Annotated in this window: 55 protein-coding genes (1 of these 55 only partly in view); 26 read left to right on the forward strand and 29 right to left on the reverse strand. The window is 31.0% G+C overall.

What is annotated here, in order from left to right:
* The 9 genes from recN to ACKTSW_RS00320 form a co-directional block, all read right to left on the reverse strand.
* A protein-coding gene (recN, locus tag ACKTSW_RS00280; protein ID WP_408023271.1) for a DNA repair protein RecN crosses the window boundary here: on the reverse strand, window positions 1-1,059 show its 5' portion. The gene continues 594 nt to the left of window position 1, outside the view; only the first 1,059 of its 1,653 coding nucleotides appear in the window; it begins with the start codon at window positions 1,057-1,059; its stop codon lies off the left edge, out of view.
* A 127-nt stretch (window positions 1,060-1,186) separates the two neighbouring features.
* Window positions 1,187-2,077, reverse strand: a complete 891-nt coding sequence (gene porD / locus ACKTSW_RS00285; protein WP_408023272.1) for a type IX secretion system protein PorD — start codon at window positions 2,075-2,077, stop codon at window positions 1,187-1,189.
* Entirely contained in the window at window positions 2,070-3,281 is a 1,212-nt protein-coding gene (coaBC, locus tag ACKTSW_RS00290) for a bifunctional phosphopantothenoylcysteine decarboxylase/phosphopantothenate--cysteine ligase CoaBC (RefSeq protein WP_408023273.1), read from the reverse strand. Before coaBC ends, porD begins: the two co-directional genes overlap by 8 nt.
* A 1-nt stretch (window position 3,282) precedes the next feature.
* Entirely contained in the window at window positions 3,283-3,603 is a 321-nt protein-coding gene (locus ACKTSW_RS00295) for a DNA-directed RNA polymerase subunit omega (RefSeq protein ID WP_408023274.1), read from the reverse strand.
* A gap of 4 nt (window positions 3,604-3,607) precedes the next feature.
* Complete coding sequence (locus tag ACKTSW_RS00300; RefSeq protein ID WP_408023275.1) at window positions 3,608-4,420, reverse strand: outer membrane protein assembly factor BamD; 813 nt, start codon at window positions 4,418-4,420, stop codon at window positions 3,608-3,610.
* A gap of 131 nt (window positions 4,421-4,551) precedes the next feature.
* Window positions 4,552-5,067 carry a ferritin gene (locus ACKTSW_RS00305; protein WP_408023276.1) on the reverse strand — a complete coding sequence of 172 codons (516 nt, stop codon included), beginning with the start codon at window positions 5,065-5,067 and terminating at the stop codon, window positions 4,552-4,554.
* A 98-nt stretch (window positions 5,068-5,165) separates the two neighbouring features.
* The gene (dapA, locus tag ACKTSW_RS00310) at window positions 5,166-6,041 is read right to left on the reverse strand and encodes a 4-hydroxy-tetrahydrodipicolinate synthase (protein WP_408023277.1); all 876 of its coding nucleotides are present in this window, start codon (window positions 6,039-6,041) and stop codon (window positions 5,166-5,168) included.
* Window positions 6,041-6,553 carry a DUF6913 domain-containing protein gene (locus tag ACKTSW_RS00315; protein WP_408023278.1) on the reverse strand — a complete coding sequence of 171 codons (513 nt, stop codon included), beginning with the start codon at window positions 6,551-6,553 and terminating at the stop codon, window positions 6,041-6,043. Before ACKTSW_RS00315 ends, dapA begins: the two co-directional genes overlap by 1 nt.
* Before the next feature lie 29 nt (window positions 6,554-6,582).
* Window positions 6,583-7,656 (reverse strand): esterase-like activity of phytase family protein, encoded by a 1,074-nt coding sequence (locus tag ACKTSW_RS00320; protein WP_408023279.1) that lies wholly within the window; start codon window positions 7,654-7,656, stop codon window positions 6,583-6,585.
* A 75-nt stretch (window positions 7,657-7,731) separates the two neighbouring features.
* Here ACKTSW_RS00320 and ACKTSW_RS00325 point away from each other — a divergent pair, with 75 nt between their 5' ends.
* Complete coding sequence (locus ACKTSW_RS00325; protein ID WP_408023280.1) at window positions 7,732-8,121, forward strand: DoxX family membrane protein; 390 nt, start codon at window positions 7,732-7,734, stop codon at window positions 8,119-8,121.
* Between the two features lie 38 nt (window positions 8,122-8,159).
* Here the strand turns inward: ACKTSW_RS00325 and ACKTSW_RS00330 are convergent, their stop codons facing one another.
* The 7 genes from ACKTSW_RS00330 to ACKTSW_RS00360 all read right to left on the reverse strand — a co-directional run bounded on the left by ACKTSW_RS00330 (window position 8,160) and on the right by ACKTSW_RS00360 (window position 15,512).
* Complete coding sequence (locus tag ACKTSW_RS00330) at window positions 8,160-8,618, reverse strand: GyrI-like domain-containing protein (RefSeq protein ID WP_408023281.1); 459 nt, start codon at window positions 8,616-8,618, stop codon at window positions 8,160-8,162.
* Between the two features lie 64 nt (window positions 8,619-8,682).
* The gene (locus ACKTSW_RS00335; protein WP_408023282.1) at window positions 8,683-9,339 is read right to left on the reverse strand and encodes a lysoplasmalogenase; all 657 of its coding nucleotides are present in this window, start codon (window positions 9,337-9,339) and stop codon (window positions 8,683-8,685) included.
* A gap of 21 nt (window positions 9,340-9,360) precedes the next feature.
* Entirely contained in the window at window positions 9,361-11,358 is a 1,998-nt protein-coding gene (gene ligA, locus ACKTSW_RS00340) for an NAD-dependent DNA ligase LigA (protein WP_408023283.1), read from the reverse strand.
* 2 nt (window positions 11,359-11,360) lie between these two features.
* The gene (locus ACKTSW_RS00345; RefSeq protein ID WP_408023284.1) at window positions 11,361-11,942 is read right to left on the reverse strand and encodes a DinB family protein; all 582 of its coding nucleotides are present in this window, start codon (window positions 11,940-11,942) and stop codon (window positions 11,361-11,363) included.
* Window positions 11,943-12,070: 128 nt separating this feature from the next.
* Window positions 12,071-12,433, reverse strand: coding sequence for a hypothetical protein (locus ACKTSW_RS00350; RefSeq protein ID WP_408023285.1), 363 nt, complete (start codon window positions 12,431-12,433; stop codon window positions 12,071-12,073).
* Window positions 12,434-12,531: 98 nt separating this feature from the next.
* Window positions 12,532-13,974, reverse strand: a complete 1,443-nt coding sequence (locus tag ACKTSW_RS00355) for a glyceraldehyde-3-phosphate dehydrogenase (RefSeq protein WP_408023286.1) — start codon at window positions 13,972-13,974, stop codon at window positions 12,532-12,534.
* 170 nt (window positions 13,975-14,144) lie between these two features.
* Window positions 14,145-15,512, reverse strand: a complete 1,368-nt coding sequence (locus tag ACKTSW_RS00360) for a trypsin-like peptidase domain-containing protein (protein ID WP_408023287.1) — start codon at window positions 15,510-15,512, stop codon at window positions 14,145-14,147.
* Between the two features lie 137 nt (window positions 15,513-15,649).
* Here ACKTSW_RS00360 and dapF point away from each other — a divergent pair, with 137 nt between their 5' ends.
* The 4 genes from dapF to ACKTSW_RS00380 all read left to right on the forward strand — a co-directional run bounded on the left by dapF (window position 15,650) and on the right by ACKTSW_RS00380 (window position 18,758).
* The gene (gene dapF / locus ACKTSW_RS00365; protein WP_408023288.1) at window positions 15,650-16,426 is read left to right on the forward strand and encodes a diaminopimelate epimerase; all 777 of its coding nucleotides are present in this window, start codon (window positions 15,650-15,652) and stop codon (window positions 16,424-16,426) included.
* Window positions 16,426-16,950, forward strand: a complete 525-nt coding sequence (locus ACKTSW_RS00370) for a GNAT family N-acetyltransferase (protein WP_408023289.1) — start codon at window positions 16,426-16,428, stop codon at window positions 16,948-16,950. Before dapF ends, ACKTSW_RS00370 begins: the two co-directional genes overlap by 1 nt.
* Window positions 16,943-17,971, forward strand: a complete 1,029-nt coding sequence (gene mltG, locus ACKTSW_RS00375) for an endolytic transglycosylase MltG (RefSeq protein WP_408023290.1) — start codon at window positions 16,943-16,945, stop codon at window positions 17,969-17,971. The genes ACKTSW_RS00370 and mltG overlap by 8 nt, the downstream gene beginning before the upstream one ends.
* A 199-nt stretch (window positions 17,972-18,170) precedes the next feature.
* Window positions 18,171-18,758 carry a peptidoglycan-binding protein LysM gene (locus ACKTSW_RS00380; RefSeq protein WP_408023325.1) on the forward strand — a complete coding sequence of 196 codons (588 nt, stop codon included), beginning with the start codon at window positions 18,171-18,173 and terminating at the stop codon, window positions 18,756-18,758.
* A 119-nt stretch (window positions 18,759-18,877) separates the two neighbouring features.
* On the opposite strand, the gene ACKTSW_RS00385 is transcribed toward ACKTSW_RS00380, so the two are convergent.
* Genes ACKTSW_RS00385 through dnaA form a run of 3 tightly spaced genes read right to left on the reverse strand, consistent with a single transcriptional unit; the run spans window position 18,878 to window position 21,503 of the window.
* Entirely contained in the window at window positions 18,878-19,582 is a 705-nt protein-coding gene (locus tag ACKTSW_RS00385) for an SAM-dependent methyltransferase (protein ID WP_408023291.1), read from the reverse strand.
* Window positions 19,582-20,040, reverse strand: coding sequence for a low molecular weight protein-tyrosine-phosphatase (locus ACKTSW_RS00390; RefSeq protein ID WP_408023292.1), 459 nt, complete (start codon window positions 20,038-20,040; stop codon window positions 19,582-19,584). The genes ACKTSW_RS00385 and ACKTSW_RS00390 overlap by 1 nt, the downstream gene beginning before the upstream one ends.
* Window positions 20,041-20,078: 38 nt before the next feature.
* Window positions 20,079-21,503, reverse strand: a complete 1,425-nt coding sequence (dnaA, locus tag ACKTSW_RS00395) for a chromosomal replication initiator protein DnaA (protein ID WP_408023293.1) — start codon at window positions 21,501-21,503, stop codon at window positions 20,079-20,081.
* Window positions 21,504-21,678: 175 nt separating this feature from the next.
* Here dnaA and ACKTSW_RS00400 point away from each other — a divergent pair, with 175 nt between their 5' ends.
* From ACKTSW_RS00400 to secA, 4 genes are all read left to right on the forward strand, one after another.
* Window positions 21,679-22,086, forward strand: a complete 408-nt coding sequence (locus tag ACKTSW_RS00400) for an acyl-CoA thioesterase (protein WP_408023294.1) — start codon at window positions 21,679-21,681, stop codon at window positions 22,084-22,086.
* Between the two features lie 19 nt (window positions 22,087-22,105).
* Window positions 22,106-22,678: a cob(I)yrinic acid a,c-diamide adenosyltransferase gene (locus ACKTSW_RS00405; protein ID WP_408023295.1), complete on the forward strand. Its 573-nt coding sequence runs from the start codon at window positions 22,106-22,108 to the stop codon at window positions 22,676-22,678.
* A gap of 100 nt (window positions 22,679-22,778) precedes the next feature.
* A complete protein-coding gene (locus ACKTSW_RS00410) occupies window positions 22,779-23,000 on the forward strand; it encodes a DUF2795 domain-containing protein (protein WP_047789198.1) in 222 nt (73 codons plus the stop codon).
* A 126-nt stretch (window positions 23,001-23,126) separates the two neighbouring features.
* A complete protein-coding gene (secA, locus tag ACKTSW_RS00415; RefSeq protein WP_408023296.1) occupies window positions 23,127-26,477 on the forward strand; it encodes a preprotein translocase subunit SecA in 3,351 nt (1,116 codons plus the stop codon).
* 68 nt (window positions 26,478-26,545) lie between these two features.
* Here secA and ACKTSW_RS00420 read toward each other — a convergent pair whose 3' ends face one another.
* On the reverse strand, window positions 26,546-27,592 hold the full coding sequence (locus ACKTSW_RS00420) for a DUF2911 domain-containing protein (protein WP_408023297.1): 1,047 nt from the start codon (window positions 27,590-27,592) through the stop codon (window positions 26,546-26,548).
* Between the two features lie 304 nt (window positions 27,593-27,896).
* On the opposite strand from ACKTSW_RS00420, the gene ACKTSW_RS00425 reads away from it, so the two are divergent.
* Together ACKTSW_RS00425 and ACKTSW_RS00430 are read left to right on the forward strand one after the other, a co-directional pair.
* Entirely contained in the window at window positions 27,897-28,766 is an 870-nt protein-coding gene (locus ACKTSW_RS00425) for a UDP-2,3-diacylglucosamine diphosphatase (protein ID WP_408023298.1), read from the forward strand.
* A 99-nt stretch (window positions 28,767-28,865) separates the two neighbouring features.
* A complete protein-coding gene (locus tag ACKTSW_RS00430) occupies window positions 28,866-29,882 on the forward strand; it encodes a glycosyltransferase family protein (protein WP_408023299.1) in 1,017 nt (338 codons plus the stop codon).
* Here the strand turns inward: ACKTSW_RS00430 and ACKTSW_RS00435 are convergent.
* Complete coding sequence (locus tag ACKTSW_RS00435; protein WP_408023300.1) at window positions 29,869-30,534, reverse strand: uracil-DNA glycosylase; 666 nt, start codon at window positions 30,532-30,534, stop codon at window positions 29,869-29,871. The two genes, ACKTSW_RS00430 and ACKTSW_RS00435, sit on opposite strands and share 14 nt — an antisense overlap.
* Before the next feature lie 37 nt (window positions 30,535-30,571).
* On the opposite strand from ACKTSW_RS00435, the gene ACKTSW_RS00440 reads away from it, so the two are divergent.
* Entirely contained in the window at window positions 30,572-32,779 is a 2,208-nt protein-coding gene (locus ACKTSW_RS00440; RefSeq protein ID WP_408023301.1) for an endonuclease MutS2, read from the forward strand.
* Here ACKTSW_RS00440 and ACKTSW_RS00445 read toward each other — a convergent pair whose 3' ends face one another.
* Window positions 32,780-32,980: a tyrosine-type recombinase/integrase gene (locus ACKTSW_RS00445; RefSeq protein WP_408023302.1), complete on the reverse strand. Its 201-nt coding sequence runs from the start codon at window positions 32,978-32,980 to the stop codon at window positions 32,780-32,782.
* 593 nt (window positions 32,981-33,573) lie between these two features.
* Here ACKTSW_RS00445 and ACKTSW_RS00450 point away from each other — a divergent pair.
* The 12 genes from ACKTSW_RS00450 to ACKTSW_RS00505 all read left to right on the forward strand — a co-directional run bounded on the left by ACKTSW_RS00450 (window position 33,574) and on the right by ACKTSW_RS00505 (window position 42,624).
* Window positions 33,574-34,014: a hypothetical protein gene (locus tag ACKTSW_RS00450; RefSeq protein ID WP_408023303.1), complete on the forward strand. Its 441-nt coding sequence runs from the start codon at window positions 33,574-33,576 to the stop codon at window positions 34,012-34,014.
* An 81-nt stretch (window positions 34,015-34,095) separates the two neighbouring features.
* Window positions 34,096-34,419 carry a hypothetical protein gene (locus ACKTSW_RS00455; RefSeq protein ID WP_408023304.1) on the forward strand — a complete coding sequence of 108 codons (324 nt, stop codon included), beginning with the start codon at window positions 34,096-34,098 and terminating at the stop codon, window positions 34,417-34,419.
* 638 nt (window positions 34,420-35,057) lie between these two features.
* Window positions 35,058-35,384 (forward strand): winged helix-turn-helix transcriptional regulator, encoded by a 327-nt coding sequence (locus ACKTSW_RS00460; protein ID WP_408023305.1) that lies wholly within the window; start codon window positions 35,058-35,060, stop codon window positions 35,382-35,384.
* Between the two features lie 12 nt (window positions 35,385-35,396).
* Complete coding sequence (locus tag ACKTSW_RS00465) at window positions 35,397-35,693, forward strand: YciI family protein (protein ID WP_408023306.1); 297 nt, start codon at window positions 35,397-35,399, stop codon at window positions 35,691-35,693.
* Window positions 35,680-36,042, forward strand: coding sequence for a n-acetylglutamate synthase (locus tag ACKTSW_RS00470; protein WP_408023307.1), 363 nt, complete (start codon window positions 35,680-35,682; stop codon window positions 36,040-36,042). Before ACKTSW_RS00465 ends, ACKTSW_RS00470 begins: the two co-directional genes overlap by 14 nt.
* A gap of 192 nt (window positions 36,043-36,234) precedes the next feature.
* Window positions 36,235-36,828 carry a hypothetical protein gene (locus ACKTSW_RS00475; RefSeq protein ID WP_408023308.1) on the forward strand — a complete coding sequence of 198 codons (594 nt, stop codon included), beginning with the start codon at window positions 36,235-36,237 and terminating at the stop codon, window positions 36,826-36,828.
* Between the two features lie 171 nt (window positions 36,829-36,999).
* On the forward strand, window positions 37,000-37,725 hold the full coding sequence (locus tag ACKTSW_RS00480) for a hypothetical protein (protein WP_408023309.1): 726 nt from the start codon (window positions 37,000-37,002) through the stop codon (window positions 37,723-37,725).
* A 596-nt stretch (window positions 37,726-38,321) separates the two neighbouring features.
* Window positions 38,322-39,140: an oxidoreductase gene (locus tag ACKTSW_RS00485; RefSeq protein WP_408023310.1), complete on the forward strand. Its 819-nt coding sequence runs from the start codon at window positions 38,322-38,324 to the stop codon at window positions 39,138-39,140.
* Between the two features lie 16 nt (window positions 39,141-39,156).
* Window positions 39,157-39,543: a hypothetical protein gene (locus tag ACKTSW_RS00490; protein WP_408023311.1), complete on the forward strand. Its 387-nt coding sequence runs from the start codon at window positions 39,157-39,159 to the stop codon at window positions 39,541-39,543.
* 179 nt (window positions 39,544-39,722) lie between these two features.
* A complete protein-coding gene (locus tag ACKTSW_RS00495; protein WP_408023312.1) occupies window positions 39,723-40,640 on the forward strand; it encodes a helix-turn-helix domain-containing protein in 918 nt (305 codons plus the stop codon).
* Window positions 40,641-41,238: 598 nt separating this feature from the next.
* On the forward strand, window positions 41,239-41,553 hold the full coding sequence (locus ACKTSW_RS00500) for a hypothetical protein (protein WP_408023313.1): 315 nt from the start codon (window positions 41,239-41,241) through the stop codon (window positions 41,551-41,553).
* 114 nt (window positions 41,554-41,667) lie between these two features.
* Window positions 41,668-42,624 carry a hypothetical protein gene (locus tag ACKTSW_RS00505; RefSeq protein WP_408023314.1) on the forward strand — a complete coding sequence of 319 codons (957 nt, stop codon included), beginning with the start codon at window positions 41,668-41,670 and terminating at the stop codon, window positions 42,622-42,624.
* A 294-nt stretch (window positions 42,625-42,918) separates the two neighbouring features.
* Here ACKTSW_RS00505 and ACKTSW_RS00510 read toward each other — a convergent pair whose 3' ends face one another.
* From ACKTSW_RS00510 to ACKTSW_RS00520, 3 genes are read right to left on the reverse strand one after another with little or no spacing between them, the layout of a single operon-like run.
* Entirely contained in the window at window positions 42,919-44,256 is a 1,338-nt protein-coding gene (locus ACKTSW_RS00510) for a TolC family protein (protein ID WP_408023315.1), read from the reverse strand.
* Window positions 44,249-44,959: an ABC transporter ATP-binding protein gene (locus ACKTSW_RS00515; protein ID WP_408023316.1), complete on the reverse strand. Its 711-nt coding sequence runs from the start codon at window positions 44,957-44,959 to the stop codon at window positions 44,249-44,251. The genes ACKTSW_RS00510 and ACKTSW_RS00515 overlap by 8 nt, the downstream gene beginning before the upstream one ends.
* 28 nt (window positions 44,960-44,987) lie before the next feature.
* A complete protein-coding gene (locus tag ACKTSW_RS00520; RefSeq protein WP_408023317.1) occupies window positions 44,988-46,232 on the reverse strand; it encodes an efflux RND transporter periplasmic adaptor subunit in 1,245 nt (414 codons plus the stop codon).
* A 289-nt stretch (window positions 46,233-46,521) separates the two neighbouring features.
* Between ACKTSW_RS00520 and ACKTSW_RS00525 the strand changes: the two genes are divergently transcribed.
* Together ACKTSW_RS00525 and ACKTSW_RS00530 are read left to right on the forward strand one after the other, a co-directional pair.
* Entirely contained in the window at window positions 46,522-47,886 is a 1,365-nt protein-coding gene (locus ACKTSW_RS00525) for a sigma-54-dependent transcriptional regulator (RefSeq protein WP_408023318.1), read from the forward strand.
* Window positions 47,876-49,249: a sensor histidine kinase gene (locus tag ACKTSW_RS00530; protein WP_408023319.1), complete on the forward strand. Its 1,374-nt coding sequence runs from the start codon at window positions 47,876-47,878 to the stop codon at window positions 49,247-49,249. The genes ACKTSW_RS00525 and ACKTSW_RS00530 overlap by 11 nt, the downstream gene beginning before the upstream one ends.
* Before the next feature lie 73 nt (window positions 49,250-49,322).
* On the opposite strand, the gene ACKTSW_RS00535 is transcribed toward ACKTSW_RS00530, so the two are convergent.
* The 4 genes from ACKTSW_RS00535 to ACKTSW_RS00550 form a co-directional block, all read right to left on the reverse strand.
* A complete protein-coding gene (locus ACKTSW_RS00535; protein ID WP_408023320.1) occupies window positions 49,323-50,579 on the reverse strand; it encodes a KamA family radical SAM protein in 1,257 nt (418 codons plus the stop codon).
* 79 nt (window positions 50,580-50,658) lie between these two features.
* Window positions 50,659-51,630, reverse strand: coding sequence for a TauD/TfdA family dioxygenase (locus ACKTSW_RS00540; protein WP_408023321.1), 972 nt, complete (start codon window positions 51,628-51,630; stop codon window positions 50,659-50,661).
* Window positions 51,631-51,655: 25 nt separating this feature from the next.
* Window positions 51,656-53,257, reverse strand: a complete 1,602-nt coding sequence (locus tag ACKTSW_RS00545) for an MBL fold metallo-hydrolase (RefSeq protein ID WP_408023322.1) — start codon at window positions 53,255-53,257, stop codon at window positions 51,656-51,658.
* 86 nt (window positions 53,258-53,343) lie between these two features.
* Window positions 53,344-57,461: non-ribosomal peptide synthetase (locus tag ACKTSW_RS00550; protein ID WP_408023323.1), on the reverse strand; the 4,118-nt coding region annotated here is incomplete at its 5' end.

A 57,461-nucleotide genomic window follows, 5' to 3' on the forward strand; every position in this document is an offset into this window, starting at 1 on the left:
AGCTACATCTTTAATTTCTGCTTCTTTTTGGGCCACTACTCCTCCTGCATCTTCAACTTGTGCTACTTTTTCTGCTAACGATTCATGAATTTCTTGTAATTCCGTTATACTTGACACAGAGTGCTTCTTTTGAAGATTATAAACTAGCTGTAATCTATCATTCAACTCTTCTATTTCATTAGGGTTAAACTCAACTTCATCATTTGCACTTTCTAATTCAGATACAATATCGTCTAACTCTATTTTTATACTTGTTACTCGATTTGATAATTCTTCATATTGTTTTGAGTACAAACCTATTTTTTGCAGTTTGCTTTCTAATGAGTTTAGTAAAGCTTGAAGTCCTATTTCTTCATTTATTGAAAGCCCTAAAGCTTCTGATAAGTTTAGCTTTATTTCTTCAATATTATTTAGCTTATCTAATTTTTCTTCTAAAACCTCTTGTTCTCCCTCTTGTAAATTAGCTTCCTCAAGTTCATTAAACAAATGTAAGTTATATTCGTACTGTTCTTTTGACTTTTCAGTTTCTTCTTGAAGTGCTTTTAGGTCTTTTTTTAGTTTGTTATATGTACGTAAACCTCTTTTATAAGAGGCTATTTTTGCTTTGTTTTTTGCCAAGGCATCGATAACAGAGAATTGAAAAGATACATCTGATAATTGCAATGTTTGGTGTTGGGAATGAATATCAATCAACTTTGTTTTCAAAGCGTTTAAAACCGATAATGTAACTGGAGTGTCATTTACAAAAGCTCTTGATTTTCCTGAAGGCAAAATTTCTCTTCTAATAATAGATTCTTGTTCATAATCGAGATCTAACTCTTCAAACAATTCTTGCAAAGCATACCCTTCTAAAGAAAATTGTGCTTCAATAATACACTTTTTTTCAGTGTCTTTTAAAGAAGATAAATCGGCACGATTCCCCATTACTAGCCCTAAAGCTCCTAATAAAATGGATTTTCCTGCTCCAGTTTCACCAGTGATAATAGATAACCCGTTCGTGAAATCAATCGTTAACTGATTGATTAATGCGTAATTATGTATAGATAAGTGTGTAAGCAAATTCTATTCTTTTGTAAAAAATAAAAGTAAGTATTTTGAATGAATTAAGTCAAACTAAAACAAAGGAAGTACATTAATTTTTCAACAGTTTATAAACGTTGTGTTTAAGACGTTAACAGCTCTACTTTTATTGAAGATCTTTCCACTTGTCTTTATAGGTAGGAGCAATTTTATTTAAAACCGTTATCATTTGCGATTGATTTTTGGAAGGAGTTCCATCAGAAAAAACATTGACTATTTCATCTCCTTTTGCATCTAAAAATACACGAATCATATAGTTACCAATAGTAATGTTGTGTAGCTTATCTAAAGCTAAAACACTTTTTTCAATTGCTTCTTTAGCTGAGTTTTTGTTATCTGAAAAATTATCGAAACCACTGCGATGGTAATTGTAATAAATATTACGTAAAGCACTAAATTTAGAAGAAAGTAAATTATCTATCAAGGCAAAACGATTTTGTTTCCCTACTTGGTTTTGCCAACCAGATTCTCCATTAGATTGTGCTAATAACATAATGTTTTCTGCTTGCTTTAAATAAGTCTCTCCTCCTTTTAAAGCAAAAGTATCTGCATCAACTCCTAATATTGTATATACATAGAAAGCAATTATGGAGATTAAATTTGACTCATAAACAGTTGGGTTATAAATTAATGGATTAAACTCATTGTAACGAAAGTTGAAATTTGTATCATTAATATTTAGTACTGGTGTAGCATAGGTTGAGTTATATACAGGTCTTGTTGATTGTACTTGCAAAGTCCCTGAAAAATTACTTCCATTTTGCTCGTTTATAATAATGTTAAATGCACAATTTATTCGTTCTTGTTGCTTAAAGTTTTTATTTGTCCATTGTTTATCATTAATAAACTCAGTTAATGCCTTTTGTAAGGTTTGATAAACTTGCTTGTTACTGCTCTGTACTTTATCTGAATTGATAATTACAGTAGCATTCAACTCTTGTGAATACGAAGAAAAAGTAACTGAAAGAAGAAAAACTATAAAGAAAAACTTATGCATTTAATTTTTGTATTATTTCATTAATGATATCTTTTGATACTGCTTTTTTAGTTTTTAAATCGAATGATTTCTCATTAAAACCAGCATCAATAATTGTAATTTTATTGGTATCAGTTGCAAAACCAGCACCTTTATCACGTAACGAATTTAATACAATAAAATCTAAATTTTTGCGTGTAAGTTTACTTTTTGCGTTTTGTACCTCATCATTCGTTTCTAATGCAAAACCAACTAATAACTGATTTTTCTTAATTTCTCCCAGAGATTTTAAAATATCTTTAGTAGGTTCTAATTCAATACTTAACGCTGCTGTTGTCTTTTTTATTTTTTGAGAAGCTATATTTTTTGGTCGATAGTCTGAAACTGCTGCCGATAATACAGCTATATCAACCTCAGCAAAATATTGATGACATGCTTCATACATGTCTTGTGCAGACTTCACATCTATTCTATGAATAAAAGAATGATTTACCTGCTGATTAGACGGACCTGTAACTAAAAAAACTTCAGCACCCAAGTTCGCTGCTGTTTTTGCGATTTCAAATCCCATTTTACCTGAAGAGTGGTTTCCAATAAAACGTACAGGATCTATAGCTTCATAGGTTGGGCCTGCTGTAATTAGCATTTTTTTACCTCGAAGTGGCAATTTAGATACGATATCTTTTTCTATAAAATTAACAATATCTTCTGGTTCTGCCATACGACCTTCACCAACCAATCCGCTTGCTAATTCACCTGAAGTAGCAGGGATTAAAATATTTCCAAAATTTTGTAAGCTTTCTAAACTAGTTTTTGTTGACGGATGTTGATACATGTCTAAATCCATCGCAGGAGCAAAATATACTGGGCATTTTGCTGATAAATAGGTTGCTAGTAATAAATTATCACAAGTACCATTAGTCATTTTAGACAAGGTATTTGCTGTAGCTGGAGCAATTAATAGTATATCTGCCCACAAACCTAAATCTACATGATTATTCCACAATTCATTTTCATCTTCTTTATCATAAAAAGTAGAATGAACTGGATTTTTTGATAAGGTGGAAAGTGTAAGAGGTGTTATAAAATCTTTAGACGCAGGAGTCATAATTACTTTGACTTCTGCGCCCGATTTTATAAATAAGCGAACTAAGTTAGCTGTTTTGTATGCCGCTATACCGGCGGTAACACCAAGTAAAACTTTTTTACCGCTTAGTACAGACATATTATTTTGTCTCTGGAGTTCTATAATACACCTTGTCATTTAACCACTCTTCTACTGCAATAGCATGTGGTTTAGGTAAGCGCTCATAAAATTTAGAAACTTCAATTTGTTCTTTGTTTTCAAAAACCTCTTCTAAACTATCATTATAAGTAGCAAACTCATCTAACTTATCAACTAATTCCTTTTTTAAATCAGAATTAATTTGTGTAGCTCTCTTTGCTATGATAGAAATAGCTTCATAAATATTATGCGTTGGAGTCTCGATCGCTTCTTTGTTATAAGTTATAGTACTTAACGGTGCTTTCGTTTCTTTATAATCCATTTTTTTAACTTTTAGCTAATTGTTCTTGTTCTTTGTTTAATGCTGCTAGCATTTCGTTTGACTCTTTCATGAACTTTGATTCAGGAAAGTTTCTTTTTAATTTATCGTAAGCTTTAACAGCTTCTTTAATTCTTTCTCCTTTTCTTCTTTGTCTACTTTTTATAGCCAAATCATGAGCTGCTTTTAAACGGTAGTATAATGCTTCTTCTTTATACTTAGTTCCTAAATAATCTTCTAATAAGTTATCAAAAGCCACAATTGCCGCTTTGTAATTTCTAGAATCATATTCTGCAGTTCTATAATATGTTTTTGCTATTTCAAAAGACTTCTTTTCTAACTTTGCTCTTAATTCTGCATGATATTTGTTAGCTTCTTCTAACTTATCTGAGTCAGGGTAACTATCTATAAAATTTTGAAAAGCTTCCAACGCTTTGTTTGTATCCGTTGGATCCAAACTAAAACTTGGTGCAGCTTTGTAATAACTTAAAGCCGATAAAAAAGTAGCTTCTTCTCTCTTTGAACTTTTTGGATAATTTCTTGTAAATCTATTATAGTAATATCCTGCTAACCCGTAATTTTTTACATTAAAGTTAGCTTGAGAAACCATAAACTGAATTCGCTCCATTTGAGGTTTTCCTCTATATGATGGTGTTATTTTTTCAAACAAACGTAAGGCTTTACTGTACTTTTGTGCCTCGTACATTTTAACAGCCATTTTGTATTGTTCTTCTACAGTTCCTTTATTCAATACTTTTTGGTACTCTCCACATGAAGTCAATACTAAAAGCATTACAGCAATATACGCTAGATTTTTCATTTTTTGCATCTGGCAAAATTAGTGATTAATTATGGATTATTAAAACGATTTTTTCTCTCTTAAATGAGCACTACAATAAACTATAAAATCTGTAATAATTTTTCCAAAGAACTCCTAAATGTTTGTTAATCTTATTCTTGAGTTGTCGTTGCAGACTGTGCTACAATTTGCTTAACATCGTTATCAAATAAATACAAACCTCCTTTATCGTCTCCAATTAGGTTAATTTTATCTAGTATATTTCGTGCTAACGCTTCTTCTTCTATTTGTTCAGACACGTACCATTGTAAAAAGTTATGTGTTGCATAATCCTTTTCTTGTAGGGTAATATGTACTAAATCGTTGATTGTTTTAGATACCACTACTTCGTGATCGAATAATGTTTGAAACATATCTTTAAAAGACCCAAATTTTGCTGGTGGTTCTTTTAAGTCAGAAATATGTGCATGTCCTCCACGCTCATTTACAAACTTTACTAATTTTAACATGTGCATTCGTTCTTCATCTGAATGTGCATACATAAACTGTGCTACACCTTCAAACCCTTGAACTTCTGCCCAACATGCCATTGCTAAATATATTTGAGATGATTCTGCTTCTACTCTTATTTGATCGTTTAGTGCCTGTTCTATTACTTTTGATAACATATTTTTCAATTTAAAAAATTACTCTTTATACAAAGATGCTAAAAAAAGACTACAATAACGAAATTGTAGCCTTTTGTGTTTCTATTATTTAAGACAGTTTATAGATTATCTATAAAATCTGATATTTTTGTTTGTAATTCTTCTGAGGCTCTTACTAATGGTAAACGTACTTCATCTAAACAGATTCCTAGCTTTTGTAGTACCGCTTTGATTCCTGCTGGATTGTTTTCTTCAAAAATAAGATTTACTACATCCATTAATTTGTAGTGTATATCATAAGCTTCTTTTGCTTTTCCTGCTAACCCTAACTGAATCATTTTCGAAAACTCTTTGGGTAATGCTTGTCCTATTACAGAGATAACTCCTGCTCCGCCTGCTAAAGTTACTCCAACAGCTAAATCATCATCACCAGAAATTACTAAAAAGTCTTCAGGTTTATCTTTTAACAACTCGTAGTATTGTTGTTGATTGTTTCCTGCTTCTTTAACTGCAACAATATTTTTAAAATCTCTTGCCAATCGTAACGTTGTTGCTGGTTCCATGTTTTTTGCTGTTCTACCAGGAACATTATACATAATAATTGGCTTAGGACTCGCTAGAGAAATTGCTTTATAGTGCTGATAGAATCCTTCTTGGGTTGGTTTGCTATAGTATGGAGCTACTGATAAAATACCATCGATTCCAGACAAATCTAATGTTTCTAACTCTTCAATCACCATTTGTGTGTTGTTGCCTCCTACTCCTAAAACTAACGGTAAACGTCCTTTATTTTCTTCAGTAATTACTTTAATTATTTCAATTTTTTCTTCTTTAGTAATCGTAGCACTTTCTCCAGTAGTTCCATTTATTACTAAATAGTTTGTACCGTTTTCAATATTGTAATTTACTAACTTTTTAAGTGCTTCGAAGTCTACACTTAAATCTTCATTGAAAGGAGTTACTAAAGCTACTCCAGTTCCTACAAACTTTTGCATTATATTTTATTTAAAATCGTTAGGTATTTTTTTAATTCTTGATTTAAAACGGCTTCGTTAAAACTAGCATCAGATACTACTATGTCGTACAATCTATCGTCAATTTCTGCAAAACCTGCTTTAAAATCTGCTTGTGACAACAAAGTTACCATATTCGTTAATAAGTTTGACGTTTTTGTATAGTTTATGAGTAGGTCATATTTGTTTTTAACGAAATCTTTCAAATTGTCGGATTTTAAACTCGCTTTGAAGCCAAAATCTTTTTCGGTAAAAAACTCTGGAGAGGGTTCCTCTTTTTTTGAGTACTCTTTACAAACTAGTACTCTTATGTCTGTTTTTTGAAAAGGAAAAATGTTTGTTAAGTTGGCTATTACTACATTTACTAAAGCTTCATTATCTAGCAATATTGCTACACTTTTAACTTTGATTTTTTTATGAGGAATATTCTCTTTTTTTACAACTAGTTTGTCGTATGCTTTTTGAATGGATTTCTTCTTTAGGGTGCTTATCATCTGTAAAAATTAATGGTAGTTAATTTATATTATTTCTCTTCAATTTCTAGTAATAAAAATTGATTTAACTGCCTTCCATACAATTGAAAGTTATCATCAGTGACTAAGATTAATGATTTGTTTCCGTTTTGTAATATTGGACCAAAAGTAATTGCTTCAATATTATCTATAATTCCATCAGTTAATTGATTTTCAACAGTACTAAAATCAAATAACAGTTCTTTTTTTAAAGGTATATATTTTTCGTTTTTTAAAGATTGTTTTTCTAGTGTATTTGTTGAAGTATTATCTATAGTAGCTTTAAAAATTCTAACTACATTTCCATGACTACCATAACCACTTTGATATGCTCTTTCAATTATAAAAAACTGATTTTTTTGATATTCTAAAATAGCAGTAGTTCCATTTAGATTTATTTTTCCTTTAGCTGGTTTATCAATTTTCTCTAATTGATATGCGAATTGTTTGGTAGCTTTTTTTGATTCGTTATCAAAATACGTTATTCTAACAGGAGATTGTGTTTCATGAAATGTTGGTTCTTCTCCGTCTGCCTCTAAAGGAGCTTCCATTGCTACCCAAAAACCTTTTCCGTCAAAACTTTTTGAAGAACTTTCAAAAACACTATTATGTTTTGGTTTTGCTTTGGATGCTGCTTTGAAATAATTAGGTATCTCTACCTCTTGTTTAAAATTTCCTTTTGTATCTATTTCAAATATACTTGGGTCTTTTTTATATTGAATAGATCCTTCACTTACTAAGTTGATGGTTTCTTTATCTACAAAAATAGACTCTAAATCTAACACGTGGTTTTTAGTAAACTGACTTATAGTATCGACTATAATAACATCTTCAAAATTTACCGATTGTATCGAATCATTTTTAACAGTAATATCTCCTACTAAAATTCTTGGGTTTGTAGCATCATCAACTACCATATAGTAATTGTTATTGTAATAATCAATTCCAGAAATTCCACCGATGACAGTGTTATTAATAACTAAAGAATCTTTTACCACATATTCATCTAAAAAGTTAAGTGCTATTTCTTGTTGTTTACAAGCTAACAAACCAAAAACCGACAGGGCTAGTACTATTTTTTTCATACTTACAAAAGTATTGTTTTTAGTTTATGTAAGCATTAAAAATTATAACGTCTAACTCGATAGATTTAGTTAGACATGAAAAAATATATTCTTTTAATCTTAAAACTAATAGCGGCTATTATAATGCTTCAAACATTGTTTTTTAAATTTACTGGAGCTCAAGAAAGTGTTGATTTATTTACTAAAATAGCTGGAAACAATGAGGCTTATATGCGAATAAGTACGGGTATTTTTGAATTAATTGCTTCCATACTTATATTTATTCCTAAAAAAACTTGGCTAGGTGCCTTGCTAACTATTGGTTTAATGGGTGGAGCAATTATGAGCCACTTAACTATTTTAGGTATTGAACATAACGAAGACGGTGGTACTTTGTTTATAAGTGCTATCGTAACCTTTATCTCTGGAGTGATTCTATTGATTTTTCATAGAAATAATATACCTTTTGTTGGAGATAAAAATTAATTTAAATTAGAAAGAGCGGTTTTAAACCACCCTTTTTATTAGTTTACTCCTATAAATATTTCTACTTCTGTATTTGTTGGGTCTGATGCTTTTACTCCATATACCTCATAATCAGATGTATAAGCTCTATTTATATCTTCATTCCAAATCTCTAACCATTTGTTATAGACAATATTCTCTGTTAAGCTTCCTTTTGCTACATATGTTTTATAGTTTGGTGCTTCTATTCTCTTATACGTCATACCTTCTGGAACAGCAGCTATATCTTTTACTTTACAACCTATAATTGTTGTGTATGGCTTGGTGTAATCTGATTCATAATCCGTATACACAGCGTATACTTCATTTGAAAGTCTATTAGGTATTTGTTCAGCTATATTTTCTGACATAAATCGCTGCCATAAAGCAGGTATATCTTTTGCAGCTTGTTGATTCTCGTTAGTGGTTCTTACTGAAATTCCTATCACGTAAAACGGTTTATTTTGTCCTGTACTCATCTTTTGTTTTTTTTATTTTCAACAAAAATAAAACCTCATTATGTCAACCCTATGTCGGTAGCTTTTATTTTTCTTTAGCTATGATTGCTTTAACAATTAAGTATTGAGAAACGATATACAGGATGATTATAGCAATATCAAACAACCTTTTAGGTGTATAAAAGTTATTTAATGCTATAAGACTGTCAGAAGCAATAAACAATATAGCTCCTAATAATAACCAAGAATTTCCTGTTGTTTTTTGTTGACGATAATTTAATAATGCAGCCGTACCAAAAGTTGAAATTGCTACTCCGTATACAATTACAGGCAGCAACAAATCTCCTAAATTATTATAAATTAAACCTAACAACCCAACAAATAACAATACAAAAGGAATGGCCGATGTTAGTATTTTTACTGCTAAATCTTTATATAGAAAATTGGTAATTATTTTAATATAAACAACATGTGCCACCAAGAATGAGGCTAAACCAAACACAAAAAAGTTTGTTTTATCTAGCAGGAAAACATCACCCCAAAACGAAAAAAACAATGCTGACAACAACCAAAAACTAGGCTTTTTTACCGATACCAAATACACTACCGCTAGTGTTGTCATTAATAAAGGTTTAAAAATCATTTCTATTGTTTTATTTTGAGTTATTACTGCATACACATCGGCAATAGCAACTAATAAAAACACCATGGAAGCTAGGGTTATTTTAGTTTGGTTGGTCATTTTTTCCTTTTTAATTAAAAATTAAGATATCATATCAATAAAATCTTGTTCAGAAATAATTGGAATACCTAAACTTTCAGCTTTGGTAAGTTTACTTGGTCCCATATTATCACCTGCTACAATATAGGTAGTTTTTTTAGAAATGGAACTCGATACCTTCCCTCCGTTGTCTTCAATTGCTTTTTTAAGCTCACTTCTACTCATTTGATGAAAAACTCCTGAAACCACAAATACCTTACCTGATAACTTATCAGTTTGCCCTTCTAAACTTTCTGCTGAAACTTCTAGTTGAACTCCATGTGATTTTAATCGGTTTACCAATTCAATATTTCCTAAATCATTTGAAAAATCAATAATACTTTGTGCAATTCTATCACCAATTTCGTCAACCGCAATTAGTGTTTCGAAATCGGCATTTAGTAGGTTATCTATCGACTTAAAATGTTTTGCTAACTTTTTTGCTACGGTTTCACCTACAAAACGGATTCCTAATGCAAACAACACTTTTTCAAACGGAATTTCTTTTGATTTTTCAATTCCTTCAATCATATTTTGCGCTGATTTTTCAGCCATTCGCTCTAACGGAATAACTTGCTCTTCCGTTAAGTCATACAAATCCGCATAGTTCTTTATCAAACCTTCTTTACGTAATAAATCAACAGTTTCTCCTCCTAAACCATCAATATCCATCGCTTTTCTACTGATAAAATGCTTGATTCTTCCAGTAATTTGTGGTGCACATCCAAATTCATTCGGACAATAATGCTTCGCATCTCCTTCAGTTCTGACTAATTCAGTATTACATTCGGGGCAATATGTAGCATATTGTGTAGGAACAGAATCTACTGGTCGTTTTGTTAAATCAACAGCAATAATTTTCGGGATAATTTCTCCTCCTTTTTCAACAAAAACTGTATCGCCTATTCGTACATCTAATTTTGCTATTTGGTCTGCGTTATGTAATGATGCTCTTTTTACAATCGTTCCTGCTAATTGCACAGGTTCTAAGTTTGCTACTGGAGTAATTGCTCCAGTTCTACCTACCTGATAGGTAATTTCATTTAATACTGTTGAAACTTGTTCAGCTTTAAACTTATAAGCAATTGCCCAACGTGGTGCTTTTGCTGTATATCCTAATTCATCTTGTTGTTGGTATGAATTTACTTTTACTACAACTCCATCAGTTTCATAAGGTAACGTGTGACGCTTTACATCCCATTCATTTACAAAGTTCAACACTTCTTCAATAGATTTTACCAAAACAATTGTATCAGGAATTTTGAACCCTACTCTTCTGGCTGCTTCTAAACTTTCAAAATGTGACGCATATTTGCGTTCATTGGTAACCACTTGATATAGTAAACAATCTAACGGACGCTTCGCAACCTCAGCACTATCTTGTAATTTTAAACTTCCACTAGCAGTGTTACGCGGATTTCTATAAGGTTCTTCATCGTTTTCTACGCGTTCTTCATTCATTTTATGAAACCCTTCCAATGGTAATATGATTTCTCCACGCATTTCAAAGTTGGTAACAAACTCACTATTAGGCACTAACGGAATTGATTTTATGGTTCGAATATTAGTGGTTACATTGTCTCCTTGAAAACCATCTCCACGAGTTACTGCTTTTACAAATCGACCATTTTCATAAGTTAAATTAATAGAAGCTCCGTCGTATTTCAACTCGCATGTATATTGTATTTGATCTGTTCCCAAAATTTTCTGAATACGCTTTTCCCAATCCAACAAATCTTCTTTTGAATACGAATTATCCAAAGAGTACATTCTATTTTTATGAGTAACGGTTTCAAAATTTTTAGTAACTTCTCCTCCAACTCGTTGCGTTGGTGAATTTGGGTCAAAATATTCAGGGTTTTCGTCTTCTAATTGTTGCAGTTCTTTTAATTTAATATCGAACTCATAGTCAGATATCGTTGGTTCATCTAACACATAATAACTATGATTGTGTGTGTGTAACTCTTTTCTAAGTAAATGTATTCTCTCTTCAATCGTCATTTTTACTTCCTTACTTTTCCCGTTAAAAAACTTGGTCCTTTTGGTAATGAATTACCAGCCGTACGACGAAATGAAACTACTTGACCAACATGCCAAATAGCATCTGCAATTGGCCCATTTAATTGATTCCAAAATGGATATTCTTCAACTTCACCATTTCCTCTTTTAAGCTTCATTGTAAATTTTGATAAATCGTTGGTGGATTTTAAAATATCACTCGTCTTTTTAAAATTTTCTAGCGTCAACCTTCTCATTTCGACAAATGTAAAAGCTCCTTTTTTTGGAAATTTTATATCGGTACCTTCAACTGCACTTAATGTCATGATGGATAATACAAGAATATGATCTAAGGTCTCAAGCATGCTTCTTGCTTCTTTACTAGGTTTAAATGATAAGTCTTGCTCAACTAGACCTTCTGTTGCCCAATAATAACGAAACCCTAAACCATCTATCATTCTAGAAGCTACTGTACCAGCCGTAAACTCTTCAGCTTGTTTGGGTATTTCATAATATGGTAGTTTATTTTGTCCGTTAGTTGTTATTACTGCAAACAACAATAGTATAGGTTTAAGTATTGTCTTCATTTAATCTAGTTTTTGACGCTAATTTAAGGAAAAGATTTATGTGTTATGAAGGCAATTTTTATTTCCAATAACAAAAAAAACCGAGATAATCCCTTACCTCGGTTTGTAAAAAGTTAAACTTTAGCAGCTTATCTTTTTAACCACATAGTATAGATGTTTTTTTCACCTCTTGCTGAAACCAAAAGTTCTTTTTTATTAATTTTTTCTATCTTTAAGTTGCTTTCGAAACTTTTATTATCAAATTCAAGTTCTTTCTTTTCTTTAATAAGTTTCCAAGTTCCTTCTTCTTTCTTATTATTTATTACCATTTCGTATTTTCCATCAGAACTAAACTCTAACCAACTAGATTCTTTTAAAAACTCAATTTTTTCATTTCCAACTTTCATTGAAGTCACAAACCATTTACCTGAAATTAGTGAGTTTAATTCTTGAGAATAAATCAGTGTTGTACTAGCAAGTAATAAAAGCAGCAATATGATTACTTTCTTCATTGAGGAAGTTATTTAGGGGGTTATTGAACCAAATATAACAAAAAAAAAGCCGAAAAACAAATCAATATTTCGACTTTTATATTTTAATTCATTGACTGTTAATAGTATGTATAACGGCGTACTTTAGCTATATGTTTTGCTAAACGCATTACTTGGTGTGAATACCCATATTCATTATCATACCATACATAAATTACAATAGTATCTCCATCTGCAATCGTTGCTTTACTGTCAAAAATAGATGGTGCTGTTGTTCCTACAATATCAGAAGACACTAATTCGTTACTTAAAGAGTATTGAATTTGCTCTACTAAATTTCCTTCTAATGCATATTGTTTCATAATAGCATTCACAGACTCAACTGTTGCTGGAGTATTTAATTGTAAGTTTAGTATTGCTAATGATCCATTTGGCACTGGTACACGAATAGCACTTGAAGTTAATTTACCTGCCAGTGATGGTAATGCTTTAGCTACTGCTTTTCCTGCTCCTGTTTCAGTAATCACCATGTTCAACGCAGCAGCTCTACCTCTACGGTATTTCTTATGCATGTTATCAACCAAATTTTGGTCATTCGTGTATGCATGAATTGTTTCTAAGTGTCCTTTTTTAATTCCGAAGTTATCTTCTAACACTTTTAATACTGGAGTAATAGCATTGGTAGTACATGAAGCTGCTGAGAAAATATCGATATTATCAGGGTTGTTTTCTTCATGATTTACTCCATGAACAATATTTGGCACACCTGCACCTGGAGCAGTTAATAATACTTTACTAGCTCCTTTTGCTTTTAAATGACGACTTAATGCTTCTTCATCTCTAAAAGCACCTGTATTATCAATAATTAACGCATCGTTAATTCCGTATTGCGTATAATCAATATCTTCTGGTTGTGCAGCAGAAATCATGTGAACAGTTGTACCGTTAATGATTAAAGCGTTGTTATCAGCATCTACCTGAACTGTTCCTAAGAAATCTCCGTGTACAGAATCTACACTTAATAAAGAAGCTCTTTTTTCTAATACTGTTTGATCTATTTTACCACGAGTTACTACAGCTCTTAATCGTAATTGAGAACCTTTACCCATTTTGCTACTCAATTCACGAGCTAATAAACGACCAATACGTCCAAAACCGTATAATACTACGTCTTTTGGTTGAATGTTTTCTGTTTCAGTTGCATCTTTTAATTGCTCTTTTACAAAAGCCACCTTATCTGCTAATGCATCATCTTGTAAATGAAATTCGTACGCTAATTTACCAATATCTAATTTTGATGGTGGTAAATCAATTGATTGAATTGCTTTAGCTATTTCTAAAGCATCTTCTATGGTTATTGGCTTCGCCACAAACTCTTTAGCATAATCAATTAAGTTTAAAACCTCACTAGCTCTTTTATCTACTAATGGGTTTCTAAATAATACTAACTCGATAGATTTATCGTACCATAAATCGTTAACGATATTAATAAACTCAACCGTAGCTCTTCGAACTTGCGCTTGATTTACTACTTCTTTTTCGTAATTTGTTATTGTTGACATAGTTGTGTGTTAACTAAAAATTAAAAAATTTGTGCAAAAATAGGTATTTCTTCTTTATTTTTTATTGGTTTTACAAAAGAAAAAAGCCTTGTTAAAACGATTTTAACAAGGCTTTTCATTTTAAGATATGTAGTTTGTTCTTCTAGGAAACTTTTTATACATCTATTTTTTTATTTTAGACCATACCTAACTTTCTCTCCTTTTAAATTTATTCCTTCTAAAATTAAAGAACTGCTTTCCAAAAGTTTTCTTTTAGCGTCTTTTGCATCTTTAACTTCAGATTCATTTATTCTAGTTATTATAAAACCTTTATCTACACCTAATCGTTTTAAAAAAGGATTTACATTTTCAGTAATTTTGGCACCTGAATTTAATTTATTCTTTTTCAAATCAGACTTTGACAAATCTTTAATTATTATCCCTAAACTTCCTACTGAAACAAAATCTTTTTTACTTAAAACTACTAATTTTTCTAGCTCATTTCCATCTCTAACAACAGTCACTATAACTTTATCCCCAGGTCTTCTCGCAGTTAGTTGTCCTTTTAAATCTGAAAACTTAGAAATTTTCACATTATTAATTTTTGTAATAATATCTCCTTTTTTTATTCCTGCTTTTTCTGCTCCTCCATTTTCTGTTACTGTTGTAACTTCCACACCATCCTCAGTATCATCATAACTTATACCTATTAAAGCCTCTTGAACAGTTCCAAACTCTAATAAATCATCTACTACTTTTTTAGCTATGTTTGAAGGTACTGCAAATGAATAGCCTATAAACGAACCTGTTCTTGAGGAAATTGCCGTATTAATTCCTATTAATTCTCCTCTTGTATTTACTAAAGCTCCTCCACTATTCCCTGGGTTTACAGCTGCATCTGTTTGAATAAATGAGTCAATATTAGTATTTCCATCTAAATCACGTCCTTTAGCACTTACAATACCCGCCGTTACTGTTGATGTTAAATTATACGGATTCCCTACTGCTAAGACCCATTCTCCTACTTTTATATTATCGGAATTTCCAAAAGGTATATTAGGCAATTCAAAGTCAGCCTCTACTTTTAACAAAGCTATATCGTTACTTTTATCTGCTCCAATTAAAGTTGCCTTTAACTTTTTTTGATTATTCAGCGTAATTTCAATATCACTTGCTCCTTCAATTACATGATTGTTGGTTACAATATACCCGTCAGGTGAAATAATTACGCCACTTCCTGTACCTATTTGCTCAAATTTTCTTGTTCCACTTCCTCTACCATAAAACAATTCGGCTAATGGGTTTTGTTGTGTTCGTATAGATGTGTTTTTAACATGTACTACCGCATGTACTGTTTTACCAGCTGCTTCTGTAAAGTCGGTTGGTGTTGACGTTGAGTTTATTACCGTTGGCGTATAACTTGCCTTTACAGTTTGCATTGTTGGTTCTACCGCTTTTTCTACAATCACTTGCGGTTTCTCTATAAGTGTCTTATATCCTGCAAGTGCTATTGCGCCTCCTAAAATCGCAATTCCTAAAGTTCTAATTATTTTCTTCATATGCTTACAAAATTTTATACTTCAAATATACAGTTTTTAACATTTCAAGTAAATGTGTTTAACTTCAATTTAACTGATTTTAACCGCTATTTAACAATCTTCTTTCCTTGATAAAATATGTATCTTTGTTTATTATTATGGATTTAGAATTTTACAAATACCAAGGAACGGGTAACGATTTTATCATTATTGATAATCGTTCAAAAACCTTTCCAAAAAATAAAACTGACATAATTGCAAAATTATGTGATAGACACTTCGGCATTGGTGCCGATGGTCTTATCTTACTTGAGGAAGACGATGCTACCGATTTTAAGATGGTGTATTACAACTCTGACGGAAATGAAAGCACTATGTGTGGTAACGGAGGGCGTTGTATTGTAGCTTTTGCTCACAAACTTGGACTTTTCGAAACTGAAACTACTTTTATTGCCATTGATGGACTGCATCATGCTTCTATTTTTAACAACCTTGTTTCTTTACAAATGATTGATGTTAACAAGGTGAATGTTTTTGACAAGTACGTTTTTACCAATACAGGATCGCCACATCATGTTCAATTGGTAAACAACCTTGCTAATTATGATGTTTTTTTAAATGGAAAAAAAATCAGGAATGAAATTTATGGTACCGAAGGTAGTAATGTTAATTTTGTAGAACAAATAACAAATAACACTTTTAAAGTACGCACCTACGAGCGTGGTGTTGAAAATGAAACTTTAGCCTGCGGAACAGGTGTTACTGCCGTTGCTATAGCCATGCATGCAACTAAAAAAACAAACAGTTCATCTATTACCTTGCCTGTTGAAGGCGGAGAGTTAGAAGTTTCTTTTGAAGAACAAGATGGAATCTATTGCAATGTGTTTTTAAAAGGACCTGCTACATTTGTATTTGAAGGTAAAATAAATATTTAGTGCACACGTTAACTGGAACACATATTAAATTAAGAGCTTTAGAACCTGAAGATTTAGCATTTTTATTTCAGATTGAAAATAATGAATCCTTTTGGGAAGTGAGTCATACGCAAGCTCCGTTTTCTAAATTCTTATTAAAGAAATATTTAGAAAATGCTCATTTAGATATTTATGAAGCTAAACAGTTACGATTAGTTATTGATGAAAAAACAACAAGTAAATCCATTGGTATGATAGATTTGTTTGATTTTAACCCACAACATAAGAGGGCTGGTATCGGCATCTTAATTCACCCTGATTCTCAACAGAAAGGGTTTGCCTCTGAAGCTTTACAATTACTAATTAACTATTGTTTTACACATTTGCATTTACATCAATTATATGCTAATATTACTCACGACAATACAAACAGTTTATATCTTTTTAAAAAACAAAACTTTGAGCTAATTGGAGTTAAAAAAGATTGGACATTTCATAACGGAACATATAAAAACGAACTATTATTTCAATTAATCAATGAATAAGAAAATCATCTTAGGAGGTATTGCTGCTATTTTTTTAATTGGCGGAATTATTGGTTTTAACTACTATCAAAAAATTTTTGGTAAAGCTGTTACTAAAAATGGTGCTATCTATATAGGCTCTAACGCTTCTTTTGTAGATATTAAAAAACAACTCTCTGAATTTGTTAAACATCCTGAAAATTTTGTTTGGGTTGCCAAAAAGAAAAAATTCACACAACCTAAGGGTGGAAAATACCTATTAAAAAAGGGCATGAACATGAATGATGTTGTAAACCTTTTAAGAAGCGGAAATCAAACACCAATTACTTTATCTTTTAACAACCAAGATACCTTAGAGAAATTAGCAGGAAGAATAGCAGAACAAATCGAGGCAGACTCAATTACTCTTTTACAAGCTATGAAAGATCCTTCTTTTTTAGCTACCAATAAATTTACTAAAAAATCTGTATTAGGAATGTATATCCCTAATAGTTATGAGTTTTATTGGAATACTTCTGCTGAAAAGTTCCGCGATAAAATGTTACGTGAATACAATCGTTTCTGGACTTCTGCTAGATTAGAAAAAGCTAAAAAACTAAACCTCTCTAAAGAAGAAGTAACTACTTTAGCCTCTATCGTTCAGAAAGAAACAGCTAAGAAAATAGAACGCCCCATTGTTGCTGGCCTATACTTAAATAGACTAAAAGATAATTGGCCTTTACAAGCAGACCCTACAGTTATATACGCTATTAAAGAAATTAAAGGGCAAGATTTTGTTGTAAAAAGAGTATTGAACAAAGATTTAGTAATAAACTCACCTTACAATACCTATAAAAATACAGGACTTCCTCCTACGTTAATTGCAATGCCAGATATTTCGTCTATTGATGCTGTTTTAAATCATCATCAACATAATTATTATTATATGTGTGCTAGTGTTGATAAAATTGGTTTTCATGAATTTGCTAACTCTTTAGCACAGCATAATAGAAATGCTATTAAATACCAACAATGGGTAAATCAACAGGGAATTAAGAGGTAAATTAACAAAATTTTATTCTTATTTTTTTATTAAAAAAAATACTAAAAACACAATTAAAATACTTTTTTTATATGTTTTACCTAAAAAAAGCACCAAAGAACAACTTAATTCTCAATAGATAAAACTATAGTTTACTGATTTATAGTCTGTTATAAAAATTTACTGTATATTTGCGCCGCTAAACAGAAAGTATCTAATTATCAAACATTTAGTATTTATTTTTTTAGGATTTGTATTATTAACCAGTTTTACAGAGACTACAGCTAAAAAAGAAAAAACTACTACAACAACGCCAATACCAATTCATAAGGTAGAAAAGGTAAACATTCCTTTTTTATTAAATGATTTTGTAGGATTTAAAGAAGCATTAGCATTTAAAGAATCACAAGGTAGGTACAGAGTAGTGAATACACTTGGATATTTAGGGAAATACCAATTTGGTAAAGAAACCCTAAAAAGATTTAGGATTTACAATACTATTAATTTTCTTAAAAAACCAGAATTACAAGAACGAACATTTGTAGCTTATTGTAAATTAAACAAATGGATTTTAAGAAAAGACATTAGGAGAAGTGTTGGTAAAACCATTAATGGAGTTAAAATAACCGAATCTGGTATTTTAGCAGCAGCACATTTAAGTGGCGCTGGTAATGTAAAAAAGTTCTTACGTTCAAATGGAGTTGTCCGTTTTAATGATGCTTATGGAACTTCAATACAATTATACCTTAAAAAGTTTGCAGGTTATGATGTTTCTAATATCAAAGCCAACAAAAAACCTACGGTTTAATCACAAAGAATCTAGTTATTTGCAAACACAACCAATTAAAAACACCATTTTGATAAAATCAAAATGGTGTTTTTAATATCTTTTTACCGTCCTAACAATGTAGAGTTCACTCAATGTAATTATTTATGAATAATAAAAATTGCTGGTCGCTTATGTAAATCTGTTTTTACTTGCTTCCACTCTTTTACTGTTAACGTTTTTATATACTCTGTTGGAAGTGTTATATCACACGCTACACAAACTCTTGTTTCAGGAGACAACGTAGCTCGCAAATCATCCAACATTTTTTCATTTCTATATGGTGTCTCAATGAAAAGCTGCGATTGATTCTTCTCTTTTGAAAGTTTTTCTAAATCTTTAATTGCTCTTTTTCTATCTGATTTATCAATAGGTAAATAACCATTGAAAGCAAAACTTTGTCCGTTCATTCCAGAAGCCATGATTGCCAATAAGATAGAAGAAGGTCCTACTAATGGAACTACTTGAACTCCTTTTTGATGTGCCAGCTTAACAATACTTGCACCTGGATCTGCTACAGCTGGAACTCCTGCTTCTGAAAGTAAACCTACAGATATTCCTTTCTCGCAAGCATCTAAGTAATTTTTGGTTTCCAAATCATCAGAATACTTATCTAACAACATCAACTCTAGCGAAGGTTGCGATTTTGTTGGTGTTATTCTTTTAATGAATCTTCTGGCAGACTTTTCGTTTTCTACAATAAAATAATCTAATTGTTCTACTACTTTTCTTACCGACAATGGCATTACCTCTAATGGTTCTGTATCACCTAATGTTGTAGGAATCAAGTATAATTTACCTTTCATTATTTTTGTTCTAATTTTGAAGCAATAATCTTACATGCTCCATCTAACATTTTATATACATTTTCAAAACCTTGACCTCCTCCATAATACGGATCTGGAACGTTCCTATTCTCATCAGGATATAACTCTTTCAAAATCATTTTCACTTTTTTTTGCTGTATTTCAGTCTCTGACATGGCTACAATATCGTCATAATTACTCTTATCCATTACAAAAATTATGTCAAAATTATCAAAATCAGCTTTTGTAAACTTTCTTGACCGTTGATTAGTAATATCTATTCCGTACTTTTTAGCCACTTCAATAGAACGTCTATCAGGGAGTTCTCCTACATGATAATCGGCAGTTCCTGCAGAATCAACCACAAAACTTTTTAATGAAAGCTTCGATTGCAAAATACCTTCAGCAAGCGGCGATCGACAAATATTACCTAAACAAATCATTAATATTTTTTTCATACTCAAAAAAAAACCTCAACTAAGTGAGGTTTGTTATTTTATAGAGTTAACTTTTTAGTTAAATCTTCTACATATTTTTTAAACTGCTTATCAGTTTCTGTCAAATTATCTACAGTTTTACATGCATGTAACACCGTAGCGTGATCTCTTTTACCTATTTGACTTCCTATACTTGCTAACGACGACTTTGTCATTCGCTTTGCAAAATACATAGCCAACTGACGCGCTTGTACAATATGACGTTTACGTGTTTTAGATTGTAAAGTCGCCACATCCATATCAAAATATTTTGATACTACTTTTTGTATGTAATCTATAGACAACTCTTTTTTAGTGTTCTTAACAAATTTATCTACAATTTGTTTTGCTAAATCAATTGTAAATTCTTTTCTATTAAAAGAAGCTTGAGCTATCATCGATATAATCACTCCTTCCAATTCACGAACATTTGATTTGATGTTTTTAGCAATATACTCTACAATTTCCTCTGGCATTTCAACACCATCCCTATACAACTTGTTTTGTAATATTGAGATTCTTGTTTCATAATCTGGTGCTTGTAATTCAGCTGACAATCCCCATTTAAAACGAGACAATAAACGTTGTTCAATATCCTGCATATCTACAGGTGCTTTATCTGAAGTTAAAATAACCTGTTTTCCATTTTGATGTAAATGATTAAAAATATGAAAGAAAACATCTTGTGTACCTGATTTACCTGATAAAAACTGTACATCATCTATAATTAGTACATCAATCATTTGATAGAAATGAATAAAGTCATTTCTTGTATTTGATTTTACCGAATCTATAAATTGTTGTGTGAATTTTTCGGAAGAAATATACAACACTGTCTTATCTGGATACTTATCTTTTATCTCAACACCAATAGCATGCGCTAAATGTGTTTTCCCTAGTCCAACTCCTCCGTATATTAACAATGGATTAAATGACGTTCCTCCTGGCTTATTTGCTACAGCCATACCAGCAGAACGTGCCAATCGGTTAGAATCTCCTTCAATAAAATTTACAAAGTTATAATTTGGATTCAATTGAGACTCAATCTTAACCTTTTGCAATCCAGGAATAACAAATGGGTTTTTCAATTCGCGTTTTGATTCTAACGGAACTGTTACCTTCTGTGGTTTTAATGGATTACGGTTTGAACTAGGTATTTTTACTGTTTGCGGACTATTACTACTATACGTATTTTCCATACGTACATCGTAAATTAATTTAGCGTCATTTCCTAACTGACGAACTAAAGCTACTCTTAACAATTTTATGTAATGCTCTTCCAACCACTCGTAAAAAAATTTACTTGGTACTTGAACTGTCAAAGCTTCCCCCGCCAATTTAATTGGCTTTATCGGTTCGAACCAAGTCTTATATGCCTGTGGTTTAATGTTGTCCTTAATAAAGGTCAAACATTCCATCCAAACTGAATCGGCTGTTTTAGTCATATTGGTAAAAAACAATTTTATTTGTTAATTTTTATATCAGATTTACGGGGATTCCAAACACCTAAGTCTGGGCAAACAAAAGTGTGAATAAATTTTAGTATAAAAAAATGAAATCGCTATTGACTTTTATTTTTTTTTTCCGTAACGTTAGTCGAACTAAAATAAATTTATTTTTTTGCGAAAACATTACACAACTATACGTGTTCGGTATGCTGAAACTGATCAAATGGGAGTAGTTTACCACGGAAACTACGCACATTTTTTTGAGATTGGCCGTACCGAATGGCTACGTTCTCTGGGCGTTACCTACAAATATATGGAAAAATCAGGAATCATGTTACCTGTTATTTCGTTATCTTGTAACTTTAAAAAATCAGCATTATACGATGATAAACTAACCATTACAACCATTTTAAAAAAAACACCTTCGGTTAAAATTGAATTCGACTATGAAATTACCAATCAAAATAACGAACTAATTTCAACTGGAAATACAGTATTAGCATTTATTAACAATAATACAAAAAAACCTATGCGTTGTCCTGATTATATTCTAGATAAATTAGCTATCTTAAAGAACTAATCAAACACGTAAAAAACATATGAAAATATACACTAAAACCGGTGATAAAGGTACCACTGCTCTATTTGGTGGTACTCGAGTACCAAAATACCATTTAAGAATAGAAAGCTATGGAACTGTTGATGAACTTAACTCTTATATTGGATTAATTAGAGATCAAAACATTGATGACACTCTAAAAAAGAAATTAACAAAAATTCAAAGCGATTTATTCACATTAGGTGCAATGTTAGCCACACCACCAGAAAAAGAAACTTTAAAAAGTGGTAAAGAACGTTTAAACATTCCTAAAATTAATGAAGAGTCTATTCAGTTTTTAGAATCTGAAATTGATCTTATGAATGAAAACCTACCCCAAATGACACACTTTGTACTACCTGGAGGGCATCAAACCGTGTCATTTTGTCACATAGCACGCTGCGTATGCCGTAGATCGGAACGGTTAGCAGTAGCTTTAAATGAAGAAGAAACAATTAGTGATACTGTTTTAAAGTATTTAAACCGACTTTCTGACTACCTTTTTGTGTTGGCACGAAAGTTGACTCAAGACTTACAAGCTGACGAAATTAAATGGATTCCCGAAAAGCTTTAACGAAGTTCTTTAATTATTGATTTCACATTTTTTAAAAAAAACTTGACTTTCTACAAAAAAAAATTATTTTTGCGGAAAATCTTATTAAACAGATAAAGAAATGTATTGGACACTTGAATTAGCATCTTATTTAGCAGATGCACCTTGGCCTGCAACTAAAGACGAATTAATTGATTATGCTATTCGTACTGGAGCACCGTTAGAAGTGGTAGAAAACTTACAAGATATCGAAGATGAAGGTGAGGCATACGATTCTATTATTGAAATCTGGCCAGATTACCCAACAGAAGAAGATTATCTTTGGAATGAAGATGAATACTAAAAAAATACAATGATAAAAGTCTCTGTTACAGAGGCTTTTTTTTTGCTTACTTTTAAGCACTTAATAAAGCAAACATAAAAAACTATTTAAAAACAAGTTAAGTAGTTGTAAAACAATATTTTAAAAATGAGCGTTTTAAATTCGATTATAAAACTATTTGTTGGAGACAAACAACAAAAAGATCTAAAATCATTACAACCGATTGTAGAAAAGGTACAATCTTTTGAAAATTCATTAAGTAATTTATCAAACGATGAATTACGGGCAAAAACAATCGAATTTAAATCTAAAATTAAAGATGCTACGAAGTCTTTTCTTGATAAAATAACTGAGCTTGAGGAAGAGGTTAAAAAAGCAGATATTGATCGCCAAGAAGAAATTTATACAGAAATAGATAAATTGAAAGACGAAGCTTATGAAGCCTCTGAAGCTGTTTTACTAAACATTATGCCAGAAGCTTTTGCTGTCGTAAAAGAAACTGCAAAGCGTTTTACTAACAATACTGAACTAGAAGTAACTGCTACTTCTTTCGATAGAGAATTATCAGCTACCAGTGAACATATTACCTTGAAAGATGACAAAGCTTTTTGGGCTAACTCATGGGACGCAGCAGGTAAAGAGGTTATTTGGGACATGATTCATTACGATGTTCAGTTAATTGGTGGGTCTGTATTACATCAAGGTAAGATTGCCGAAATGATGACTGGGGAAGGAAAAACATTAGTTTCTACGCTACCAGTATACTTAAACGCTTTAACAGGTAACGGCGTACATGTTGTTACTGTAAACGATTACTTAGCTAAACGTGACCGTGCGTGGATGGCTCCAATTTTTGAGTTCCACGGATTAAGTACTGATTGTATTGATTTCCATCAGCCAAACTCTGAGGCACGTAGAACAGCTTACAATGCTGATATTACCTATGGAACTAATAACGAATTTGGATTCGATTACTTACGTGATAACATGGCTAACTCTAAAAAAGACTTAGTACAGCGTGCACCAAACTATGCTATTATTGATGAAGTAGATTCTGTTTTAATTGATGATGCTCGTACACCATTAATTATTTCTGGACCAGTACCACAAGGAGACACTCATGAATTTAACGAGCTAAAACCTTTGGTTGCAGACTTAGTTTCACTTCAAAACAAATATTTAGTAGGTGTTTTAGCTGAAGCAAAACGTTTAATTAAAGAAGGTGATACAAAAGAAGGTGGTTTCTTATTATTAAGAGTTTACAGAGGACTTCCTAAAAATAAGGCCTTAATTAAGTTTTTATCGCAAGAAGGTGTGAAACAAATCCTTCAAAAAACTGAAAACTTTTATATGCAAGACAACAACAAGCTAATGCCTGAAGTTGATGCAGAGTTATGGTTTACCATTGAAGAAAAAAATAATCAAATTGACTTAACAGATAAAGGTATTGCACACCTTTCTGATATCACAAAAAATGAAACTTTCTTCGTTTTACCAGATATTAGTGTAAAAGTTGGTCAAATAGATAACAGTGACGCTACTCCAGAAGAAAAAGCAGATCAAAAAGAAGAATTATATCGTGAGTTTAGCATAAAAAGCGAACGTATCCACACCATGAATCAACTTTTAAAGGCCTATACCGTTTTTGAAAAAGATGTGGAGTATGTGGTGATGGAGAATAAAGTAATGATTGTAGATGAGCAAACAGGCCGTATTATGGACGGTCGTCGTTACTCTGACGGATTACACCAAGCCATTGAAGCAAAAGAAAATGTAAAGATTGAAGATGCTACGCAAACTTTTGCTACCGTTACGTTGCAAAATTACTTTAGAATGTACCGAAAGCTATCAGGTATGACCGGTACAGCGATTACTGAAGCTGGTGAATTCTGGGAAATCTATAAATTAGATGTTGTAGAAATTCCTACTAACAAACCAATTCAAAGAGACGACAAACAGGATTTAGTTTATAAAACAACTCGTGAAAAATATAATGCAGTAATTGAAGATGTTGTAAAATTAGTTGGTGAAGGAAGACCCGTGTTAGTTGGTACTACTTCTGTTGAAATTTCTGAATTATTAGGAAGAATGTTACAAATCCGTAAGATTCCTCACAATATCTTAAATGCAAAATTACACAAAAGAGAAGCCGATGTAGTTGCTGAAGCTGGTAATCCAGGAGTAGTTACAATTGCTACTAACATGGCAGGTCGTGGTACCGATATTAAATTATCTAATGAAGTAAAAGCCGCAGGTGGTTTAGCTATTATTGGAACAGAACGTCATGATTCACGTCGTGTAGACCGTCAGTTACGTGGTCGTGCAGGACGTCAAGGAGATGTAGGTTCTTCTCAATTCTATGTAGCCTTAGACGATAACCTTATGCGTTTATTTGGTTCAGATAGAATTGCAAAAATGATGGATAGAATGGGATTAAAAGAAGGCGAAGTAATTCAGCATTCTATGATTTCTAAATCTATTGAAAGAGCACAGAAAAAAGTAGAGGAAAACAACTTTGGTATTCGTAAGCGTTTATTAGAGTATGATGATATTATGAATGCACAACGTGAGTTTGTATACAAACGTCGTCGCCATGCTTTAGACGGAAAACGTTTACAAATTGACATAGCAAATATGATTTACGATACGTGTGATTCAATTGTAAGACAAAACAAAGAAATAAAAGACTTCCAAAACTTTGAGTTTGAATTAATTCGTTTCTCTGCTATGACTTCTCCTTTTTCTGAAGAAGAATTCAACAAAGCATCAGAACAAGATTTAATTGACAAGTTATATAAAATAGTAGCAGAAAACTACAAAAACGATGCGGAAAGAAATGCTGAAAATGCATTCCCTGTAATTAAAAATGTTTTTGAAAATGAAGGTGATCGTTACGAGCGTATCGTTGTTCCTTTTACTGATGGTTCAAAAACTCTACAAGTAGTTACCAACTTAAAAGAAGCTTACGAAAGTGAAGGAAAATCATTAGTAAACGATTTTGAAAAAAACATCACCTTAGCGATTATTGATGAAAACTGGAAGGATCACTTACGTAAAATGGACGAGTTAAAACAAACTGTTCAAAATGCTACATACGAGCAAAAAGATCCTTTATTAGTTTATAAATTTGAAGCTTTCGAATTATTTCAAGAAACGATTGACAAAGTAAACAAAGAGGTATTATCATTCTTATTCAAAGGAAAATTACCAAGTCAAGAAGCTTCACAAGTATCAGAAGCTCGTGAACAACAACGTGAGCAATTAGATTTACGTAAAGACGAGGTTCAAAACTCAACACAGCAAGCTATTAGCAACGCTCGTAATCAACAAACACAAGAACAACAAGCTGTAGAAACTATTATTCGCAAACAACCAAAAATTGGTCGTAACGAAAAAGTTACTATCAAAAATGTGATGTCGGGTGAAGAAAAAGAGGTTAAATACAAACAAGCTATTCCTTTATTAGAAAAAGGAGAATGGGTATTGTACAACAAGTAATCTCAAAATAATTTATATACAAAAAGCTCGGTTTTACCGAGCTTTTTATTTTTTTATAACTAAGAGAATTACATTTCTCCCAATTCTTTTAATAATTTTTCTGAATTTGCTTTTACATTTGCTGGCGGATTTAACGATAATGACTTTTTTAAGGCTTTTACAGCATTTTTCTTATCTCCTGCTGCTTTGTATGCTTCACCTAAACTATCATACGCATTTGCACTTGTTGGGTTGTTATCTACATTTTTTTTCAAATACTTTATTGCCCTTGGGTAATCTTTTGCGTTCAACATGGCATATCCTAATTGATTTAATTGATTAGTATTGGCTATTGATGCAGCCTCATCCATTAATTTACCATATTCTTCTACTCTACCCAATTTATTTAATATTTGCGCTTTTATAGAAAGGTTTCTAAATGTTTTTTGACTATAAAACTGTCCTTCAATAGCATTATTTACCCAACCAAGAGCTTCATTTAAATCTCCTCCATTATTTAATGAATAGTTAGCAGCTTGCTCCCACGTTTGTCTACTGAACCCAGACTGACTTTGTAATTTCTTACGTATATCTTCTAAAACAACATTGGTTACATCTACTTCTATTTTAAAAGGTATTTGCTTCTTTTCCCATTTTAAAGAAGCTACTGTAGAGGCCTTATCAACATTTGTAAAATCAAATGTTAGTTGCTCAACATGGGGAATCGTTTTGGTTTTAACATTAACTCGCAAAGCATCTTCACTTGAGTCATAAAAAAAACTACCCCAAGCTGTATGATTTTTAGAAAAAATTATCGTAGCTGTATTATCAGTATTTATAACCATATGTAACCCATACTTCCCTGCTTTTAAAGGTTTCCCTTCTACAGATACATCATTGGTAAATTTTATTACTGTATTCTCATTAGCCCCAGCTCTCCATGGCGATTCTTTCGCTGTACCAAATCTTAAATCATTCATTCCATATGGAACTAGTTTCCCCCACACCTCTCTTCCTTTAACACTTGGACGAGAGTATTTTATGTAAACATCAGTAATCCCTACACGTTGTGAAACAGTAGCTAGCTGGCTACCTCGAGGTAAATTTAACTGTGCTTTTAAATTAAAACTTAACATTATTAAAAAGCACGTAATAACTTTTGTAAAATTCTTTAATTTCATCTTAAATTTTGATTTAGTTTAACTGTTTGATATTTCAAGTTAAAAACAAATATGAGCAACTACTGTTAGTAATACGTTAAAATATAATTTGTAACCATTTTTTAATATACTTTAACAGGCTATTTTAAAAACAAAATTCACTTTTACATAACCTTTACTACACTTTTTAGTAAAGATTTTATTACTAATAATTTATAATTACTTCACTTTTTAAAAACATTCGAAAAGTAATTTTGATAAACATCGAAGTGCACTTAGAATGAAAAAAAACAAAAGACGCAAATTAGATATTGCTGTAATATCAGATGTACACTTAGGTACTTTTGGTTGCAGAGCTACTGAGCTCAATAATTACCTAAAAACCATTAATCCTAAGATTTTAATTTTAAATGGTGATATTATTGACATTTGGCAATTTAACAAACGGTATTTCCCTAAACCACATATGAAAGTCATCAAACAACTGATGAATTTTATTACCTCAGGAACAAAAGTTTACTACATCACAGGAAATCATGATGAAATGCTACGAAGGTTTAAAGGTTTTCGCTTAGGAAGCTTTGAAATCGTAAATAAAGTAGTATTAAATATTGATGGTAAAAAAGGATGGTTTTTCCACGGAGACGTATTTGATGTGACTATGCAACACTCTAAATGGCTTGCTAAGTTAGGCGGAATGGGTTATGATTTCTTAATCTTAATTAATACCTGTGTAAACTGGATAAGTCTTAAAATGGGTTATGGCAGACTCTCTTTCTCTAAAAAAATTAAAAATAGCGTAAAAAGCGCTATTAAATTCATTAACAATTTTGAAACTACTGCTGCCGATATTGCTATTGACGAAGGGTACAATTATGTGGTATGTGGACATATTCATCAACCAGAAATAAGAACAATCGAAACTGAAAAGGGAAGTACTATTTACTTAAATTCTGGTGATTGGATAGAAAACTTAACCGCTTTAGAATATAAAAACAAAAAATGGTTTTTATACGAATACGAAAAAGATGAAATTGCTAAAAACATTCATTTAAACCATACTATAAAAGACTTAGAACTCATTAGTTCTAAAAATAATAACAGCGAACTTTTTTCTGAATTACTTAAAGAGTTTAACATTAAAAGCTAATAATCATGAAAGCTAACAATGGGCATTTAGTTAGAAAATAGTTAACGCCTATTGACATGGTTAAATTACTAAAAACAAACAATTACGAAAATTAAAAAAATGAAAATATTATATGCCTTTCAAGGAACAGGAAACGGACATGCAAGTAGAGCCTTAGAAATTATTCCACATTTACAAAGGCGTGGAGATGTAGATATATTGGTTAGTGGGTCACAATACGAAATAGAACTTCCTTTCGATATAAAATATAAATTACATGGTATGGGGTTCGTTTTTGGTAAAAAGGGTGGAATCGATCTAATTAGTAGCTTAAAAGACTTAAACCTAAAGGAGGTTTACAAAGAAATTAAAACACTTCCTGTAAAAGAATACGATTTGGTTATTAACGATTTTGAACCTATTTCTGCTTGGGCATGTTTATTTAGAAATGTTCCTATTATTTCTTTAAGTAACCAAAACGCTTTATTAAACGATAAAAATTCTGCCTTTAAAAGGTTTAGATTAGAGCGTTTAATTATAAAATACTACGCTCCTGCAAAAAACAAATTTGGTTTTCATTTTAAAACAGATTCTTCATCAACCTTCTTGCCTATTATTCGTAAAGAGATTCGCTATCGAAATATTACAAACAAAGGGCATTATACTGTATACTTACCATCGTATAGCGATGAAAAAATAATTAAAGTACTTTCAAGCATAAAAGATATAAAATGGCAAGTCTTTTCTAAAAAAACTAAAGAACATCAATTCTTCCATAACATTACCATCTTACCAATTAACGACAATGCATTTATTCGAAGTATGGCTTCTGCAAAAGGAATAATTTGTGGTGCAGGTTTTGCGACACCTACAGAGGCCTTGTATTTACGTAAAAAACTATTGGTTATTCCTATGAAAAATCAATACGAACAACAATGCAATGCTGTTACTTTAAAAGAAATGGGAGTTACAGTTATAAAAAAACTAAGCAAAAAGCAATTACCTAAAATTGAAAAATGGATTAACACCTACAAAACTATTGAAGTTCATTACCCTGATGTTACCGAAGATATGTTAGATGCTATTATTTTACCTTATTATAACAAAACTGTTTTACCAGAAATTACCATTGAATAGTTGTTACACCTACACTTTGTAAAAAATCGTTGGTTTTTGAAAAGTGCTTGTTCTCAAACCAATACCCACGATTCGCACTTAAGGGTGATGGATGGCCAGAAGTTAAAATATGATGCTTATTTTTATTTATCAATTTTGCTTTTTTCTTAGCAAAACCACCCCAAAGTAAAAACACTACATCTTTTTTTTCTTCGGATATTTTCTGAATTACAGCATCGGTAAACTGCTCCCAACCTTGTTTTTGGTGACTTCCTGCCTCACTAGCCCTAACCGTTAAGGTAGCATTTAGCAATAATACTCCTTGTGTTGCCCAACGCGATAAATCGCCACTTTTTGGATATGGAATGTTTACATCTTTTTCTATCTCCTTAAAAATATTAATGAGTGATGGTGGATGCGCAATTCCATCATGTACCGAAAAACACAACCCGTTTGCCTGCCCTACTCCATGGTATGGGTCCTGACCAATTATTACCACTTTTAAATCATCTAACGCACAAAAATTAAACGCTGCGAAAATATCTGAACCTTTTGGATAACACGTATGTTTTGAATATTCATTTTTAACAAATTTGGTAAGATTTTCAAAATATAATTTCTCAAATTCAGGTTGTAAAATTTTTTTCCAGCTATCATTAATTTTTACTTGCATTCTTTGTTATTTTTGTCTTGGTTTCAAATATACTATTTTGACTAAAAACATTACAGATAAAACACTTCAAGATTTAGAATTCACAACGGTTTTAGAACAAGTTGCAACGCATTGTATTTCAAGTTTAGGAAAAGAGAGAACAATGCTAATTCAACCTATTCCTAACAAAAAAGAGTTGTTTTTTGAGCTGAATATGGTCAATGAATATTTAGCTTCCTTTGAAAATGAAAACAGAATTCCGAATCATTATTTCGAAGATATCTCTGAAGAAATTAAGCGACTCGCTATTGAAAACAGTTTTTTGGAGACTGATGGTTTTTTAAAAGTCGCTTCGGTTTCAGAAACTGTAAACGAACAAAAGAAATTTTTAAAGAAGTTTCAAACCTACTACCCTACACTTTTTGCCTTGAGTGATGAAGTTGAGTTTACTACCGCTATTGTAGATAATATTAAAAAAGTTATTACTACCTACGGTGAAGTTGCCGACAACGCTTCACCTACCTTAAAACAAATACGAAAAGAAATTGGCTCTGTAAGAGGTAAAATTTCTGAAAGTTTTTCTCGTGCCTTAAGTAAAAATATAGCCAGTGGCTATTTAGATGATATTAAAGAAACAGTAATCGATAACCAACGTGTGTTAGCCGTTTTAGCTATGCACCGACGTAAAATAAAAGGAAGTTTACTAGGTTCGTCAAAATCTGGAAACATTGTTTATATCGCTCCACAAGCAACGTTGACTTACAGTAGAGAATTACAAAACCTCTTGTATGAAGAAAAACAAGAGGTAGTACGTATATTACGATCTTTAGCCGCTGAAATAAGACCTTTTACACCACTATTAACTGAATACATTTCATTTTTAACACATATAGATACGGTTGGTGCGAGAGCTAAATATGCTAAAAGTATTAACGGATTGCTCCCAAAAATATCCAAAGAAAAGAAAGTGTTTTTTAAAAATGCCTTCCATCCTATTTTATGGCAAAAGAATAATGCTAAGAATATTGAAACTATTCCGCAAACCATTCAGCTTAGTGAACAACAACAAATTATTGTTATTTCAGGGCCAAATGCGGGTGGAAAAAGTATTACGTTAAAAACTATTGGTTTACTACAAGCTATGTTACAAAGTGGTTTGTTAATTCCAGTGCATGAACGTAGTGAAACAACCCTTTTCAATACCATTTTAACAGATATTGGTGACAACCAGTCTATCGAAAATCAATTAAGCACCTATAGTTATCGATTAAAAAACATGCGCTTTTTTCTTAGAAAATGTGATGAAAACACCCTGTTTTTAATTGATGAATTTGGTACAGGATCGGATCCTGAGCTAGGTGGTGCTTTAGCTGAGATTTTCTTAGAAGAGTTTTACGAAAAAAAAGCCTTTGGAATTATTACTACGCATTATGCTAACTTAAAAGTATTGGCAGATGAGTTAGACAATGTTACTAATGCCAACATGCAGTTTGATGAGCGTACTTTAGAGCCTTTATACAAACTGTATATTGGACAAGCTGGGAGTTCTTTTACTTTTGAGGTAGCACAGAAAAATGGAATTCCGTATAGCTTAATTAACCGTGCTAAAAAACGTGTAGAAACCGAAAAGATTCGTTTAGATAAAACGATTTCTAAACTTCAAAAAGAACGAAATCGCCTGCAAAAAACGTCTGAGAGTTTAAACAAACAAAAATCGAAAGGGCAAGAACATATTGAAAACTTGCATGAAAAAGAGCTTAAAATACGTGAAAAGCTAGAAGGTTTTCAAGAATTGTATGATAACAACCAACGTATGCTTTCGTTGGGTAGAAAGATTAATGAATTATTAAATAAATACTTTCAAACCAATAATAAAAAAGAGTTAACGGCTAATTTTTTTAAATGGGTAACCGCTGAAAAAACTAAACATATAAAGAAAAACCCTCCCCAAAAGAAAACAAAAACAGAAAAAAAACAAGAAAAAGTAGCAACACAAAAACAACAAGAAGCAATAAAAAAAGTAGAAAAAGAAGTACTCCAAAAAGTTGTAAAAGTTAGAGAGGACAAGGAAAAAGAGGCTAAAAAAATAGCTAAAGAGAGAGCTGCTTATGTTTTTAAAGTAAACGACAAGGTTCGTTTAATTGATGGTAATGCTGTAGGTAGTATTGATAAAATAGAAAAGAAAAAAGCATTTATTAATTACGGGGTGTTTACTACCGAAGCTAAAATTGAACAATTAGAGTTAGTGGAACGAGCTAAAAAATAGCTATAAACTATCTAAAGGGCTACTTATGTTTTTAACAGATGCTTTAGACACATGTGTATAGAGTTGGGGTGTTTTAATACTGTGATGACCTAAAAGTTGCTGAATAAAACGTATATCTGCACCACTTTCTAGCAAATGTGTAGCATAACTATGACATAGCCCATGAATACCAATTTGTTTGTTAATTCCTGCTTTTTTCATTGCTCATTTAAATACTTTTTGTACACTTTTGATACTATACTCACCGTTATACTGCTCTTCAAAGTAAAATTTTATAGCATTTATTTTCCGTTAATTTTCTACTCTTACATTTCTTCAACTTTTACGCAATACAAAAAATAATCTTTGAGTCGTTTAGGAGTAAGATTATATACATGGTAGTTTTTTAAAATTTTTATAAGATGCTTAAATTCAGAAACATAAATTTTAATCGTGTTTTAGTTATACGCTTTGAGTTCTAATTGATTTATAAAATTATAAAGTGCTTGTTGATTAATTTGACTAATTTTTGAACTTGATAGGTGTAACCTCGAGTTTAAAGTTAACTTTTACGCTTTTCTAACAGTTGCATATCTGGTAAATGCCAAACTCTTTTGGTCTTACTCCATTTAGCTGACGAAAATCTCTTTCTCAATGCATTTTTCTTTTCAACTGTATACTGAAAAGATATAAAGATTCGGTTTTCTCCATTATGTATGGTTAGGATAAAAACTATATTGAGTAAAATCCATTTCTATAATTTGTATATATTTGGGTATTGTAGAGATTAGGATTAGCATAAATAATTTAAGTATATGAAAAAAGTAAGCATTTTGTTTTTTATGGTTTTAATTTATACCACCTCATTTTCACAAGTTGGTATAGGAACAAATAACCCAAACACAACTTTAGAAGTAGTAGGACAACCTTCTTCGGTTGGAGTTGCAGATGGTGTAATAGCACCTCGAATTTCAAGAGCTGATTTAATTGCAAAAACAGCTTATTCAACAGACCAAGTAGGTGCCATTATGTATGTTACTGATTTAAGTGGAGTCTTAAATACGGCTACACAAAATATCACAGAAATAGGTTATTATTACTTTAACGGAAGTATTTGGAGTTCTATGAATAGTAGTAGCAATGACAAATTTAGTTTTGGGGATACCAAACAAGGTTTTCAAACAACAGACCATAGTGGTTGGATAAAATTAGATGGTCGTTTAATATCTACACTTACAACCTCGCAACAAACTTAAGCTATCGCTTTAGGGTTTAGTACAAATTTACCCGATGCTACAAATGTATACTTAGCTCAAAATGGAACAACTATTGGAAGTGTGAGTGGAAGTAACACTAAAACTATTGCACAAAATAATTTACCTAATGTAGCTCCAACTATATCCATGAGTTTTGCTGGTAATCATACCCACACAATGAATATTAACTCATCAGGACCAGGAGGAGGTGGAGATAGAGCTTGGTTTGCTGTAAATGGTGTTACTAATAATGCCGCTGACCTTGGTGCAGGTGCTACTGAATTGTCTGGAAATCATACGCATGATGCAACAGCTAGTAGTATAAACGGAGGAGTTGCTCAAGCTGATTTAGATATTACTCCAAAAACCTTGAGTACAAATACTTTTGTCTATTTAGGAGATTAATAACCTCTGCCAACAAAGTATAAAATTAATGGCTAGTTCTAGCCTACTTGGAAAATTCCTACGGAATTTCCCGCGGGCAAGGATTTGTATATTAAATTAGTTGTTTAAACACGCCACTAATATTATACATAAACGTTGCTAGTAATTTTAAAAAAACAGAATCTACGAAGAAGGAATTGAACTTGGATTAGAAAAAAAGCAAAGAAATGAAGTAATTGCTAGAAAAAAATATCTGTCCTTTCCGATTAATGTTTTTGTTGGTAAAGAAGAACTACAATTTGAAATAACTAACTCTATAGCTAACCAATTTAAAATTCCTTTAACTGCGGTTCAAGTTGTCGATTCAGCAAAAACTGGATATAGTTAATACAGGTTTTGGTGCTTAACCCAAAGTTTAGAGATTTTAACTAAGTCCGCCAAATCTTTTTGATTTGCTTTATAAGGGAAAATAAAAAGTTTTGGTCAGGTGCTTAATCGAAAGTTTACTACTTTTAATTCCCGTACTAACCATAGCTGAGACGTTATATTTAATTCCGAAAAACTCTCTCAAATCACAAACTCAATGCAATTTCTCAAACAAAGTAACTACATATTTTGTAGTTGACTACAAAATATGTAGTTTTGTAAAAAATATAAAGATGAACATTCCTAAACCTGGAAAACCTGTAAGAGGCTCTAAATCTGGAAAACCGATAATGGCTCTTTTTGACTTGTTAGGGCGAAACTGGTCTATGAATATCCTTTGGTATCTAAAAGAAAATCAAAAATCATTTAGCGAACTAGAAAAAAAATGTGATGGAATATCTCCTACAACTTTAAATACCAGACTAAAAGAGCTTCAGAAAACTTTTATTATTGAAAAAGTTCTTGACGGTTACAAACTAACAGGTATGGGAGAAGAATTGTTTAATCTTTTTAATCCGTTAAGAGAATGGTCAGAAAAATGGTCAGAAAAATTTAACTAAAACTTAAAAAATATGTTTATTATAAATTTTAATTTTGTCAAGCCAATTGAAGAAGTAAATAATTATACTGAATTGCATAGAGAATATGTATCTAAACAATATAAAAATGGAATATTTATTCTTGGAGGCCCAAAAGATCCACGTAATGGTGGGATTGTAATTGCAAACTCAAATTCAGAAAAAGAACTATGTGAAATTTTAGATAATGATCCTTTAATTATTGAGAAAGTTGCTGAATATAGCTTAACAAAGTTCACTCCATTACTGAGTATAACTAATCTAAAATTCTTATTAGGTGAATCTAAATAATAAATACTTTAAACCATTATCCAGTAGCAAAAATAGCGACACAGATGATAGTACGGTGTTTCATTATCGTCAAAATGATGACATAGTTTGGGCTACGTATTCTGGAAATAATATTAGGTTTGGAACTCTGGTTGGTTCTTTTATAAGCAATCAGAGATTCAAGTTCAATTACCAACAAATTGACAACGAAAATATTATAAAGACAGGTAAGTGTGTTTCTGATATTAGTGTTCTAAATGATGGTAGACTTAAAATAATTGAGAATTGGGAATGGACTTGTGGAGGCTTTACCAAAGGAAAATCATCTCTTTTACAATTAAAAACTAAATATAACAATGGCTATAATTAATACGGATTTGGTGTTTAATTCATAGTTGAAAGTTATTGAACAAGTCTGCCAAGACTTTTTATTGGGCTTTTAAAATTGATAAGTTAAAAACAAAATATAAAAATTTAGCTCTGTGTCATTCCTGAAAATTAACGCCTTTTTATGCGCTATGTTTCATACACAAACCGTTGCCACACATTAAAAAAAAGAACTATGAATTTACTTAGAGGGTTTTACATTTGTGTTTTAATTACGAGTTTGTTGAATATTAATAACAACCTGAATAATTTATCTAATCCATCAATACTAATTAGTATAATAGGAATTACTTCCTCAATTGCATTTTTCTCAAAAAGAATGAGATTCTCTTTTTTGGGCATTATATGGATTGTTGCTCAAGTTCCGTATATGATATTCGGAGATTTTACTTTTGACTTGTCTCAATTCATAAATGCTCATTTTGCCGTGAATCTTGGTTCTATTTCTGTAGGAATTAATGCTCAAGTGCTTTTATTGTTTTTTCTAATACCTATTTCTCTCTCAGAGTTTTTATATAGGAAAGTTATTTTCAATGCATATACTGAAAACTCAGAACTAAAGAGAGAAGATACATATTCATTCACTCCGAATGGAATTGAATACAACAGACTAACTTCAGACTCTAAAATTGTTATTGAAAACAAAACTTACAACAAAATTATTTTTGAACCTCAAAAAAGTGAAGGAATAAAAAAAGCTGGGATTGTATTAATTTCTGAAACCGACAACCATAAAATAAAGGCTACCATTGAATATAAAACTGAATAAAAGATGTGGCAACAACGTGTATAATTAATTGCCGCTAAATTTCTGCACCAGAAATTCAATCTTATTAATTATCTTTCCACAACAACGGAAAATGACTAGCGTTCTTTTCCCGCAACTAAATCATATACAAACACGTTAGCAACAAGAAAAACTAAAAACAACTAATATAATATGGTACTTAAATTAGCATATATTGGATTAACAATGGTGACAATTTTATTCTTGGTTTTTATTGGTTTTAAAGCGATAAATGAATCCAGCAGGAGTTCTAAAAGGGATAAAATAAAACTGATTCTCGGATTACTCTTATGGCAAATATTTATCTTATTAGTCGCCTCAACTGATATTTTGAAATCTTACGAATTTCCTCCTCTTTTTGTAATTACCTTTATCATACCATCATTTATTTTTACGGGTGTATTTCTATACTTAAACAGAAATAAAAAATGGATTCAAAGCATCCCAGAACATTGGATAATATATTTTCAGTCTTTTAGAATTTTAGTGGAATTGCTTTTCGTTTTTTCTGTTGCACAAGGAATTTTTAATCCTCAAGTAACTATTGAAGGATACAACTTTGATATGGTATTTGCTTTTACTGCCCCAATTATTGCTTTTCTTACTTACAGTAAAAAAATAATTACAAGGAAAGTGGTTCTAATTTGGAATTACCTTGGTTTAACTGTTATAGCAAGCATTATATTCTTATTTCAAACTACAATATACAAACCAGAAATTTTCGGAAGTGAAGTTCCGTTATTGCCACTCGAAGCATTGACTTACCCATATATATTGATTGCGGCTTTTTTAATGCCTACAGCTGTATTTTTACATATCCTCTCGATTTTACAAATTAAAAAAACAAAGTCAGTTGCTAACACGGTATATAGCAAATAGGCAGTTTGGTGGTTTACGAAAGTTTATTGCTATTTACCAACACCGCCAAATCATTGATTTGGCTTTTAAAAATTAATAAATTAAAAACAAAATACAACGATTTAGCTCAGTGCAAGCTTGAAAGTTTTTCGCTTTCTACTACCCTATTTACCATATACTAAACGTTGTATGCATGTGTGGAGATTTGATACAACAGATTGATACGGTATAGAAAAATTGAAATAATCACAAAAAACGGATTGATTGGATTGGTACTCCGTTGATAGGTAGGTGTAGTACGAGAAATTTATTTTATTTTTTCTCTCCCCCGCAAAAAAGACAAAAGAAACCTAACCCAAAAACAACACATTTGCAAACCACTGCAAGCCAGCCCTGCAAAAGAGTTGTTTTAACACTCCCACAGTTACTCAATAAATAGATTAAATATCATCAGATATGTTTTCTCTTTATTTTATCTACCAATAAATTATCATCACACTTTAAGATTTAATTCTGTAATTTCATTTAGTTTATCCCTAAAATCTTTTAATAAATCTTATTAAGCACATGTAATTTTGTATTGCTATTTGATTATAAACTTTTAAAACTATAATAAAATGAAAAAAGTAATACTAATCACAGGTGCATCTTCTGGAATGGGAAAAGATTTTGCACTAAACCTTTTAAAAAAAGGACATGTTGTTTACGGACTGGCAAGAAGAGTTGAAAAAATGGATGATATTGTAAAAGCTGGTGGGAAAGCGATTGCTATGGATATTACAAATGAGTCTCAAATTGAATCGGCTGTAAATCAAGTGCTGAGTGAACAAGAAAAAATTGATGTATTAATCAATAATGCAGGTTATGCACTATATGGACCAGTTGAGGAAGTACCAATTGATACTGCAAGGAGGCAATTTGAAGTTAATATCTTTGGTTTGGCAAGTATTACTCAGAAAATCATTCCTGGTATGAGAGAACAAAAATCAGGTACCATCATCAATATTTCATCAATGGGAGGTAAAATGTATACTCCTTTTGGAGCATGGTATCATGCTACCAAACATGCATTAGAAGGATGGAGTGATTGTCTTAGAGTGGAATTAAAATCCTTTGGCATTGATGTTGTAATTATTGAGCCAGGTGGTATTGAAACTGAATTTGGTAATGTCTTTATGAAAAATCTTCAGGGAGATTCTAAAAATGGACCATACGCAAACTCTGTACAAAAAATTATAAAATCAACCGGCGAAATGTATGAAAAAGGACAGCTTTCATCTCCAAGTGTAATCACTAATCTAATAGATAAAGCTGTGCATAGTAAAAAACCAAAAACAAGATATGTTGCAGGTTCATTTGCAAAGCCTTTAATGTTTATGAGAAAATATTTAGGAGACAGAACATTTGATAAAATATTAATGAGACAATTTCAATAAACAAAAAACTTCGGCAATGCAGTTGATTGAACAATTAGAAATCTATATACAAGCACAAAAAGGAGTTGGACTAAATGCAATTCTGTTTGGTTCGGGCTTTTTGATAACAGCTTTATTCTTCCACCTTTACGGTGAAAGCGGATTGGCGAGCGGATTTAGAAACGGTGCACTGGTTGTTGGAGTTCTCCTTTATGCAATGGGATTTGGATTGCGTATCTCTCAAGAAAATCTTCTTAAAGAAAATAAAGTGCTATACAAGCATGACAAAGTCGAATTTCAACAAACAGAAATTGAACGTATGTCCAAAGTAAAAGACAACTACCCTAGGCTACAAATAGTAATTGTAGTTTTGGTTGTACTTTCACTTATGGCTTTTCTAATAATTAAGAATATAGTATGGTAAGGAGTTAGTTTATCAGTTGTAGTATTTTTGGTTGGAAATATAATAATTGAAGCCTTTTCTTACCTTGCCATTATTGCTTATTATAAAAGCCTGACAGGTTAATTATAAAATTAGATTAGTTGATGAGACAACTATCAGGAAAATAATCAAATATTCTCTCGTAATTAATAAATATATATATGTCTAAAACATTCACTATTAATTCAATTAGTCAAGTCCATCAATCATTGGGATTGGTTAAACCTAAACACCCTTTAGTAACGGTTGTATATGCTAAGGATATTAAACTGGTATCTGATTTTCAGGAAGTAAAAGTGGTGAATAATCTTTATCAAGTATCACTGAAATCAACAAAAGATTGTGGAAGACTTCAGTACGGTAAGAACTCGTATGACTACGAAGAAGGCACTTTAGTTTTTACAGCTCCAGGTCAAGTAACGGAATATACAGGTGAATTTGATATTGGTAACCAAGAAGATGAAGGATGGATATTAGGGTTTCATCCTGATTTAATAAGGAAGTCGGGGTTAGCTGATAGAATGAATCGATATACATTTTTTAATTACGATGTAAATGAAGCATTACATCTTTCTGACGATGAAAGAAATACGGTTGACGAAATACTGGATAAAATAATAAAAGAGTATAGTCAGAATTTGGATAGGCATAGCCAACATCTGATTATTTCGAATATTGAACTATTGTTGGATTATTGTCTTCGGTTTTATGATAGACAATTTTATACTCGCACAAATCTAAACAGTGATATGGTATCCAAATTTGAACGATTATTGAAAGGGTATTATCAGTCAGATTTGACAATAGACTTTGGCATACCAAATGTTAACTATTGTGCGAAAGAGTTAAATCTATCACCAAATTACCTCAGCGATTTGCTAAAGAAAGAAACTGGTAAAACTACGCAAGAACATATCCACTTATTTGTTGTTGATAAAGCAAAAAACATCCTATTAAACTCTTCCGATTCAATTAGTGAGATTGCATATTCTCTGGGTTTTGAATATCCTCAACATTTCAGCAACCTGTTCAAGTCAAAAACAGGATTTAGCCCAAGAGAATATAGGAATATGAATTAATCAATATTGAATAAGTCAAGATTTTATTGTACTTAACATTCAGTGAAAGCATTATTTTCATTAAACTGGAGAATAATTAGAGTAGCCAACCTTATTTGTAAGCACATTGCCAAGTCCCACGAGCCAGTCTCAAAACTATATTTGAAAAATAAATACTGTAGGTAACACCGTGTATAATTAATGGCTGGTTCTCGCCTACTTACGAAAATCCTAACAGATTTTCTATTCGGTATTTATTTACTAAATTAGGTGCTTAAACATGCCTCTAATCATACATAGACAGGTTACCATACATTAGATGAAAAAACGAAATCCATATTTGGGGGCAATATTGACAATTGGAATTGTTCTGCTTTTTCAAGCAAAATATGTGAGGAAATTAATCGACCCAGTAAGAGAATATTTTCCGGTTTTCTGAATTGCTCTAATTATTTGGAGTATTTACGGAAGAATAAAATACAGAAATGGTAAAAATATTGACCAATTAAGAATACCAACGAATAATGATGATTATAATAAAACAGTACCTTTTATTTTTGGAATAATATTATCTGTTGGTGGATTTTTAGCTCTGAAATACTTTGAATCAGAAAAAATTATGTGGAGTTTACTTTTTGTGACGGGAATTCTATTGTTTATTTTAGGTTTTTTATTTGTGCCAAGTGGAATTATAGAAATTAAAAATAATGAATTGAGTTTTAAAAATGGAGCAAGAAAACAAACAATCGGAATTGAAAAGCTAAATAATATCTACTTAAAATCTAGTCACATAATTCTGACTGAAAAAAACGAAAAAAAGCATTATGTATATTATATGAATTTAAACCAATCTGATTATCAAAAAATTTCAGACTTTCTAAATAAAAAGCTGAATAATAAAATTGAGATAAAAACGTATAGCAACAATGTATAATCGCAATTACTCATAGCCGAGACCGTTATAAGATATTAAAACAAACCTATGAACAGAACATTAAACCTTCATAAAAATCTATTAATATTCGGAATACCAATACTGATTATTGGGATGATGATAATACTCGCTAAATCATCATTTTTTACAACAAACCCGAATACACTCTCGATTGGAATTACATTCGACTTATTATTGACAGTTCCTATCATCTACTTTATGCTTATCAGAAAAACGAATATCCCAAAGACATCGGTCGTACCTTTTTTGATTATTGTAATGATAATTTGTTCAATAATTCTTCCAGTACAAAATCAATATTATCTCAACCTTTTTAAAACTTGGATATTTCCAATAGTTGAGCTATCAATAGTGTCATATGTCATCTACAATCTGACCAAAGCTATAAAATTATATAGGCTAAACAAAGGCGAAAATGTTGACTTTTTTACAACATTAAAAAACACTTGTTATGAAATACTTCCGAAAAATTTAGTTATTCCTGTTGTTACAGAAATTGCTGTTTTTTATTATGGTTTCATTTATTGGAAAAAAAGAAAAATTAATGAAAATGAATTCTCTTACCATAAAGATAGCGGAACAATTTCACTACTAATTGCAATAATTTTCATTGTTGCTATTGAAACTGTTGTTTTACATATTCTTCTTCAAAAATGGAATGTTACGGTTGCTTGGATTTTGACTTTTTTAAGTATTTATTCTGGGATTCAGCTTCTTGGTTTTCTAAAATCAATGTCTAAAAGACCAATATTTATTAAAGATGATAAACTATACCTTAGATATGGAATAATGAACGAAACAACTATCGATTTAAAAAGTATCGATAGCATTGAAATTTCGTCAAAAGATTTAGAACGAAACACGGAAACACGGAAACTATCGTTTTTGGGAGAATTGGAAAGCCACAATATCATTATCAGGTTAAAGCAAGTAAATGAATTGACTGGATTATATGGAATTAAACATAAGTACAAGAATTTAGCATTACACATTGACAAGAAAAATGAATTTATGACCCGAATAAATAACGCCTTACAACAATGGGTATAATTAATATGGGTGATTTGATGAAGAATTTAAATTCTTCATCAAATCTGACATTAATAATTATTTGTCGAATTTAGAAGTGTCTTAAAATAGGGAAGCCTACATAACTCTTTTGCTGAAGTAGAATACTTAAAGTATCTGAAAAAGAAAAACGAGAAAACTGATTACTTTTACTACTCTAGCCTACTTGCCATATGTTACTATTGTAAGTAAATAATTCTGTATAAAGAAATAGCTTTATTAACTCTTCTTTTCTATTAATTAGTACCAAAAGAATAAATGTATCTTCTATTTAATTCAACTCCTTTTATTTAATAAAAGCGAATCTATATTTCCTGTTAAAAATAAAAGTTCGTACCTGTTGTACATAAGTTGATATTTTATTTGGTTTAGTAATAAAGAAGCCTCAATATAGTTTCGTTGTGCTACACCTAAATCTAAAGGGTTTCCTTGCCCTAAATAGTATCTTTCTTGCTCTAACTCATAAGCTCTTTTTGCTGACTCTGTTTGATCTTTTCTATACGCAGCTTTCTTTTTATTTGCAGAAATAGTATTCATTAAATTTTTTAATTCTACATAAATATCATTTTTTATTTGCACTACATCTAGTTCAGAGTTTTCAAAATTTTGTTTTGCCTTGTAAACTTCATTTCTAACACGTATTCCATTAAAAACAGGAATATTTATTGAAACACCTATAGTATTGGTAATATTATCTTTTAAAAACTGATCTTTAAATGTTCTTGTTTGAAAAGAAGAGTATCTTGACCCATAATTATAATACACTGAGAAAGAAGGAATATAAGCTGCTCGTTGTAAATTAACTTGATGTTTATTTGCTATAGATTGCGCTTCAAGTTGTTTATAATCTTTCCTTTTTTCAAGTGCTTTTTCATACAAACTGTCAATACTAACATTTCTATCAAATAAAACCACTTTAAGGTTTTTTTCCAATTCTATTTCCTTAGAAGGATCCATACGAAGCAAAAGCATCAATTCATTCTTCTTAGTATTTAATATGTTTAAATTATCTTCTCTAGAAGATTTTAAGCGACTCCATTCTGCATTTTGTGTATAATAGTCTTGTCCTGGTAAAGCACCTACCTTTATTAACTCTTGTGTTCTTTTAAGTTGTGCTTCTTGAACATCACAAAACTTATTTAAAATTTTATCTTGTTTTATAGCTTGTAATGTTTCTAAATATCTTCCAACTACATTTAATACCACAAAATCTTTGGTGTACTCTAATTGTGCTTTTTGACTTTCATGATTGTATTTTGAAAGCTTTAAATCAGAAAGTTTATTTAACACATTTAAAATATCCCAGCTTGCAGTTATAGAGGCATTTACATATTGTCCTGTTTCTGTTCTTAAAACCCCTGTTAATTGATCAAAATTAGTTCCTGTTGATTCAAATAGGTTTGCAGATGCATTTACACTTGGTAACAATGAAAGATAAGCCCTTTTCTTATTGTATTTAGTGCTAGCTTCATTGTTTTTATCTTTAGCAATATCTACATTACTTTCTATTGCAAATTGTAATGCTTCATTTAAAGTTAACACTTCCTGAGCAGTTACTACAATACTATTGCTTAAAAACAGAATTAATAAATAGGTAAAAAACGGTTTATACATTATTTATATTAGCTTCTAGTTCTTGAGATTTATTTATGTTTTCAGTGACTATTTTTCCATCAAATAAATTGATTGTACGGTCTGCGTATTTTGCATCTACAGCTGAGTGCGTCACCATTACTATTGTAGTTCCAGATTCATTTAACTCCTTTAATAAATTCATAACTTCCGTTCCATTAGCAGAATCTAAGTTTCCTGTAGGCTCATCTGCAAGAATGATTTTTGGTTTTGTTACAATCGCTCTAGCAATGGCTACACGCTGTTGTTGTCCACCAGATAATTGCTGAGGGTAGTGATTTCTTCTATGCATTATCCCCATACGTTCTAAAGCTTCATTAACTTTTGTTATGCGTTCAGCTTTGGATACTTTAAGGTAAAGTAATGGTAGCTCTACATTTTCAAATACTGTCAATTCGTCAATAAGATTAAAGCTTTGAAATACAAATCCAATATTTCCTTTTCGCAAATTAGCTCTTTCTTTTTCAGTACGTTTTACAACTTCCTCATCACCAAACCAATACTCTCCACCTGAAGCACTATCAAGCAATCCTAAAATATTTAAAAGGGAAGATTTCCCGCATCCACTAGGTCCCATTATAGCTATAAAGTCACCTTTATTGATGGTTAAATTAATTTCATTTACAGCTGTAGTCTCAACTTCATCACTTACATATACTTTTAATAAATTTTTAATTTTAATCATACGTCTTTTTCTTATATTAATTATTTAATTACCAGATTAATTCTTCATTTTCTCCAAAGGTACTATATGAAGAAATAATAACACGTTCTCCTGGGTTTAACCCATCTATAACTTCATAGTGAGCTGTATTACGTCTTCCAAGTCGTATTGGTCTTTTTACAGCCTTGTTTGTTCCATCTTCTACAAAAATCCAATTTCCTCCTGTACTTTGGTAAAAACCTCCTACAGGTATCAATGTAGCAATTGATGGATTTCCTAATTCTATTTTTAATCTTAACGATTGTCCTCTTCGAATACTTTCAGGAATTTCTTTCACAAACTGCATATCCACATCAAACCTACCGTTTGTAATGTTTGGATAAACATAAGTAATTTGAAGTTCATAAACTTTTTTTGCTATTTCAGTTGTTGCACGAAGGCCTTTTTTTATTTTAGATAAATATAACTCATCTATTGGAACTCTTACTTTATATACGCCTGTAATATCAACTTGCCCAACACGTTCTCCTTTATTAATATTTTGACCTTCTTGCAATTGTGGAGAAGATAACTGTCCATCAATTGGTGCTTTAATAATAAGATTGTCTAATATTTGACGGACTCCTTCTAAATTTTCTAACATACTTGCTTCTGATGAACGCAATTGTTTTAATTGTAATACACGTGCTGTAGAATCACTCTCAAAAGCTTTTAATGTAAATATTTTTCTTTTTACATTATATTTATAATCTGCTTCAGTTCGTTCAAAAGTTTGTTTTGAAATAAGCAGTTTCTTATATAAGATACTATCTCTTTTAAATTGCGGTTTTAAAATTTGCAATTGATTTTCAATTTGTGCCAATTCTTGTTTCTTGGTTAAGAAATTTTGGTCTAATTGAAGTCGTGTTGTACGAATTCTGTTAATTTGCTCATTTAATGAATTTTCTTGGCTCAAAACACTTAATCGTAAATTGATGTTTTCTAATTCTAGAATCTTATCTCCTTTTTTAACTTCGGCACCACTTTCCTTAAAAATTTTTGTGATATTCCCCCCCTCAACAGCATCAAGGTAATAAATTCTACCAGGGATTACTTCTCCAAGTTGTATAATATATTCCTGAAAATCGCCTCGTTCTACTTTTGAAAATGCTATTTTAGCTGGGTCTATTTTTAATGTAGATTTATTTTCACGTAATAAGAAGTAGTATAAAATAAAACCTGTAAAGAAAACACCTAATACAATAGAAGTTATCTTTTTATTTGTCCACTTTTTTTTTGTAATCTTTTTATCCATACTTTTATACTCCTTATTTTTCTTACCACATTTAGCAACATACGTGCCATTTTCACTATTAACTCATATACAACATCTTACACAAAAAAACTTTATTTACTAGCTGTTCGAATTCGAACAGTTTTGTTCGAATTCGAACGGTTTTATTTTATATTCTTGAATAAAAAAACCTTTATTTATCGTTCGAAAAGTAATTAACTTAATAAGCTTCTTGAATAAAAGTGTATTTTTGTTTTCACATCTTTTTAAATGTTTTTTTTTAAAAAAAGATGCTTAAAAAAGTTACAATATGGCTACACCACAAAAATCTGGGAGTATTTTAATCGTTGATGATCATCACGATATACTTGTAGCTGCAAAATTATTTTTAAAGCGTTATTTTGCTCATATTGAAATCACTACTAACCCAGAAAAAATTCCAAGTATTTTAGCACAACACTCTTTTGATGTTTTATTATTAGATATGAATTTTACGAAAGATATTAGTAGTGGCAAAGAAGGATTTGATTGGTTACAAAGAGTTAAAAATATGGAAGCTACACTACCTGTTGTAATGATGACAGCTTATGGTGATATTCAACTAGCGATAAAAGCTATGAAAATGGGAGCTACAGATTTTGTATTGAAACCTTGGGAAAATGAAGCTTTCCTGAAAACATTGAAAGATGCCATTCAAAAGCAAAAAAGTGAACCTATTTTTTCTTCCACTAACAATTATCAACAAAAATTCCCTGAAATTATTGGTGAGAGCGAACCTATGATGGCAATTTTTAATATAATTGAGAAGATTGCTGCCACTGATGCCAATGTACTTGTCTTAGGTGAAAATGGAACTGGAAAGGAATTAATTGCAAAAGCCATTCATAAACATTCTAACAGAGCTAATGCTCCTTTTGTTAGTGTTGATTTAGGTTCTATTAGTGCCACTTTGTTTGAAAGTGAGTTATTTGGACATAAAAAAGGAGCTTTTACTGATGCACATGAAGATCGTATTGGACGTTTTGAACTTGCACAAGGTGGGACTCTATTTTTAGATGAAATTGGTAATTTATCTCCACACCTTCAATCAAAATTATTAACCGCTTTACAGAGTAGAAAAATTGTTCGGGTTGGTAGTACTAAAGAAACACCTATTGATATTCGTTTGATTTGCGCTACTAATATGGCACTTTCTGACATGATTTCTAAAAAAGAATTTAGACAAGATTTGTTGTACCGAATTAATACAATAGAAATTGATTTACCTCCATTACGAAAACGAAAAGATGATATTTTGTTATTAGCTAATTATTATTTAAAACAATACTCTAAAAAGTATCAGAAAAAATTAGAAGGATTTCATAAAAGTGCTTGTTCTGAATTAAAAAATTATTCTTGGCCAGGTAATATTCGTGAACTACAACACGCTATTGAACGTGCTGTAATTATGAGTAATACGACGTTATTATATACAGATGATTTTCATCTAAAAAAACAAAACATCGCCTCAGAAACTACAGATGACTCATGGGACGCTACAACGCTTCACGATATTGAAAAACAACATATTAAAAAAGTAATGACCACACATGAGGGTAATATTTCATCTGCTGCAGAACAATTAGGAATTACTAGAGCTTCACTCTACAGAAGATTAAAGAAATATGATCTTTAATAGGTTTCAATTTAAAATAATTATTTATCTTTTTGGCATTTGCCTAAGCTTTACTGCTACACTATATCTAATTATTGTTATTGGTAATTTCCCTGCTATTTTTGGTGCTATTTTATGTGCTATTACTGGGGTAATTTTATTTAAATATTTATATCTTTTTATTGCAAAAACAAATCAGAAACTAGAACGGTTTATTGATTCTATTAAGTACGCAGATTTTGTATTAAAATTCTCATCTGATGATTATTTAGATAAAAATTTTAAAGGATTAAACAACTCTTTTAATTCTATTTTAGCTGCTTTTAGAAAAGAACGTGCTTCTAAAGAGGAAAACTTGCAATATTTAAAAACTATTTTACAACAAGTAAACACAGGCTTAATGGTAGTACACAACGATGGAAGTGTTGTACTGGTTAATGAACGTGCTAAAAAAATTATAAATCTGAGAAGAATTAAACATATTAATGAACTCAAACCTGTTGATAAACGCTTGTATAAAATTTTAAATTCTTTTAGTTCAAATACTAATTATTTATTAGACTTTCTTGATAATACACAACTAATTATTCGCTCTACTTCATTAAAGATTAAAAATAAAACTGTTCGAATTTTTACATTTCAAAATATTTATTCAGAATTACAACAAAAAGAAATTGAATCTTGGCAAAACCTTATTAAGATTTTACGTCATGAAATTATGAATAGCATTACACCAATTAGCTCTCTTAATGCTACACTTTGTGAAATTTTAGACAAAGATTTAATATTGGAGACTGACAAATATATATTACCCGAAGAAAGTGTAGAAGATTTAAAAGAAGGTCTATCCACTATTGAAAATAGAACTGATGGACTGATAAAATTTATTGACTCTTATCGTGCCTACTCTAATCTTCCTAAACCCAATTTTGAACAACTTAATTTACATGAACTCATTCAGAAAACATGTCAATTATTAGCTTCTGAAGTAAGTAATGCAGGGATTAAGTTTGAATATGCAATCCCTTCTGAAGAAGTAAAGATTAAAGGAGATTCAAATCTACTCGAAATGGTTATTATCAATCTTGTAAAAAATGCAATTCAAGCAAATGAAGGCTTTAAGAATGCACAAATTAAAATTACAAGTGGTAAAGACGAAAAGGGAAACCCTTTCATAGCTGTGATAGATAATGGTAAAGGAATTGTTCCTGAAGCTATTGATAAGATTTTTATGCCTTTTTTTACTACCAAAAAGGTTGGTACTGGCATTGGATTAAGTCTTTCTAAACAAATTATGCAATTGCATTACGGAACATTATCTGTAAAATCAGAAGAAGGAAAACAGACCATTTTCACTATAAAGTTTTTATCTAAATATACATAAAACAAAAAGAAGTCTAACATTTTAAGCTATATGTTTAGACTTCTTTTTTATATATTATCTTTAATAGAAAAAATTAATAATTAACTACTTCTGTTTTTACTTCAACTAAATCATCAATCCACATTGGATTAGATGCTCTAGGCTCTGCTATAAATGTTTTAAATGTTTTAGAGTAATCTCGATGTTTTACATAACGTAAGGTATATAAATTGTCTTTAACTCCTAAAATTTCTACTTTTCCATTTGTCATAGACATTACAGGTCCTTTCGCTGTAGATGCTAACCCTGAACAGTTTCTAATAGCTTCTGTATAAAGTTTATGTGCATTTTCTAAGGTTTCTGCAAAGTAGTGTTGTGCACCTGTATCTCTTGGCAAAAACATATAATAAGGAATACAATTCATTTGCACTTGCTTTTCCCACATCGTCGTCCAAATTTCCGCACTATTATTTATAAATCTTAATAACGGTGATTGTGTACGAATAACTGCACCAACTTCTCTTAATTTATCTATCGCTTCTTTTACCACAGGCGGTTCTAATTCTTTTGGGTGATTAAAGTGAGCCATAAATCCTAAATGTTTTCCTGCTTTTGTTATTTTTCTTAATACATTCAACATTCCTTCTGCATCATCATCTGTTGTAAATTTATATGGCCAATAACTTAACGCTTTTGTTCCAATACGTATGGTTTTGATACTCTCTACTTTAAGTAGTGGTTCGATGTATGAGTCTAACACACGAGAATTCATAATCATTGGATCTCCTCCTGTAAATAATACTTCCGATATTTGAGGATTTTCACTTAAGTATTTTAGAAGTGGATCTATTTCTTTTGACTGAATTTTAAAATCTAAATCATTAATAAATTGTGGCCATCGAAAACAAAATGTGCAATATGCATGGCAAGTTTGACTTTGACTTGGAAAAAATAATAAGATGTCTTTGTATTTATGCTGAATTCCTTCTAACTTTTCTGTTTCAAGAAAAGCTCCATTTAGTTCTGTTTGTCCTGCTGGATGTGGATTTAGTTCCATTCGAATATTATAAATCACCTCTTTTAACTCCTCTTTAGTTCCTGTAGCTCTAATTTCTTTTAATAGCTGAAAATGTTCTAGAGTTAACATTTCTTTATGGGGAAAGTTCAAGCGAAATATCGGGTCATTGGGAATATTATCCCAATCAATTAAATTTTCCAATACGTAATTATTCGTTTTGAAAGGATAAATTGAGCTAACAATTTTTATTTCCTCTATTTGCTCTTTGCTAAGTTTACTTAGTTGAGGTATTTTTTCGAGTTTATTTAATGTATATGATTTAAATTTCTGCATGTTCAGTTTTTTGGTTTATATATGTTTAACAACATCTATTATTTTGGAATGCTGAGTAGTTAGTTTATGTGTAATAGAGTTACCCCATCGATGCCAAAATACTTCGATCTCCTGTAAATGGTAATCTTCCATGTAATGCTGTCATATTATCTACCATCAATAAATCTCCCTTTTGCCAAGGTACAGGTATTGTAATATCATCTAGTACTTGGATAATGTTTTCTATATATTCTTTTTTTATTTCTGTACCATCTGCAAAGCGAGAAAACATAGGTAATGCATCTTCTTCTCCTCCATTCATTAGTAATAGCGTATCATATATTTCTTCTTCGTACATGGCTGCTGGATAAAATTGATCTACTTGATTAAACCATAATCGGTCCCCTGTTATAGGGTGCTTTCTTATTGCTGGCCTATGTTGCGTTAATCTAACTATACCATCTTTTTTCCAATCTACTTCTATTCCATTTTCTTTACAATAAGCTTCCATTGAGGCTTTATCTTCAGTTTCAAATGCTTCTTGCCACGATGGACCTAAACCTGCTCCTGAATGTAAATTTCTTATGTATGTGATTCCTTTTTTTTCAAATGCTTCAACTACTTCTGGTTTTAGTAACTCTAACGCTTTTTTACAGTCTCCTACAGTAGTTTCTCCTCCGGTAGTTGCAGGAGTTTGACAGCAAAAGAATATTTTTTTAGGATATAAATTAGAGTATGAAAATTCTGTATGCAAGCGTACTATAGAAGCTTCATCATATTCTGAGGCATTATATACATTAGATGAGTATTTTCCTCTTGAAGAGTTTCCATCTAAAAAAGCTGGTGCCTTTGGACATAACTTCTTCATTAAACTTCCAAACTTGTCTACATCATCTATATTGATTCCAACTACATGAATAGCGCCAACATTCATTAACCGATCTTCAATGACCTCTTTATTTTCTTCATAATACGTTAAAAATTTATCCATACTACCATTTTTAAAAGTAATAGTCATTGGATATTTGTCTTCTTCTACTATAATGTCTTCATGTGATATTAATGTTTTCATTTTCTCTGATTCGTTTTTATGGTTATTAGTCAATTTCGTAGTGTAATTCTTTTTCTCCGTACAATCGTTCTGCTTGTATATTATTTTCTTTACAATGATTGATAAGATTATTTGAGGCTACTATAGGATGTGCTTCTTCGTTGTAGCGAACACTACTGATGAATTCTACCCAAGGTTCTAATCCCATAGCATAGACATATAATTCTTTTGGATTGAATGATTTTACCAATCCTTTTCCTCTTTCAAAATTTGATCCTGCAAGTCTTCTTGTATTATCAACTTCTCTATCAACTTCTCCTTCTATTAACGGTCCGTATACCCATGAAAAAGGGGCTCCATCACATTCCATTCCTAAAAATATAACATCTATAGAGCCAATATGTTTTGCTACAATATCATATAGTTTTGGTTCTATGTTACATGAGTCTGCCATAAACATCATTGAGTGCTTTCCAATACTTACTGCATAACATATTTTTGCTTGAATATCCAAGTCACCGTGCTCTCCTAAAAAAGGAATACCTGTAATTTTACAATCGTTAGCTTCAATCGTTTCCATATCTCCTAATTCTAGTACATTGTCAAAACCAATTGTTTTTAACATAAGTTTTAAATTTGGATCTTGAAGATTACCTATAGCTCCCTTAGGAACTACAATATTTTTTACCATATGACGTAAACTTAACATTGTTTCAAACAAAATATGATCTTGGTGATTGTGTGTTATCAATACATAATCAATTTCATCTGGTAAATCTTGTAATGAATACCTATTTACTTCATTTTGATACCCGTAGTAACTTATCACAGGGTCTACTAATATGGAAATATCTTTAGTTTCAATTAGAATACAAGCATGACCGTAGTAACGCATTCTAATTTTATCACCCGTATATTTCTTATACTTTTCTGGTTTTTCTGTAGTAAAGAATGATTCAAATAATTCTTTTTGATCATCTCCTATATTAAAGTCTTTTAGTAAATCGTCTAATGTATCAGCTTTATTTCTCATGCTACACATTTTATCGATAGCTTTACTAGCAAACGGTATATTAATTTCTAAACAATTTTTCTCTGGTAATCTTGCTGTGCTTAATACAAATGGACGCTCATCGTTTTCAGTTAACCAAAGTATTATACTTTGTGCATCTTCATTATAATATTCACTTTTGTACATAAGACTCTCAAATATTCTAAAGGAGGGGTTTCCATTAAGATCATAATTAAGTTCTACATATCCTTTTAATATTTCTGGTACCTTTTCATATAAAGGTTCTAATGAATGACCGTCTCCATGCTCTTCTAATAACCTTGTTAATTCATGAATAGCTTCTGCTAATTCTAACATTGGTTTTCGTTCTTCAAAAGCTTGTGTTATTAATTCACTTACTTCTTCCTTTCTGTTTGAATTATAATTCATAAAGGGGCCTCCTAACATTTTAGGGTTTCGTGTAGCTGCCATATGGATATTTGGAGCTTGTACGTAAGAATTCATGATTTTTAGATGTCTTGACTTTATATTCATCGCAGATGTTGGTGGATAAATTAAGTGTGTCCAGGCATACCATTTGTCTATTAATGGTTCTAAAACTACATTAGGTTTTAGATATACTTTTTTGTTTTCCATGTATCTTTTATAATAATTATTTCTTTGATATAATAAATTAAGTTAGCTAATTGGTGTCTTTAAAAAGATGGTTTTTGTTTTTTGAGCTACACTGTAATTGCTAATAACTCTTGTGCTATGATTTCAATATTCTTAGTTAATTGGATAGCATCATAATGGTTCCCTTCAAGATAGAAGTGTTCAAAATTCCCTTTAGTATACTTTTCCCAATCTTTCATATTTAAAAACTTATTACTTATGTTTTTCTTTGTTTTGAAAGCAATAATATCTCCTTTTATTTTTCCACGTTGCTTATATTTATTATTGAGCTCAATATTGTTTTTCCATAATTTTCGAATACGTGTAGTTTGCTCTTCATTGTATTCAAAATTTCTTAACCATCCTTCTAGGTAATTTAATTCATTCTGAGTAGATTGTTTTACTTCTTCTGTAAGTTTTGGTTTTCTTCTACTAATATTTCTATCTATTAGAAGTAATCGTGTTTGATATCCTTTTTCTTCTAATATTTTAGCTGTTTCAAACGCCAAACTTGCGCCCAATGAAAATCCGATTAAAGTTATTTTTTTCGGTGTGTGCTTGTCCATTACTTGTCTAGAAAAGTTCCAGGCTTTATCTTCTAAACTCTTATCAAAAGGTTCATCAAAATCAAATCCATTATCTTGAATTCCAAAACAGTTAAAATCATCTTTTAATAATTTTACAATTCCCAAATATGCTAAAGAGGTTCCCATTAACGGCGGTAAAAAGAATATATCTTCTCTTTCTTCAATACTATCTGTTAGTGTAATAATATTATTAAATTCTACTTGAGAAGTATTGGTAAGTTCTACTAAGTTTTTGATGTAAGGGGCACTAATCACATCTCCTAGATTTAATCTTAAATCCATTTCTTCATTTATTCTCGACACCATTTGAAGTGCTTTCATAGAGTGTCCACCAATTTCGAAGAAATTATCTTCAATACCTATTTCCTCTCGATCTAAAATATTCTTCCAAATTTCCACCATTTTTATTTCACTTTCGTTTGTTGGTGCTACATATTTGGTTGTCGATATTTCAGTTGGTTTTGGCAATGCTTTTTTATCAATTTTCCCATTAAGTGTTAGTGGAAATTTTTCTATTTGAATAAAATACTCAGGAATCATATACGACGGTAGAAAATCTTTTAAATACTCTTTTAGGTCACTCTTTTCTAAGATTTCATCCGATATGAAGTATGCTACTAAATATTCATCCTCTGCTTCTTTAAATACATTGACTAATGCTTGATTAATATCTGGGTGTGCTGCTAAGTTATTTTCAATTTCACCTAATTCTATACGTAACCCTCTAATATTTACCTGTGCATCGTTACGTCCAATAAATTCAATATTTCCATCTGCTAACCATTTTACAACATCTCCTGTTTTGTATAAACGTCCTTCTCCAAATGGGTTTGGAATAAACATTTTATTGGTTAATTCTTCATTATTTATGTATCCTCTAGCGATACCAGCACCTCCAATATAAAGTTCTCCTTCAAAACCTATTGGCATTGGATTTAGATGTTTATCTAAAATATATGCTTCTTTGTTTTTAATTGGTTTACCAATTGGAATGTCTTTATCTCCGAATACTTCATCTACTTTAAATACTGTACTTACTACAACCGTTTCTGTTGGCCCATAGTTATTATAAAGAGTAAATGGTACATCTTCAAGCGTTCCTAAAGTATCTCCTCCTGTAAGAATTTTAACATTAGGGTTGATTTCTTTGCCAGATTGTTGTAAGAATTTACATACTGCTGTAGGCAAGAATACTTGATCTATTTCTTTTTCATGAATCCAATCAATTAAGTTATCAAAACCTGTTCTTTGCTTTTCAGCAGACATATATATGGTAGCACCATTTAAAATAGCTGGCCAAAACTCCCAAACACTTGCATCAAAACTTATACTTGCATACATACTTACTTTACTTTCATATGTTAAACCATAGTATTCTGTATGCCAATCACATAAATTAATTAACCCAGATTGCTCAACCATTACTCCTTTTGGTTTACCTGTAGAACCTGATGTATATATTACATATGCTAAATTATTAGGTGTACCTTCATTTTTAAAGTTTGTCACAGGATAATTATCTACCTGATACCATTCTTGGGGTACTTTGAAAATTTCTGAAGAAAGATTATCTTCAAAATAATCTGTTAATACTAATTTGACATTTGCGTCTGTAAGTTGATAATTGATTCGTTCTAAAGGTGAATTTACATTTATTGGTAAATATGCTGCTCCTGTTTTTGCAACGGCCAGTATGCTTATTGCCAACCATTCATTATGTTCTGCAATTATCCCTATAATATCCTCTGGTTTAGCATCGTACTTGTTTTTTAAGTATTGTGCTAACTTATTTGCTTTTTCATTTAATTCTTTATATGTCATTTCATATTCTCCATCAACTATGGCAATACGATCTCCATGTTTAGCAACTTGTATTTCGAATAACTCATTTAGTGTTTGTTCTGGAACAACAATATTAGTTTCTTCTTTACTTGTGAAGTTTTTAACAACAAGCTCCTCTTCTTCCTCTAAAAGATAGTTTAATTTGTAAATATCGGTTTCAGGTTTTTGTACTAAAGTGGATAATAGTTTAATTATATGCTCACCCATTTTTTCAACACGTTCTTTAAAGAATAAATCAGTATCATATTCAATTGACATAATTAACTCTCCATCACGTTCTCTAAAATAATAGGTCAAGTCAAACTTACTTATCGGTACTTGTACATTTGTTTCTTCAACTTCTATTCCTTCAAATGTCATTGTACTTTCTTCTTCATTCATATTGGCATCTTGTAATACCACCATGACATCAAGAATAGGTGATCTACTTAAATCACGTATTACTTTTAAATCATCTACTAATTTATCAAATGGATAAATTCGGTGGTCAAATGCTTCAAGAACTGTAGCTCTAACCGTTTGTAAAAAGCTTAGAAATGAATCATTCTCTTGATATTTACTTTTAAAAGCAAGTGTATTTGAGTAAAATCCGATTTGATCTTCTAAATCGGTATGACTTCTTCCTGAAATTGCTGTTCCAATTGTTAGTTCTTCTTTTTCGGTGTATCTAATCAACATTGTTTTCACCAACGTTAATAACCCCATAAATAAGGTACTACTCTCACCAGACAACAATTTTTGAAATGTTTTAGTTGTTTCTTTATCGATTTTAAAATACAATCTATCTCCATTAAATTTACGTGAGATTGGACGTTTCATATCTGTCGTAATGTCTAATGGTTGTGAATCGCCTCCTAGCTTATTCATCCAATATCCTTTATGGTGTTTTAAATTCTCACCACTTAGTTCATTTTGTTGCCAAACAGCAAAATCTTTGTATTGTATATTTAAAATTGGTAATTCTGGTACTTCTCCTTTAACGAGTGCATTGTATATAGTAATAATCTCTTTATTTAAAACTTGTAATGACCACTCATCTCCTATAATATGATGGATGTTAAATAAAAATAGGTATTCTGAATCTGCTATTTGATATAAACCTACTTTTATAAGTAAGTCTTCTGCTAAATCAAATATCTCTTGAGCAGCATTTTGTCCTACACTTAAAGCAAATTCTCTTGGGTTTTCTTCATTTCTTAAATCTGCATAATCTATATCAAAATCTATATCTTCAACAGGTATAATTTTTTGACGTGGCTCATCCATCGTCTCAATAAAAACTGTTCTAAACACTTCATGACGATTAATAATTATTTCAAAAGTTTGCTTTAGAACCTCTTTATCTAATTCACCTTCTATCCAATAACTATATGGCATATTATAAACTTCACCTGAAGACTCAAGTTTTTCTAATATCCATATACGTTTTTGTGGGTATGATGGTGGATAGTTTTCTTGTTCCTCTACTTTTATAATTGGTGTATATTCTTCAAAATCACCATTAATTATTACATCTGCCAAGTCGCCTAAAACTGGATACATGAAAATATTTTTCAGCTCAACTTTTTTAGAAAATACTTTATAAATCCTCGAAACAATTTGTATTCCTTTGAGCGAGTGCCCTCCTAACTCAAAGAAATTATCCTTAATTCCTATACCTTCTTTGTTTAACACTTCTTCCCAAATTGCTACTAACGCATGTTCTGTCTCATTTCTTGGTGCTACATACTCTCTAACAAACTCTTCTGTTGGACTTG

Source organism: Tenacibaculum sediminilitoris, assembly GCF_964513795.1.
GTDB classification, from domain to species: domain Bacteria; phylum Bacteroidota; class Bacteroidia; order Flavobacteriales; family Flavobacteriaceae; genus Polaribacter; species Polaribacter sediminilitoris.

Bases quoted from the DNA above. Each gene is read 5' to 3' on its own strand.
- ACKTSW_RS00410 (WP_047789198.1), top strand. From the start codon at position 22,779: ATGTATTGGACACTTGAATTAGCATCTTATTTAGCAGATGCACCTTGG.
- ACKTSW_RS00320 (WP_408023279.1), bottom strand. From the start codon at position 7,656: ATGAAAAAAATAGTACTAGCCCTGTCGGTTTTTGGTTTGTTAGCTTGT.
- secA (WP_408023296.1), top strand. From the start codon at position 23,127: ATGAGCGTTTTAAATTCGATTATAAAACTATTTGTTGGAGACAAACAA.
- ACKTSW_RS00345 (WP_408023284.1), bottom strand. From the start codon at position 11,942: ATGAAGACAATACTTAAACCTATACTATTGTTGTTTGCAGTAATAACA.
- ACKTSW_RS00425 (WP_408023298.1), top strand. From the start codon at position 27,897: ATGAAAAAAAACAAAAGACGCAAATTAGATATTGCTGTAATATCAGAT.
- ACKTSW_RS00505 (WP_408023314.1), top strand. From the start codon at position 41,668: ATGATGATAATACTCGCTAAATCATCATTTTTTACAACAAACCCGAAT.
- ACKTSW_RS00475 (WP_408023308.1), top strand. From the start codon at position 36,235: ATGAATTTACTTAGAGGGTTTTACATTTGTGTTTTAATTACGAGTTTG.
- ACKTSW_RS00305 (WP_408023276.1), bottom strand. From the start codon at position 5,067: ATGTTATCAAAAGTAATAGAACAGGCACTAAACGATCAAATAAGAGTA.
- ACKTSW_RS00510 (WP_408023315.1), bottom strand. From the start codon at position 44,256: ATGTATAAACCGTTTTTTACCTATTTATTAATTCTGTTTTTAAGCAAT.
- ACKTSW_RS00520 (WP_408023317.1), bottom strand. From the start codon at position 46,232: ATGGATAAAAAGATTACAAAAAAAAAGTGGACAAATAAAAAGATAACT.
- ACKTSW_RS00405 (WP_408023295.1), top strand. From the start codon at position 22,106: ATGAAAATATACACTAAAACCGGTGATAAAGGTACCACTGCTCTATTT.
- ACKTSW_RS00525 (WP_408023318.1), top strand. From the start codon at position 46,522: ATGGCTACACCACAAAAATCTGGGAGTATTTTAATCGTTGATGATCAT.
- ACKTSW_RS00500 (WP_408023313.1), top strand. From the start codon at position 41,239: ATGTGGAGTTTACTTTTTGTGACGGGAATTCTATTGTTTATTTTAGGT.
- dnaA (WP_408023293.1), bottom strand. From the start codon at position 21,503: ATGACTAAAACAGCCGATTCAGTTTGGATGGAATGTTTGACCTTTATT.
- ACKTSW_RS00335 (WP_408023282.1), bottom strand. From the start codon at position 9,339: ATGACCAACCAAACTAAAATAACCCTAGCTTCCATGGTGTTTTTATTA.
- ACKTSW_RS00350 (WP_408023285.1), bottom strand. From the start codon at position 12,433: ATGAAGAAAGTAATCATATTGCTGCTTTTATTACTTGCTAGTACAACA.
- ACKTSW_RS00485 (WP_408023310.1), top strand. From the start codon at position 38,322: ATGAAAAAAGTAATACTAATCACAGGTGCATCTTCTGGAATGGGAAAA.
- coaBC (WP_408023273.1), bottom strand. From the start codon at position 3,281: ATGTCTGTACTAAGCGGTAAAAAAGTTTTACTTGGTGTTACCGCCGGT.
- ACKTSW_RS00315 (WP_408023278.1), bottom strand. From the start codon at position 6,553: ATGATAAGCACCCTAAAGAAGAAATCCATTCAAAAAGCATACGACAAA.
- mltG (WP_408023290.1), top strand. From the start codon at position 16,943: ATGAATAAGAAAATCATCTTAGGAGGTATTGCTGCTATTTTTTTAATT.
- ACKTSW_RS00495 (WP_408023312.1), top strand. From the start codon at position 39,723: ATGTCTAAAACATTCACTATTAATTCAATTAGTCAAGTCCATCAATCA.
- ACKTSW_RS00355 (WP_408023286.1), bottom strand. From the start codon at position 13,974: ATGTCAACAATAACAAATTACGAAAAAGAAGTAGTAAATCAAGCGCAA.
- ACKTSW_RS00460 (WP_408023305.1), top strand. From the start codon at position 35,058: ATGAACATTCCTAAACCTGGAAAACCTGTAAGAGGCTCTAAATCTGGA.
- ACKTSW_RS00435 (WP_408023300.1), bottom strand. From the start codon at position 30,534: ATGCAAGTAAAAATTAATGATAGCTGGAAAAAAATTTTACAACCTGAA.
- ACKTSW_RS00430 (WP_408023299.1), top strand. From the start codon at position 28,866: ATGAAAATATTATATGCCTTTCAAGGAACAGGAAACGGACATGCAAGT.
- ACKTSW_RS00490 (WP_408023311.1), top strand. From the start codon at position 39,157: ATGCAGTTGATTGAACAATTAGAAATCTATATACAAGCACAAAAAGGA.
- ACKTSW_RS00300 (WP_408023275.1), bottom strand. From the start codon at position 4,420: ATGAAAAATCTAGCGTATATTGCTGTAATGCTTTTAGTATTGACTTCA.
- ACKTSW_RS00480 (WP_408023309.1), top strand. From the start codon at position 37,000: ATGGTACTTAAATTAGCATATATTGGATTAACAATGGTGACAATTTTA.
- ACKTSW_RS00390 (WP_408023292.1), bottom strand. From the start codon at position 20,040: ATGAAAAAAATATTAATGATTTGTTTAGGTAATATTTGTCGATCGCCG.
- porD (WP_408023272.1), bottom strand. From the start codon at position 2,077: ATGCATAAGTTTTTCTTTATAGTTTTTCTTCTTTCAGTTACTTTTTCT.
- dapF (WP_408023288.1), top strand. From the start codon at position 15,650: ATGGATTTAGAATTTTACAAATACCAAGGAACGGGTAACGATTTTATC.
- ACKTSW_RS00515 (WP_408023316.1), bottom strand. From the start codon at position 44,959: ATGATTAAAATTAAAAATTTATTAAAAGTATATGTAAGTGATGAAGTT.
- ACKTSW_RS00420 (WP_408023297.1), bottom strand. From the start codon at position 27,592: ATGTTAAGTTTTAATTTAAAAGCACAGTTAAATTTACCTCGAGGTAGC.
- ACKTSW_RS00540 (WP_408023321.1), bottom strand. From the start codon at position 51,630: ATGAAAACATTAATATCACATGAAGACATTATAGTAGAAGAAGACAAA.
- ACKTSW_RS00535 (WP_408023320.1), bottom strand. From the start codon at position 50,579: ATGCAGAAATTTAAATCATATACATTAAATAAACTCGAAAAAATACCT.
- ACKTSW_RS00295 (WP_408023274.1), bottom strand. From the start codon at position 3,603: ATGGATTATAAAGAAACGAAAGCACCGTTAAGTACTATAACTTATAAC.
- ACKTSW_RS00530 (WP_408023319.1), top strand. From the start codon at position 47,876: ATGATCTTTAATAGGTTTCAATTTAAAATAATTATTTATCTTTTTGGC.
- ACKTSW_RS00465 (WP_408023306.1), top strand. From the start codon at position 35,397: ATGTTTATTATAAATTTTAATTTTGTCAAGCCAATTGAAGAAGTAAAT.
- dapA (WP_408023277.1), bottom strand. From the start codon at position 6,041: ATGCAAAAGTTTGTAGGAACTGGAGTAGCTTTAGTAACTCCTTTCAAT.
- ACKTSW_RS00450 (WP_408023303.1), top strand. From the start codon at position 33,574: ATGAAAAAAGTAAGCATTTTGTTTTTTATGGTTTTAATTTATACCACC.
- ACKTSW_RS00385 (WP_408023291.1), bottom strand. From the start codon at position 19,582: ATGAAAGGTAAATTATACTTGATTCCTACAACATTAGGTGATACAGAA.
- ACKTSW_RS00325 (WP_408023280.1), top strand. From the start codon at position 7,732: ATGAAAAAATATATTCTTTTAATCTTAAAACTAATAGCGGCTATTATA.
- ACKTSW_RS00445 (WP_408023302.1), bottom strand. From the start codon at position 32,980: ATGAAAAAAGCAGGAATTAACAAACAAATTGGTATTCATGGGCTATGT.
- ligA (WP_408023283.1), bottom strand. From the start codon at position 11,358: ATGACGATTGAAGAGAGAATACATTTACTTAGAAAAGAGTTACACACA.
- ACKTSW_RS00360 (WP_408023287.1), bottom strand. From the start codon at position 15,512: ATGAAGAAAATAATTAGAACTTTAGGAATTGCGATTTTAGGAGGCGCA.
- ACKTSW_RS00330 (WP_408023281.1), bottom strand. From the start codon at position 8,618: ATGAGTACAGGACAAAATAAACCGTTTTACGTGATAGGAATTTCAGTA.
- ACKTSW_RS00545 (WP_408023322.1), bottom strand. From the start codon at position 53,257: ATGGAAAACAAAAAAGTATATCTAAAACCTAATGTAGTTTTAGAACCA.